This is a genomic window from Photobacterium gaetbulicola, from assembly GCF_003025515.1.
Lineage (GTDB): Bacteria > Pseudomonadota > Gammaproteobacteria > Enterobacterales > Vibrionaceae > Photobacterium > Photobacterium gaetbulicola.
This window is the reverse complement of the sequence record NZ_PYME01000008.1, coordinates 57,672-115,342: the sequence shown is the minus strand read 5'-3', so window position 1 is coordinate 115,342 and position 57,671 is coordinate 57,672. Positions and strand designations below refer to the sequence as shown.

Annotated in this window: 42 protein-coding genes and 1 pseudogene (2 of these 43 cut by a window edge); 13 read left to right on the top strand and 30 right to left on the bottom strand. The window is 48.1% G+C overall.

Going from position 1 to position 57,671, the window contains the following annotated elements:
• Nucleotides 1–201, bottom strand: the 5' end (the start) of a protein-coding gene (locus tag C9J03_RS09145; RefSeq protein WP_044620763.1) for an NUDIX hydrolase. 378 nt of this gene lie to the left of the window's left edge; only the first 201 of its 579 coding nucleotides appear in the window; its start codon is at nucleotides 199–201; the stop codon falls past the left edge of the window.
• A 146-nt stretch (nucleotides 202–347) separates the two neighbouring features.
• Nucleotides 348–2,699: a penicillin-binding protein 1B gene (gene mrcB / locus C9J03_RS09140; protein ID WP_082060441.1), complete on the bottom strand. Its 2,352-nt coding sequence runs from the start codon at nucleotides 2,697–2,699 to the stop codon at nucleotides 348–350.
• Between the two features lie 196 nt (nucleotides 2,700–2,895).
• Here mrcB and C9J03_RS09135 point away from each other — a divergent pair, with 196 nt between their 5' ends.
• A complete protein-coding gene (locus tag C9J03_RS09135; RefSeq protein ID WP_044620762.1) occupies nucleotides 2,896–3,348 on the top strand; it encodes a hypothetical protein in 453 nt (150 codons plus the stop codon).
• Between the two features lie 76 nt (nucleotides 3,349–3,424).
• Here the strand turns inward: C9J03_RS09135 and C9J03_RS09130 are convergent, their stop codons facing one another.
• Nucleotides 3,425–5,131 (bottom strand): phospho-sugar mutase, encoded by a 1,707-nt coding sequence (locus tag C9J03_RS09130; RefSeq protein ID WP_044620761.1) that lies wholly within the window; start codon nucleotides 5,129–5,131, stop codon nucleotides 3,425–3,427.
• Between the two features lie 210 nt (nucleotides 5,132–5,341).
• The gene (locus tag C9J03_RS09125) at nucleotides 5,342–7,243 is read right to left on the bottom strand and encodes a DEAD/DEAH box helicase (protein WP_044620760.1); all 1,902 of its coding nucleotides are present in this window, start codon (nucleotides 7,241–7,243) and stop codon (nucleotides 5,342–5,344) included.
• A gap of 462 nt (nucleotides 7,244–7,705) precedes the next feature.
• On the opposite strand from C9J03_RS09125, the gene C9J03_RS09120 reads away from it, so the two are divergent.
• Together C9J03_RS09120 and C9J03_RS09115 are read left to right on the top strand one after the other, a co-directional pair.
• Nucleotides 7,706–9,706, top strand: coding sequence for an exoribonuclease II (locus tag C9J03_RS09120; RefSeq protein ID WP_044620759.1), 2,001 nt, complete (start codon nucleotides 7,706–7,708; stop codon nucleotides 9,704–9,706).
• A 120-nt stretch (nucleotides 9,707–9,826) separates the two neighbouring features.
• Nucleotides 9,827–10,381, top strand: coding sequence for a DUF1415 domain-containing protein (locus tag C9J03_RS09115; RefSeq protein WP_044620758.1), 555 nt, complete (start codon nucleotides 9,827–9,829; stop codon nucleotides 10,379–10,381).
• Between the two features lie 552 nt (nucleotides 10,382–10,933).
• On the opposite strand, the gene C9J03_RS09110 is transcribed toward C9J03_RS09115, so the two are convergent.
• From C9J03_RS09110 to malE (C9J03_RS09095), 4 genes are all read right to left on the bottom strand, one after another.
• Nucleotides 10,934–11,137 carry a hypothetical protein gene (locus C9J03_RS09110; protein ID WP_044620757.1) on the bottom strand — a complete coding sequence of 68 codons (204 nt, stop codon included), beginning with the start codon at nucleotides 11,135–11,137 and terminating at the stop codon, nucleotides 10,934–10,936.
• Nucleotides 11,138–11,376: 239 nt separating this feature from the next.
• Nucleotides 11,377–12,267, bottom strand: coding sequence for a maltose ABC transporter permease MalG (gene malG / locus C9J03_RS09105; protein ID WP_039465681.1), 891 nt, complete (start codon nucleotides 12,265–12,267; stop codon nucleotides 11,377–11,379).
• A gap of 11 nt (nucleotides 12,268–12,278) precedes the next feature.
• Nucleotides 12,279–13,862 carry a maltose ABC transporter permease MalF gene (gene malF, locus C9J03_RS09100; protein WP_044620756.1) on the bottom strand — a complete coding sequence of 528 codons (1,584 nt, stop codon included), beginning with the start codon at nucleotides 13,860–13,862 and terminating at the stop codon, nucleotides 12,279–12,281.
• A 65-nt stretch (nucleotides 13,863–13,927) separates the two neighbouring features.
• Nucleotides 13,928–15,109 (bottom strand): maltose/maltodextrin ABC transporter substrate-binding protein MalE, encoded by a 1,182-nt coding sequence (gene malE, locus C9J03_RS09095; protein ID WP_044620755.1) that lies wholly within the window; start codon nucleotides 15,107–15,109, stop codon nucleotides 13,928–13,930.
• A 607-nt stretch (nucleotides 15,110–15,716) separates the two neighbouring features.
• Between malE (C9J03_RS09095) and malK the strand changes: the two genes are divergently transcribed.
• The 3 genes from malK to C9J03_RS09080 all read left to right on the top strand — a co-directional run bounded on the left by malK (nucleotide 15,717) and on the right by C9J03_RS09080 (nucleotide 18,151).
• Nucleotides 15,717–16,826, top strand: coding sequence for a maltose/maltodextrin ABC transporter ATP-binding protein MalK (malK, locus tag C9J03_RS09090; RefSeq protein WP_044620754.1), 1,110 nt, complete (start codon nucleotides 15,717–15,719; stop codon nucleotides 16,824–16,826).
• Between the two features lie 117 nt (nucleotides 16,827–16,943).
• On the top strand, nucleotides 16,944–17,804 hold the full coding sequence (locus C9J03_RS09085; RefSeq protein WP_052829575.1) for an alpha/beta hydrolase: 861 nt from the start codon (nucleotides 16,944–16,946) through the stop codon (nucleotides 17,802–17,804).
• Nucleotides 17,805–17,968: 164 nt separating this feature from the next.
• Nucleotides 17,969–18,151 (top strand): hypothetical protein, encoded by a 183-nt coding sequence (locus tag C9J03_RS09080; protein WP_044620753.1) that lies wholly within the window; start codon nucleotides 17,969–17,971, stop codon nucleotides 18,149–18,151.
• A 103-nt stretch (nucleotides 18,152–18,254) separates the two neighbouring features.
• Here C9J03_RS09080 and C9J03_RS09075 read toward each other — a convergent pair whose 3' ends face one another.
• The 7 genes from C9J03_RS09075 to C9J03_RS09045 form a co-directional block, all read right to left on the bottom strand.
• Nucleotides 18,255–21,089 (bottom strand): amylo-alpha-1,6-glucosidase, encoded by a 2,835-nt coding sequence (locus C9J03_RS09075; RefSeq protein ID WP_044620752.1) that lies wholly within the window; start codon nucleotides 21,087–21,089, stop codon nucleotides 18,255–18,257.
• A 110-nt stretch (nucleotides 21,090–21,199) separates the two neighbouring features.
• The gene (gene malE, locus C9J03_RS09070; RefSeq protein ID WP_044620751.1) at nucleotides 21,200–22,381 is read right to left on the bottom strand and encodes a maltose/maltodextrin ABC transporter substrate-binding protein MalE; all 1,182 of its coding nucleotides are present in this window, start codon (nucleotides 22,379–22,381) and stop codon (nucleotides 21,200–21,202) included.
• Between the two features lie 276 nt (nucleotides 22,382–22,657).
• Complete coding sequence (locus C9J03_RS09065; protein WP_044620750.1) at nucleotides 22,658–23,611, bottom strand: RDD family protein; 954 nt, start codon at nucleotides 23,609–23,611, stop codon at nucleotides 22,658–22,660.
• A gap of 267 nt (nucleotides 23,612–23,878) precedes the next feature.
• Complete coding sequence (locus C9J03_RS09060) at nucleotides 23,879–25,066, bottom strand: potassium/proton antiporter (RefSeq protein ID WP_044620749.1); 1,188 nt, start codon at nucleotides 25,064–25,066, stop codon at nucleotides 23,879–23,881.
• 243 nt (nucleotides 25,067–25,309) lie between these two features.
• A complete protein-coding gene (locus C9J03_RS09055; RefSeq protein ID WP_044620748.1) occupies nucleotides 25,310–27,130 on the bottom strand; it encodes an alpha-amylase family protein in 1,821 nt (606 codons plus the stop codon).
• A gap of 167 nt (nucleotides 27,131–27,297) precedes the next feature.
• Entirely contained in the window at nucleotides 27,298–28,200 is a 903-nt protein-coding gene (locus tag C9J03_RS09050) for a MalM family protein (protein WP_044620747.1), read from the bottom strand.
• A 122-nt stretch (nucleotides 28,201–28,322) separates the two neighbouring features.
• Nucleotides 28,323–29,645, bottom strand: a complete 1,323-nt coding sequence (locus C9J03_RS09045; RefSeq protein ID WP_044620746.1) for a carbohydrate porin — start codon at nucleotides 29,643–29,645, stop codon at nucleotides 28,323–28,325.
• A gap of 369 nt (nucleotides 29,646–30,014) precedes the next feature.
• Here C9J03_RS09045 and glgX point away from each other — a divergent pair, with 369 nt between their 5' ends.
• Nucleotides 30,015–31,964: a glycogen debranching protein GlgX gene (gene glgX, locus C9J03_RS09040; RefSeq protein WP_044620745.1), complete on the top strand. Its 1,950-nt coding sequence runs from the start codon at nucleotides 30,015–30,017 to the stop codon at nucleotides 31,962–31,964.
• A 59-nt stretch (nucleotides 31,965–32,023) separates the two neighbouring features.
• Here the strand turns inward: glgX and C9J03_RS09035 are convergent, their stop codons facing one another.
• Together C9J03_RS09035 and C9J03_RS09030 are read right to left on the bottom strand one after the other, a co-directional pair.
• Complete coding sequence (locus C9J03_RS09035; protein WP_044620744.1) at nucleotides 32,024–33,106, bottom strand: tyrosine-protein phosphatase; 1,083 nt, start codon at nucleotides 33,104–33,106, stop codon at nucleotides 32,024–32,026.
• 125 nt (nucleotides 33,107–33,231) lie between these two features.
• Nucleotides 33,232–34,875 carry a glycoside hydrolase family 13 protein gene (locus C9J03_RS09030; RefSeq protein WP_044621839.1) on the bottom strand — a complete coding sequence of 548 codons (1,644 nt, stop codon included), beginning with the start codon at nucleotides 34,873–34,875 and terminating at the stop codon, nucleotides 33,232–33,234.
• 260 nt (nucleotides 34,876–35,135) lie between these two features.
• On the opposite strand from C9J03_RS09030, the gene C9J03_RS09025 reads away from it, so the two are divergent.
• Both C9J03_RS09025 and C9J03_RS09020 read left to right on the top strand, forming a co-directional pair.
• On the top strand, nucleotides 35,136–36,035 hold the full coding sequence (locus tag C9J03_RS09025; protein ID WP_044620743.1) for a LysR family transcriptional regulator: 900 nt from the start codon (nucleotides 35,136–35,138) through the stop codon (nucleotides 36,033–36,035).
• A 170-nt stretch (nucleotides 36,036–36,205) separates the two neighbouring features.
• The gene (locus tag C9J03_RS09020; protein ID WP_044620742.1) at nucleotides 36,206–37,462 is read left to right on the top strand and encodes a maltoporin; all 1,257 of its coding nucleotides are present in this window, start codon (nucleotides 36,206–36,208) and stop codon (nucleotides 37,460–37,462) included.
• A gap of 111 nt (nucleotides 37,463–37,573) precedes the next feature.
• Here C9J03_RS09020 and C9J03_RS09015 read toward each other — a convergent pair whose 3' ends face one another.
• The 10 genes and pseudogenes from C9J03_RS09015 to C9J03_RS08970 all read right to left on the bottom strand — a co-directional run bounded on the left by C9J03_RS09015 (nucleotide 37,574) and on the right by C9J03_RS08970 (nucleotide 51,237).
• The gene (locus tag C9J03_RS09015; protein ID WP_044620741.1) at nucleotides 37,574–38,719 is read right to left on the bottom strand and encodes a carbohydrate porin; all 1,146 of its coding nucleotides are present in this window, start codon (nucleotides 38,717–38,719) and stop codon (nucleotides 37,574–37,576) included.
• 267 nt (nucleotides 38,720–38,986) lie between these two features.
• Nucleotides 38,987–40,000 (bottom strand): LacI family DNA-binding transcriptional regulator, encoded by a 1,014-nt coding sequence (locus tag C9J03_RS09010; RefSeq protein WP_044620740.1) that lies wholly within the window; start codon nucleotides 39,998–40,000, stop codon nucleotides 38,987–38,989.
• 107 nt (nucleotides 40,001–40,107) lie between these two features.
• On the bottom strand, nucleotides 40,108–40,638 hold the full coding sequence (locus tag C9J03_RS09005; RefSeq protein ID WP_044620739.1) for an MltR family transcriptional regulator: 531 nt from the start codon (nucleotides 40,636–40,638) through the stop codon (nucleotides 40,108–40,110).
• A 127-nt stretch (nucleotides 40,639–40,765) separates the two neighbouring features.
• Nucleotides 40,766–41,794 (bottom strand): annotated as a pseudogene (locus C9J03_RS09000) (PTS mannitol transporter subunit IICBA); the annotation flags it as partial.
• 125 nt (nucleotides 41,795–41,919) lie between these two features.
• On the bottom strand, nucleotides 41,920–42,276 hold the full coding sequence (locus C9J03_RS08995; protein ID WP_044620738.1) for a hypothetical protein: 357 nt from the start codon (nucleotides 42,274–42,276) through the stop codon (nucleotides 41,920–41,922).
• Between the two features lie 61 nt (nucleotides 42,277–42,337).
• A complete protein-coding gene (locus C9J03_RS08990) occupies nucleotides 42,338–43,483 on the bottom strand; it encodes a mannitol-1-phosphate 5-dehydrogenase (RefSeq protein WP_044620737.1) in 1,146 nt (381 codons plus the stop codon).
• A gap of 94 nt (nucleotides 43,484–43,577) precedes the next feature.
• A complete protein-coding gene (locus C9J03_RS08985) occupies nucleotides 43,578–45,521 on the bottom strand; it encodes a PTS mannitol transporter subunit IICBA (RefSeq protein ID WP_044620736.1) in 1,944 nt (647 codons plus the stop codon).
• Between the two features lie 527 nt (nucleotides 45,522–46,048).
• Nucleotides 46,049–48,019 (bottom strand): MtrB/PioB family decaheme-associated outer membrane protein, encoded by a 1,971-nt coding sequence (locus tag C9J03_RS08980; RefSeq protein WP_044620735.1) that lies wholly within the window; start codon nucleotides 48,017–48,019, stop codon nucleotides 46,049–46,051.
• Between the two features lie 10 nt (nucleotides 48,020–48,029).
• Nucleotides 48,030–48,986: a DmsE family decaheme c-type cytochrome gene (locus C9J03_RS08975; RefSeq protein WP_044620734.1), complete on the bottom strand. Its 957-nt coding sequence runs from the start codon at nucleotides 48,984–48,986 to the stop codon at nucleotides 48,030–48,032.
• A 55-nt stretch (nucleotides 48,987–49,041) separates the two neighbouring features.
• Complete coding sequence (locus C9J03_RS08970) at nucleotides 49,042–51,237, bottom strand: OmcA/MtrC family decaheme c-type cytochrome (RefSeq protein WP_107291692.1); 2,196 nt, start codon at nucleotides 51,235–51,237, stop codon at nucleotides 49,042–49,044.
• Nucleotides 51,238–51,976: 739 nt separating this feature from the next.
• On the opposite strand from C9J03_RS08970, the gene C9J03_RS08965 reads away from it, so the two are divergent.
• Both C9J03_RS08965 and C9J03_RS08960 read left to right on the top strand, forming a co-directional pair.
• Complete coding sequence (locus tag C9J03_RS08965; RefSeq protein WP_044620733.1) at nucleotides 51,977–52,594, top strand: c-type cytochrome; 618 nt, start codon at nucleotides 51,977–51,979, stop codon at nucleotides 52,592–52,594.
• A 14-nt stretch (nucleotides 52,595–52,608) separates the two neighbouring features.
• Nucleotides 52,609–53,178, top strand: a complete 570-nt coding sequence (locus C9J03_RS08960) for a NapC/NirT family cytochrome c (protein ID WP_044620732.1) — start codon at nucleotides 52,609–52,611, stop codon at nucleotides 53,176–53,178.
• 40 nt (nucleotides 53,179–53,218) lie between these two features.
• Here C9J03_RS08960 and hppD read toward each other — a convergent pair whose 3' ends face one another.
• On the bottom strand, nucleotides 53,219–54,295 hold the full coding sequence (hppD, locus tag C9J03_RS08955; protein WP_197078575.1) for a 4-hydroxyphenylpyruvate dioxygenase: 1,077 nt from the start codon (nucleotides 54,293–54,295) through the stop codon (nucleotides 53,219–53,221).
• A gap of 266 nt (nucleotides 54,296–54,561) precedes the next feature.
• On the opposite strand from hppD, the gene C9J03_RS08950 reads away from it, so the two are divergent.
• Nucleotides 54,562–55,533 carry a CHAD domain-containing protein gene (locus C9J03_RS08950; protein WP_044620730.1) on the top strand — a complete coding sequence of 324 codons (972 nt, stop codon included), beginning with the start codon at nucleotides 54,562–54,564 and terminating at the stop codon, nucleotides 55,531–55,533.
• A gap of 72 nt (nucleotides 55,534–55,605) precedes the next feature.
• Here the strand turns inward: C9J03_RS08950 and C9J03_RS08945 are convergent, their stop codons facing one another.
• Nucleotides 55,606–56,088: a glutathione peroxidase gene (locus C9J03_RS08945; RefSeq protein ID WP_044620729.1), complete on the bottom strand. Its 483-nt coding sequence runs from the start codon at nucleotides 56,086–56,088 to the stop codon at nucleotides 55,606–55,608.
• Nucleotides 56,089–56,213: 125 nt separating this feature from the next.
• Here C9J03_RS08945 and C9J03_RS08940 point away from each other — a divergent pair, with 125 nt between their 5' ends.
• On the top strand, nucleotides 56,214–56,762 hold the full coding sequence (locus tag C9J03_RS08940) for a hypothetical protein (RefSeq protein ID WP_044620728.1): 549 nt from the start codon (nucleotides 56,214–56,216) through the stop codon (nucleotides 56,760–56,762).
• Nucleotides 56,763–57,054: 292 nt separating this feature from the next.
• Here C9J03_RS08940 and C9J03_RS08935 read toward each other — a convergent pair whose 3' ends face one another.
• On the bottom strand, nucleotides 57,055–57,671 hold the 3' portion of the coding sequence (locus tag C9J03_RS08935) for an adenosine deaminase (RefSeq protein WP_044620727.1). The gene runs 403 nt beyond the window's last position; the window shows 617 of its 1,020 coding nt (coding positions 404–1,020); its start codon lies beyond the right edge, outside the window; its stop codon occupies nucleotides 57,055–57,057.

Genomic DNA, 57,671 nt, shown 5'->3' with positions numbered 1-57,671 from the left:
CCCCTCAATGGCATCTTCCCCTTCATCAATGCCACCCCCCGGTAAGGTATAGTCGTGGTATCGCTCGGTGTACAACATTAGGATATTGTCACCATTGAGGATAATGCCCCGTGCCGCCTTACGATGAAACGTATTATGATGAAGCTCAGAGGTATCAAGCTCGTTTAAATCAGGGTGCACAGTTGATTTTAGTAGTCGCATATTTCTTTTCCGAACGCTTCTGCAAGCGGTGCATTCTAGCCGATAACCCCGCAATCCCCAAATCAAAGCGATTTGGGGCAGACACCAAGCCACAAAACCCCGCCACGAATGCTCGCTGAATAGGCCTGAGATTAGCCCGTTGGGTCTTAATTGAACTGGAATAAACGCTTAAAGAAATACTCTACTTTACGCACACACCCCTGCTTCAATGTCCCTTGAGGATCCCAGGCGGGTAGGTGTGTTTGCCCGACACAGCTTTGCGATAAAACACCGTGTTGATCACGGTAATAGTCAAAGTCACTAATTTGAGCCGGGGTCTGTAAGACCAGAGGTTCCGGATCGCGGCTTTGGATATAGTCTGCATACAAACGGAGCGGGCCTGACGAGCCGGTAAGCTTAACGGCCTTGTTATCATCGCGCCCCATCCATATGGTTACCACTTCACGGCCATCGACACCGACATACCAGCTATCTCGTCCTCTGTCGGAAGTACCGGTTTTGCCGGCCAAACGCGAAGACGGCAGCAAAGAATTCAGATAACGCCCGGTACCTTCGCTTACAACACGTTGTAGGCCATACATGGTCAACCACGCAGCCTGTAGTGAGACAGCCTGGGTTGATACAGGCAAGGATTGATAAAGTATATTCCCTTCGCTATCAACCACCGCTCCCAATGCCGAAAGTTCAGTTCGATGGCCGCCACTGGCAATGGTCTGATACATCTGGGTCACTTCTACCGGGGTCAGGGTAAATGCCCCGAGCAGCATAGACGGCAGCTTCGGCACTTCATTTTTATCAATACCGAGCTTTTCCATGGTGTTGATCACTTCATCCAGGCCGACAGCCATGCCCAGATTCACCGTCGGGATGTTATAGGACTTCGCTAAGGCGCTATACAGCGGTACCTCGCCCCGGTACTGCCTGTCATAGTTTCGAGGCGACCAATTCTCCCCGTTCTGGCCCTTCAGGGTCAGCGGCCTGTCTTGAAGGCTGGTTGCCAGAGAAAAACGCTTCGGCATCTCAAGAGCGGCCAAATAAACCGCAGGCTTTACTACTGAACCAATTTGGCGCTTGGCATCAACGGCACGGTTAAAACCGTCATATCCCGGGCGGGAGCCGCCCACCATCGCACGAATCTCGCCACTGACTCTGTCAGCAATAACAACGGCAGTCTCAAGCTGGTCACCCGCCTTTGATTCTAACTTCGGAATAACCTTACGAACCGACTGTTCAGCCATTGCTTGTGAGCGAGGATCCAGTGTAGTGAATAGCCTTAGCCCCCGCCCCGCTTCATAGTTTTTCACCTTCGCGGCCAGTTCCCGCTGAAGCTGACCGAAATATGCAGGCTGACGATTTGAAATCGTACCTTTCGCTTGGATATCAAGTGGCTTTTCCGCAGCTGCAAGATAATCGTCCTGTTCCAGCACGCCATTTTCAAACATTAACTGCAACACCAAGTTACGGCGGTTTTTGGCGCGCTCTGGGTATCGCCAAGGGTTGTAATAAGATGGCCCCTTAACGAGCCCAACCAAGAGGGCTTGCTGATCAACACGCAACTCAGACAGCGGCAAACCGAAATAGAAACGCGAACCTAATTCAAAACCATGTACTGCATCTCGGCCACTTTGTGCCAAATACACCTGATTCAAATACGCATCGAGGATCTGATCTTTGCTGTAACGGTAGTCGATAATCAGCGCCATATAGGCTTCACGCGCTTTACGCCACAGACTGCGCTCACTGGTCAAAAACATATTCTTGGCCAACTGCTGAGTCAGTGTGCTCCCCCCCTGGACGGTGCGGCCAGCCTTGAGGTTTGCGATAAACGCCCTCGCAATGGCCGTTGGCGAAATGCCGTCATGCTGATAGAAGTCCCTGTCTTCTGTTGCAATCAGTGCATCAATCAAGTCTTGTGGCATTTCATCCATTGGCCGATAGATACGCTGCTCTTCTGTTTGTGCTTCTAGCATGCCAAGCATCTTGGGCTCAACTCGGATATAACCCAGCTCTCGGTTAGACTCAGCCTCAGTGATCGACTTTACTTTAGAGTAGTCAAATTTGACCACCACATGCCGAGCTTCCTGCTGACCATCACGGAACTCAAAAGGACGGCGGATCATTTCAACTGTCAAGCGGCCTGTCGAGTATTCACCCGGGCGGGTCGGCTTGCTTACCTTGCGGTATTTCAGCGCTTCTAGTTCATTGACCAAGTCTTCATAACGAACCAGCACACCCGGTTGTAGCGACAGTTCACGCGCGTAAACAACCGAAGGAAGCTGCCACAGTTGCCCCTCAAACTTAGTGGTGACTTCATCATTGATATCCATGCCCATTTTAATCAAGCCTCCCGTAGTGAGTAGGCAGACTCCGACTACGGCAAACTTTAATTTCCGGTAAGAACGACGTGGCTTGACACTTTTCTTCGGTGCCGAGGATTCAGATGATGAGATACCCAGTTCTGTTATTTGAGGCTCAATGCGCTTCTGTTGCTTGGTCATAATGTCGCTTTCGTTACAAATTCGCGCCGACCATACCGCAAGGTTTACTGTGCTTTGTCAGTAATCTGTCAAAGCATTATCCCCCTATTTCGCCACACTTACCTGCAAACCAAGTAAACGCCGTCCGATTGCTGGAAATTACGTTCAAAATCACGCAAAATACGCGCCCCACAACTGATAGCCAAGCAGAGATACAATGGAACGCGATTACAAACTAGAGTGCCTGATGACGATGCCACGCCATGAGCTGGAAGAGTTCAGCTTAAGGGTGATTGGCCGCATGGTGCCTGAAGATATGATGCAAGAAATCTTTACCTTTGAGCAGGAAGAGATTGACAGCGAAGATCGCATGAAATCTGCACAGTTCGATGCCATGCTGCGAATGACAGCCATCGCACTTGGTGAAGTCAGCACCGCGTTTGCCGCATCGGAAAATGCCAACCAGAATACCGTGCGCATGACCCGCCTTATACTTTGGCATTTCTACGCGATGTCATTCAACCTGGAAGAAGCAGTCACCTTAGAGCAGCATTGCGAACAGGTAGAAAGACTGTTGGTCAACGCGCCCAAAGACGCATTTGGCTGGATTAAAGTACTGACCGACTTGCTTCACACTTACGCTGAACTCAACGAGCAGCGTAATGGCTAAGCAAGCCATCCCGGTGGCTTTTGCTATGTAGGTCTTTCCCCAGCCAGTACGGCACAACCTCGCTGGGGAAACGACATTATTCCAGTGAAGCCTGATGCTTACGAATCAAATCCTCCATTGCCTGTTGGGCATGCTGCTGAACATGGCTGAAACAGTCTTCGTGGCTCATCGCTTCAACCACTTCGTAATAACACTTGAGCTTAGGCTCTGTCCCCGACGGCCTGACCACCACCCGGGATCCATCGTCGAGGTGATAAATCAATACATCACTTGGCGGTAGGTCTATCTGCTCAATCTGCCCATCGGCATGGATACGCTGCGACAGTTTCAAATCATCAATAATGGCCACCCCTCTTCCGGCTATATGGGTGGGAGGCGTTGCGCGCAAACTGTCACCTACCGGTGGCGAACCCGGTTGCAAGGCGATACTTCGCTGGGCGTTGATATACAGGCCGTGCTCCCGGTAGATAGACTCAAGCTGGTCCCATACCGTTTTTCCTTTTGCCGCCAACTCTGCTGCTAACTGGGCAAACGCCACCAAGGCGGACAACCCGTCTTTATCCCACACAGTATTACCAACGGTGTAGCCTAACGCTTCCTCATAGGCGAATAGAAATTGACTGTCTGCGGTTTGTTTTTCCATCGCGACGTTGGTCAACCACTTGAACCCGGTCAACGTCTGGTAGAACACGGCATCCATCGACTCGGCGATTTTCTTGAGCAAGGTGGAAGAAACAATGGTGGTACCAACCAAATTTTGGGTCGGGGCAGCATGGGTCAGCAAATAATGCCCCAGCAAGGCACCGACCTGATCCCCAGTCAGCATTTGGTATTCCCCTTCCTCCGTTCTCACTGCGACGGCAAAGCGATCGGCATCAGGATCATTGGCACAGGCCAGCATGGCTTGATGCTTATCGGCTTCCGCAATTACAAGATCCATTGCCCCGGGCTCTTCCGGGTTAGGGAAGTTAACGGTGGGAAATGTCCCATCGGGCTCGCGCTGTGCGGCCACACTGTAAACTTTGCTAAACCCGGCATCGGCCAACAGTGATTCGGCCAGCTCCGCACCAACGCCGTGCATTGCAGTGTAGGCAAGACTCAGAGCCTCAGGCTGATGTTGATTTGCAAGCAGCGGGCTATTATTCAACGCCCTACGGTATTCAGTATAGAAATCGTCATTTAACCAGACCAGCAGCCCTTGCCGCTCTCCATCCTCAACCGAGTGGTGCGGTAACGGCTCTGCAGCAGCGATATCAATTTGACCGGCTATACCCGAGTCGTGAGGAGGAATAATTTGGGCGCCATTACCCCAGTATACCTTGAACCCGTTATACTCCGGTGGGTTATGACTCGCAGTGACGACCACGCCTGCTGCTGCATTCAACTGACGGACACCAAAGGCGACCACTGGGGTGGGTGCCACTTTTTCTGTCAGATAAACCTTGATCCCCATGAACGTTAGCATTGCAGCAGCATCGTGGGCAAACTGACGCGAATCCGGACGGCCATCATAGCCAATGACCACCCCCTTGAGCGCAGACTGTGGTTCAACCTGCTGCAGGTACTTACCTAGCCCCAATGCCGTTTCTTGAATAACCAGCCGGTTCATCCGATTTGGTCCGGCCCCAACGATCCCGCGCAGCCCGGCAGTACCGAAGGCCAGTCGAGAAGCAAACCGCTCAGCCAGCTCTGATTGGTTATTACCATCAACGAGCTGTTGTAGCTCTTCGCGTGTCACCGGATCAGGATCCCGTGCTAACCATGTTGAGACTTCTGGTTGCATGTCGACTTTCCCTTTTTATAACCATTTGGAAAAGTATAGAGCGTGTGCCACAGGGAACAATCATCACTGTCTTAAAAGACAGACTTGGCATCATGAAGATCAAGTCATTAGAAGATTGCAAGTGGGCCACATTTTACGGGCATAAAAAAATCCAGCCCCAAGGGAGCTGGATTCTCAAGTCATCAAATCAGATTATGTAATCTAAGCTGATTAATCTTCGAAGCGAGGCTTACGGTCGCGACGAGGTGCACCATGGTTACGCTCACCACGGAAGCTACCACGGTTGTCACCGCCACGGTTACGGTCGAAACGACGCTCACCGTCACGACGAGGGCGGAAGCCTTCGCGGTTACCTTCACGGTTACCATCACGGTTGCCATCGCGGTTACCACGGTAGCCACCACGGTTGCCATCACGGCCGCCACGACGGTGCTCACGCAGTACATCGTCAGCGACAACGACAGCTTTCGCTTCGTTCTGACGAATGCGTAGCTTCTTAAGCTGTGCAGCCACTTCGCTAGTCATCTTCTTAGGAAGCTGAACGTAAGTGTGTTCTGGAGCCAGTTTGATTGCACCGATGAACTCTTTGCTTAGGCCAAGCTCGTTTGCGATTGCGCCAACGATATCTTTCACCTGAACACCTTGCTCACGACCAACCTGTAGCTGGTATGTATCCCAGTCAGCAGTGTTGAAGCTACGACGTTCACGACGCTCACCACGCTCACCGCCACGGTCATCGCGACGACGCTCACGGCGCTGCTTGTCACGCTCGATGGCAGCAATCATTGGGTCTGGACCTTTGTAGAACAGAGGACGGTTACCCTGCTGGCGCTTAAGTAGCATAGCGGCAAGTGTTGAAGCATCAACTTCGATAGTTTCTTGTAGTTTCTCCACCAGCTCAACAAAAGCTTCTAGGCTTGCTTCTTCTTTCTGTGCTTCTAGCTCCTGACCCAGGCGGTTCAGACGGGCTTCAGCAACAGCGTCACGTAGCGGAAGTTGGATTTCTTCCATGCGAGACTTAGTTACGCGCTCGATAGTACGCAGCATGCGGATCTGGTTAGTACGAACCAATAGGATCGCTTTACCGTTACGACCAGCACGACCAGTACGACCAATTCGGTGAATGTACGACTCAACATCGAATGGGATGTCGTAGTTAAATACGTGCGTAATACGTGGCACGTCAAGGCCACGAGCAACAACGTCGGTTGCTACCAAGATATCGATAACACCTTTCTTGATGTGATCAACAGTACGCTCACGAAGAGACTGAGGAATGTCACCGTGAAGTGCCGCTGCTTTGAAGCCGCGTGCAGATAGCCAATCAGCCAGACGCTCGGTATCCTGACGAGTACGTACGAATACGATAGACGCATCAGTATCTTCAGTTTCAAGAAGACGCATCATTGCTTCGTCTTTCTCTACGCCTTTAACAACCCAGAACTGCTGCTCAACCTGAGATACAGTACGGTTTTCACCAGCAACGTCGATACGCGCAGGTTCACGCAGGAAGCGGTCAACGATTTCTTTAACCATTGGCGGCATAGTTGCTGAGAACAGAACACGCTGTGCTGTTTCTGGCGCTTGCTCCATGATCCAAGTAACGTCGTCAACGAAGCCCATTTTCAGCATTTCGTCTGCTTCATCAAGTACAAACGTGTGTACTTCATCAAGGTGTAGACGATCACGCGTGATAAGGTCTTTAACACGGCCAGGCGTACCAACAACAATGTGGGCACCGTTCTTAAGGGCACGCATTTGATCAACGATAGAAGCACCACCGTAAATCTCTAGAACTTTCAGGCCCTTAACATTCTGACCCAGAGTCTTGATTTCAGCAGCAACCTGAATCGCTAGTTCGCGAGTCGGTGCCATAACAATAGCCTGTGGCTTGTGCTGGCCAAGATCCAGTTTGTTTAGCAGTGGCAGTGAGAATGCCGCTGTTTTACCTGTACCTGTCTGCGCTTTACCTAGTGCATCAGTACCAGTAAGTAGAAGAGGAATAGACGCCGCCTGGATAGGAGTCGGCGCAACGAAGCCCATTGAGTCTAGTGCGGATAGTAGTGTGTCGGCCAGGTCTAACTGGCGAAATTCTGTAACAGATTCTTGCATTGGGATCCCAATAAATGATCTAACGTAAAACGGGGCCCCTACTGCTATAAAACGGTTCTGCAACAGCAACCACAAGCATGGGCCTCGACTATAGAGGCGCGCATTGTGCGCCATTACAAGATAAAAAGCCAGAAAAAATTGAGCACTGTCACAAATTAACCTTCAAGCACCTATTATTTATACAATAAGTGCAACAGGGCAGCCATTTTCGAGGAAAATTAATCACTCATCGCATTTAAAACACATTTCATTTGCCCCTATTTGACCGACTTTTGTTACAAATAGTTGCTTCAACGCCCCCTGAGCCTCGCCAACTCATTCCCCCAAGAGCGAATTATCGCAACCGCTGATTAATTTCCTGCTTAACAAATATGATAATCCGATGTCAGCATCGGCTTGGCGCTTGGTTTTGTGGGCTGAAAACTTTATAGTGTCCCTGTTAACAACCTGAGACCGGGCATAATGTTTCAAGATAATCCTTTACTAGCACAGCTTAAAAAACAAATTCAGGAAACACTTCCTAAGAAAGAAGGCAGCATCAAGGCAACTGACCGTGGCTTTGGCTTTCTTGAAGTCGACAACAAAGAAAGCTTCTTCATTCCACCTAACTATATGAAAAACGTTATGCACGGTGACCGTGTTATGGCGGTTATTCGTACGGAAAAGGAACGCGAAGTCGCTGAACCACAGGAATTGATCGAGCAATTCATTACTCGTTTCATTGGCCGAGTGAAACTCATCCGTGATCGCCTGCATGTTGTTCCCGATCACCCTCAGCTGAAAGATGCTATTAAAGCTCGACCTGTCAAAGGTCTAAACCCGGAGTTGCTTAAAGAAGGCGACTGGGTTGTTGCCAATATGACTCGCCATCCATTGGTGGGTGACAACAAGACGTTCTTCTGTGAAATCAAAGAAAAGATCACGGACAGCAACGACAAGATTGCGCCTTGGTGGGTCACACTGGCTCGTCACGATCTGCCAAATGCCGAGCCTGCTCCGCAGGACAGCTGGTCAATGCTCGAAGAAGGCTTGGAGCGTGAAGATCTGACTGAGCTTCCATTCATCACTATCGATGGTGAATCAACCAAAGATATGGATGACGCAATTTACACGGTTGCCAAGGAAGACGGTAGCTTTGAAATCACTATCGCCATTGCCGATCCTACTTCCTACATCGAAGTTGGCGACAAAATGGATAAAGAAGCGCGTGAACGCGGCTTTACCATCTACCTACCGGGCCGTAACATCCCAATGCTGCCTCGCGAACTGAGCGATGAGCTGTGTTCGCTGCTAGAAAACGAGAAACGCCCAGCCCTTTGCTGCCGCGTCAGCATCGACAAAGATGGAGTGATCCAAGACGATATTCACTTCTTTGCCGCCTGGATCACGTCGCAGGGCCGTTTGGCTTACGACAATGTTTCTGATCTGCTTGAGCACGGTGCTTGTGAAAACTGGGCGCCGAACGAAACCATCCTCGAACAAATCAAGGCCCTGCACGGTTTTGCTAATGCGCGCAGCGACTGGCGTGCAGCCAACGCGGTGGTATTCCCGGATCGTCCAGACTACCGCTTCGAACTGAGCGAAGATAACGATGTTGTTGCTATCCACACCGATCCACGCCGTACTGCGAACCGTATGATCGAAGAAGCGATGATCACAGCGAATATCTGTGCGGGTCGCGTAATGCAAGAAAAGTTCGGTTTTGGTGTTTATAACTACCACAACGGCTTTAATCCTGAAAAATTGGATACTGCAATGGACTTCCTGACCAAAGCCGAAGCACCATTTGAAAAAGAACAACTGCTGACGCTTGAAGGCTTCAGTGCCCTTCGTCGTTGGTTGAACGATCAGGACACGACATACCTAGACAACCGTCTGCGTAAATTCCAGGCTTACAGTGAAGTAGGTAACAAACCTGCAGCCCACTACGCGATGGGCCTTGATGTCTACGCGACCTGGACATCGCCTATCCGTAAGTATGGTGACATGATAAACCACCGCCTACTTAAAGCGGTTATCTCAGGCCAAGAACCTAGCCAGACACCGGACGATAGCGTGGGCGAAGAGATCGCGACCCACCGCCGCAACCACCGCATGGCCGAACGCGATGTGGCCGATTGGCTATACGTTCGCCTGCTAAAAGATGCCGTCAAGGACGCAACTGTGTTTACTGCTGAAATCTTCGACATCAACCGTGCCGGTATGCGTGTTCGCCTGCTTGAGAATGGCGCAGCCGCCTTCATCCCGGCTCCTCTTATCCTCGACAACAAAGAGCGTATTGAGTGCAACGGCGAATTAGGCGTTGTGAACATCGACAAGATGAAAGAATACCAGCTTGGCGATCAGCTTGAAGTGACCATTGCTGAAGTTCGCTCAGCGACACGTCAGCTTGTTGCCAAGCCAGTCAAGCAGTTCCCGGCACCGGAAGCAGAGAAAGCACCAGCAGAGTCTGCTGAAGCCTAATCTGTCGCCAGGTTCCAAATTAATAGGCCAGCGTTAGCTGGCCTTTTTTATGATATTCACTATAACAATACCGTTAACTAACTCTGCCACATTGCTCAGTGGCCCAACCAGAAGTCAGCTATGCAAAATACAAAAAAACAACAAGTACACCAGCAAGTCCAACAGTGGCTGGAACAGGTCGTCATCGGGCTAAACCTCTGCCCTTTTGCAGCCAAGCCCAATCGCAACCAGCAAATCCAGATCTTCATCTCCGAGGCGCAAAGCGAAGATATTCTGTTGGAAGAGATCTACCAGCAGCTCAAGCAACTCGATCGCACTCCAGTAGACGAACTGGAAACCACCTTAGTCGTAACACCAGGCCTCTTCGATGACTTTGCAGACTATAACCAATACCTTGACCTTATTGATGCGCTGGTCTTCCAGATGGGTTACCAAGGTATCTATCAAGTTGCGAGCTTCCATCCTGACTATTGCTTCCATGGCACAGAGCCCGAAGACGCCGAGAACTTAACAAACCGCTCCCCTTACCCCATTTTTCACCTGATCCGTGAAGAGAGCATGGAAAAAGTGTTAAAACACTACCCTGATCCTGAAGGGATCCCGGAGCGCAATATCGAGCGCGTTGAGGGACTATCCCCAGAGGAAATTGAAAAGCTATTTCCTTTCCTTAAATAACCCGACAAAACGCGGCGACGAAAGTTAAGGGAACAACGGTCGTCACCGATAAGACTTTACCGGCGGGTGATTCAAGCCAGTCGCAATGCCGCAGATACAAAAAAACCCGAACAGTTGTGTCGGGTTTTGGTTACTAAATAAACTTACTCTTTGTGCAAAGGTAAGCCCAGCTATGCAGCAACGCCAATGTCATTTGGAGCCCAGCTTACCCTAACAGATCGGCGGCCAAACCTTCGTTAGGCACTAGGCCCGGGAGTTGCTTGCCTAAGTGAAAAACAAGCATGTTGTTATTATTCATCGGGGCACTCATTTATACCCCACTAGAATGATTCTATCAGCACAAACTAGAATGTGGAACTATAAAAATGGCTTAAATAGTTAAAACCTATCATTTATTCAAAATTTTACTTTTTGAGCAAGTTGATAATAATAAACAGAAAGTCATCACAAAAAAGCAATAGGAAACATGATTATAGATTGACGGTTAATTGATATTTTATAAATAAAAAAAGTGACCATATTGATGATCACTTTTATAAGAATGAGGCAAATCTAATTGTTCGAGCCTTCCTTCATCTCTTTTTTAAGCTTAGTACATTCATAGACCGGAATGGCTGTTACACCCAATATCTTCCCTTCATACATACAGATTATTTGTGGTGCAGTCACTGTACTACCGCCACTGTGACCCGATGAAGAATTGGCGAAAGTAAATCCAGAAAAAGCAAGCATCATCAGAACAAGTATTGTTTTCATTAGAAGCCTCCACATATTTGGGTTTATTCACAACGTAAACCAACTTCTAAAGCGTAGCAGTTATTATCTGAAATAAAAGCAATATATCGCTTTAATGGGATGATATCCGCTTCCCTGCTTTACTGATAAGAATCACACTTACCACAATGACAAACACTCTGTAGCTGGAGTTTCCCATAAAAAAACCGGATGCCGAGGCATCCGGTTTGCGTTGCTACGTCAGGCAAACAGTGGATAAATTACCCTTTCACACCACCTGCTGTTAGACCACCGACCAAGAACTTCTGGGCCAGAAGGAAGACGGTAGTAATAGGAATCGCTGATAGCACTGCGGCCGCCGCAAAGTCACCCCATAGGTAGTTCTGCGGGTACAGGTACTGCTGCATACCAACCGCTAGCGTATAGTTGCTTACATCCGTCAGTAGCAGTGAGGCTACCGGTACTTCAGTCACCACACCGATGAACGACAAGATAAATACTACCGCAAGAATCGGCACCGACAGTGGCAGAAGAACCAAGCGGAATGCCTGCCAAGGCGTTGCACCATCCAAAGCTGCCGCTTCTTCCAGTGAACCATCGATGGTTTCGAAGTACCCCTTGATTGTCCAAACGTGCAGGGCAATACCGCCAAGGTAAGAGAAAATCAGGCCACCGTGTGTATTTAGCCCCAAGAACGGAATGTACTGACCCAAACGGTCAAACAAGGCGTACAACGCAACCAGAGCAAGTACCGCAGGGAACATCTGGAAAATCATCATCCCTTTCAGGATAGTGCTCTTGCCTTTGAAGCGCATACGAGCAAACGCGTAGGCACTGGTTGTCGATAGCGCCACGATGATGATAGAAGTAATACCTGCTACCTTCACGGTGTTCCACAGCCATAGTAGTACTGGGAATGGCGGTGGTGTCACGCTACCGTCACTGTTGGTCACCGAGAAGCCTAGCGCTAATCGCCAGTGATCAAGAGTTGGGTTACTTGGAATTAACTCACCACCAGCAAAGTTACCTTCACGCAGGGAGATAGCAACAATCATCAATAGCGGGAAGATCGTTGCAGCCAAGAACAAGCACAATCCAATGTGTGTTGCCCATACCCGGTATTTTAATGACTTAGGTTGAACCATTGGCATGACGTCTCTCCTTAGTCCTGCTCAAGCTTAGTGTTGGTAAATTTCAGGTTAAGTAGTGCCATACCACCGACCAATAGGAAGATAACTGTTGCGATTGCACCGGCTAGGCCGAAGTCTTGACCACCGCCACCTTCGAACGCGATACGGTAGGTATAACTTACTAGCAAGTCAGTGTAGCCTGCTGGCTCTGAGGTGCCGACCATGTTCGGACCACCAGAGGTCAATAGCTGAATCATAACAAAGTTGTTGAAATTAAAGGCAAAGCTGGCAATCAATAGCGGCGTAAGCGGCTTAATCAACATTGGTAGTGTGATGTTGAAGAAATTCTGGATTGGGCCGGCACCATCAATGGCAGACGCTTCGTACAAATCTTCAGGAATTGACTTCAACAGGCCCATACATAGGATCATCATGTAAGGGAAACCAAGCCAGGTATTTACCAGTACAACCATCACTCGGGCCATGACCGGATCAGAGAACCACGATGGCTTAATCCCGAACATGGCATCAAGCAACATGTTTATCTCACCGAAGCTCTGGTTAAACAAACCCTTGAATATCAGAATCGAGATAAATGACGGTACCGCATAAGGAAGGATCAACAGTACTCGGTACACACCACTGTATTTAAGCGGTTCCCACTGAACAATAACGGCAAGGATCATACCCAGAGCAAGTGTCAGGGCCACCGCAAGGAAGGCAAAGACAACCGTCCACACGAAGATGCCAATGAAAGGCTCTTTGATACCATCATCAGTCAATACACGCTCAAAGTTGGCTGCACCGACACCGACCACGAATCCAGGTGAAATTGGTTTTTCGACGAACTCACCATTGGCATCAACAGGCTGGTAGAAGCCAATCTCATAGTTTGGCTTGAACAGCTGATTGGTCTCGTTGTTCAGTAGTGACTCGCCATCGTCCTGCAAAGTAAACAGCGGTGTTTCAGCCGCGAATTTACGCAGGCCACTCATACGAATGTGCTCACCGCTTGGCATCTCCAGTTCAACCTTGTTCAGGTTTGCACGGTTTTGCACGATAGTACGGATAACTTCTTTCTCGCCCTGCACCGCATCAACCTGATGCAGATTCATGAAGTCTTCAGCAGGCGGGTTGGAAATATCGAACACTTCCGAAGCCAAGAGATCACCATTGGATTTAATGATTAGCTGGTGACCGTTTTCCACCTTGTACAAATCGAAACCGTAGCTTTCCCCTGACAAGAAAGATCGTTGCTGCAGCACATTCTGCGCACGCTCTAGAGACAACTGGTTAGAGGCACTGTAGTTGGTAAATGCCAAGCCAACCGTATAAATCAGTGGGAAGATAACGAAAATAATCATCCCGGCGATACCAGGATAGATATAGCGATGGGCGTAGGTTTTCTTACTACCAAAAATATAAAGAGCAAGAGCTGTGAGAACAACGGTAAGAAGCGCGAAGGGAATTTCACCCTGGGCGTACATTAAGACAGTAGCATAACCGTTAACCGTACCGATCATGCCGAGTAGTGACCATTTCAGCCACTTACGATAATTTAATTTCGAACTTTCCTGAGGTGAATCTAGAAGTTCTGCACCTTGAACTGACTGCATCTCAGCTCCTTGCTAGCAAAATGTCAAATAAAGATGGGGAGAGTTACCCCTCCCCGTAAAACGTATTACTTAAGAATGTGACCCGCGGCGGCGTCTAGGGCGTCATCAACACTCTGGCGGCCGTCTACTACGTTCTGGATTGCGTTACCCTGTGCGTACCAGAATGCGGTCATTTGTGGAACGTTTGGCATGATCTCACCGTTCATTGCGTTGTCCATTGTCGCGGCAATGCGGGTATCTTTATCAAGCTTCTGCTGGAAAGACTTAAGCGCAACAGCACCTAGAGGCTTATCAGCATCAACTTTTGCCAGACCTTCATTTGTTAGTAGGTAGTTTTCGATAAACTCAACAGCTAGGTCTTTGTTAGGAGAAACTGCGCTGATGCCTGCAGTTAGTACACCAACAAAAGGTTTAGACGGGTTGCCGTTTAGTTTCGGAAGTAGCGTGACACCATAGTCGATACCAGACTTCTCAATGTTACCCCAAGACCATGGGCCATTGATTGTCATTGCAACAGTACCTTTGTTGAACTCAGCTTCAGAAATGCTGTAATCCATGTCTGGTGAAATAACTTTCTTATCAACCAAGGACTTGATGAAATTCATGCCGTACTTCGCACCGGCGTTGTTCACACCTACGTCTTTTACGTCGTAGCCGTTCGCGGTGAATTTGAAGGCATAACCACCGTCAGCAGTCAGAATTGGCCATGTGAAGAACGGTTCTTTCAGGTTCCACATGATCGCTTTCTTGCCGTCCTTCTGAAGCTTCTTGTCTAGCGCTTCAATGTCTTCCCAGTTCTTAGGCGGGTTTGGAACAAGATCCTTGTTGTAAATCAGTGAAAGTGCTTCAACAGCAACAGGGTAGCCTACGTATTTGCCGTCGTATGATACCGCGTCCCAAGTGAAGTCGATGATTTTGTCTTTCATCGCCTGAGACGGGTTGATTTCAGCCAGTAGACCTGCTTTCGCGTAGCCACCGAAGCGGTCGTGGGCCCAGAATACGATATCCGGACCATCACCAGCGGCAGCAACCTGTGGGAAACGCTCTGCAAGGTTATCAGGGAAAGCGACAGTGACTTTTACGCCAGTGTCTTCTTCAAACTGTTTACCTACTTCTGCCAAGCCGTTATAACCTTTGTCACCATTAATCCAAATGGTAAGTTGACCTTCTTCAATCGCTGCATGCGCAGATACTGAACCAAGAGCAGCAAGGGTACATAATGCGACTGTGCTGAGGACTTTCTTCATTGTTAACATCCTTCATGATTGTTATTGATTGTATTGCAGAGGTCATTCCGCGATACAAATTTCAGTCTGTATCTTCCAACAGTATCAAGCACTCGGCATCATCCTGCGTCCTACGCCCCCACCCCCCAAGTGTGAAAAGCGTGATCTCCGTCGTTTCGCTTAGTGATGCAGATCTAATAACGACGGTTGATTGTGATACAGCGCACATACTAACGGGAATAAAAGCTCCCTTCAGCCCTTACAATGACAAAGTGTGATCTAAACACTCCTCCCCCCCTCATCCCCCTTTTTATTTATTGATAAGGAGGATGTTTCAGCACTTTTTCTCGGCAAGAATACAACCATACCCACTGGGGTAGTTGAAGACACTGTTCTTTTCTTAGGTAAATGCGCTTTTGCACTAACCACTTTTTTTAAAGACGACAGCACCATTTTATTTCTTGGGGAAGTAGATAATTTGGATTTTGTCAGGGTAGGCGTTGATTCCCTAGTGAATCACGCTCTACCCGATTTTTCTTCAATTACACGGAAAAATTCTTTACCCGCAAGGCCGTACCCGCATAAGATGAGGCCTTGCTGGCAACAACAACTTAGAGGAATAGGCTCGATGGCGAGTGTTACTTTACGAAATGTATGTAAAGCATATGGAGATAACCTGATTTCGAAAAACGTTGATCTCGATATTGCTGAAGGTGAGTTCGTTGTCTTCGTAGGTCCGTCAGGCTGTGGTAAGTCAACACTTCTACGTTGTATCGCTGGCCTTGAAGACATTACTTCAGGTGATTTGTACATCGGCGAAGAACGCATGAATGACGTGCCACCGTCTGAGCGCGGTGTGGGCATGGTATTCCAGTCTTACGCACTATACCCTCACCTGAACCTGTTCGACAACATGTCATTCGGCATGAAGCTAGCGAAAGCCGACAAGGAAGAAACCAAACGCCGTGTTGACCACGCTGCAGACATTCTTCAGCTAGGCCACCTTCTTGAGCGCAAGCCAAAGGCGCTATCGGGCGGTCAGCGCCAGCGTGTTGCAATTGGCCGTACTCTGGTTTCTCAGCCAAATGTATTCCTACTGGACGAACCGCTATCTAACCTAGATGCAGCGCTGCGTGTTCAGATGCGTATCGAAATTGCCAAACTTCACAAGCAGCTGGGCTGCACCATGATCTACGTTACCCACGATCAGGTAGAAGCGATGACCATGGCACAGAAAATCGTGGTCCTTGATGGTGGGTATGTCTCCCAGGTTGGTAAACCACTTGAGCTATACCACTACCCGCAAAACCGCTTTGTTGCCGGCTTCATCGGCTCACCGAAGATGAACTTCATGAGCGTGTTCATCGAGCAGGTTGAAGACGAGCGCGTGATGGTTCAAATGGCGAATGGCAAAGCATTCTGGATCCCTGTAGACGGTAGCACTGTGACCAAAGGCGACCGCATGTCTCTGGGTGTTCGCCCTGAGCACTTAGTACCTGAAGGTGAAGGTGATGCAACTATCGAGGGTACCGTCCAGGTAGTCGAAAAACTGGGTTACGAAACCCAAGCATACCTGCGCCTTGAGCACATGGATGCCGACTTCATCTACCGCCGCCCAGATACCATTGACGTTGATGCTGGCGATTCGTTCAAAGTCGATATCCCAGCGCACCGCTGTCACCTGTTCCACAGCGATGGTAAAGCCTGCCGCCGCCTGTACAAAGAGCCTGGTGTATAAGGAAACCTGTTTCCCCCTCTTTTCACCAAGTGACTTAACGTTTCTTGGCTAAAGCAAGCGCTGTTGATTAAACCAACAGCGCTTTTTTTATGCGTCGCGTACGGAGTAGCCATACCAATGCCTCTTGACCCAACCCAGAAAAACTATGATCCCGCAAGGATGATCGTCCATGAAAATATGCATATCCCCCAACTCGGCCGCAAACGCCATGTTCGTGTATACCTCCCGGCAAACTATGACAGAAGTTCACAACAGTTCCCTGTAATGTATATGCATGATGGCCAGAACGTATTTGAGCCAGAACTGTGTATAGCAGGCGCAAGCTGGCAAGTTGCAGAACAACTGGATGAACTTCAGGCCAAAGGAGAATCAAAAGGCTTTATCGTGGTAGCCATAGATTGTAGCCCGCTGCGAGGTCATCTAGGCCGCCGTGACGAATACTCACCTTGGACATTTGCTCCACCAGCAGTTCTGGCCAACTGGGAGCAAGCTATCGAGCCGCAGGGTGGCGATGGCGACGCGTACTGCGATTTTATCGTCCAGACCCTCAAGCCGTATATCGATAGTCACTACCGCACCCTGCCAGAGCGCGAATCAACCATCATTGCCGGCAGCTCAATGGGCGGGTTTATCAGCCTGTATGCGGCATTAAGGTATCAAGACACCTTCTCTAAGGCCGGCGTGTTCTCTCCTGCCTTCTGGTTTGCAGCTAAAGAGATGAGGACATTCATTGAACAAGCTTGCATTGAGCGCCCCATAGAGATCTACATGGATATCGGTACCCACGAAACCAGCGATCCTGCTATCGATGGTTTCCCGGCCCTCTACCATGAGTTAGCGGTTGAGTTTGCCGGCATTCTGAACCGCAAATCTTGCCAGCTAAAATGCCATTTCGACGTAGATAACGGCGGTATCCACAGTGAAAGTGCCTGGGCAAATCGATTTCTCACTATGGTAGAAAAATTCAATCTGGATTGATCCAAAACACTTTCAGGACAGTAGCAAGTGGAACAGGAGTCGAACCGCTCCTACACTAAAACTGAAACGACAAGTTGGTTGTACTGCTTCTTAGCCAAGCTAAGCCGCGAGCGGGAATAACGGCTTACTCAAGTAAGTACAACTTTCAAATGGAGGATCATCACATGAGCAGCCATGATCGGATCGAAGATATCGAACAACGCCTTCACATTGCTTACCAAGAGGGTAATTACCAAGAAGCCAGAGCCCTTGAAGCCAAGATGAAAAAGCTCAGGGGGCAACGTAACCTGTACGATGACAATGAGCCCTACTCGCTTGAAGGACGTACCTATATGGACTCAGAGTGAGTATCATGCTGCTCCTTCAGCCAGCTGACCGACGACCATACAAAAAGCGCTGCATTCGTGCAGCGCTTTCCTTTACTCCCTGGGCGAACTTAAACCTGCTCCCTTAATCAGTCGCCTGTACAAGATCTGCATTTTCGACTTGCTGCTGCAGCACATGCTGCCCCTGTAGCACCGGGAACGCCAAAGAGAGATCCGGCTTGGCAAAGGCTAGATCACCAATAACGGCAGCATAGCTTGGTTGGATTTGCACAAGATCGCGTTGCTTACCGTTCACAACCACTGAGGCAACAGCAGGATCAAACTCGATCACTGCCGGTAATTCATCGGGCACGAGTACTAATTGGTACTTTGCCTTGTCTTGTGCCATCAAATGAAGGTCAAGCTGCACTGCCACAGCTTGGGAAAAACTAGTCTCCTTATAAGCCAGCTCAAAACGCTGCAAGCCTTGATCGGTAAACTGGTAACTAACAGATAATGCATTCGATTCACCGAAACGAAGCTCGGCATCAAACTGCTTCCAACTCGATGGCAAACAAGGAGCCAGTACTACCTTGTCTGCCAGTAACTCCGGCTTGAAGCCAATATAGTCCTGATAACCGTTGCGGGTAAACTCCGACACCGACCAAGCCTGGGCATAAGTCCCGGTTGTGGTTAACCCGCCCTCTTGATTCAAAAAGGCATCCAAGTTCTCGCTCATCGCCCCTCGATGACCGAGATACAAAATCTGCTCTGAAAGGTTCTTGGTTAGCTGATAGGCAAAATCCGCGTAACCATATTCGATCAGGCTTGAAACCGTAAAGCCGGCATTCCAGCCCCAGATTGTCCCGTTGTGGTAGGCGGCATCTTTATGGTATTCATCGCGATTGGCATGGTACGGGTGGAAAATCGGGTCATATTGCGACAGCGACGTGATGCCCCACGGGAACAACAACTCACTGACCGCATTCTTCACCACCTTGGCACCGATGTTCTTATCCAGTAACCCGTTGTCAAAAGGCACGGTTACCGTCATCAACTGGTTGGATCGCACCTGAAGATCACGCTGATCATCTGCATACAGGCGATCCGCCAGTTTTTGTTGTTCTTGATCCCAGAATAGCTTTTGGAAGCTTTCACTCACCCGTTTAGCCATCTGCTGATAATACTCAGCGCTCTGCTCATCACCAGTCAGCTTCGCCAGTTCAACGGCAACCAATAGGCTGGTGAACCAAAGCGCCTGGATATCGTTAGCTCGAGTACCGCGGGCCGACCAAGGAAGCTTGCCTTCCAGCTTGGCATCCATCCAAGTGTCAGGGTCACGGTGGGTCATCAATCCGTGTTCATCCAGATAGTGCTTCTCGATACCGGCAATGTAGGTTTGAACCACAGGGTATATAGCCTTGGCATAGCCTTTGTCACCGCTGTAACGCAAGTAATCCCACACCTCACGGACCATCCACGGCGTGCCATCCGTAGTGTTGTAAATGATGTTGGTTAGGCTGGTTACCCGGTTAGGGATACGACCAAAATTCACATTGGATTCATCGGTCAGCTGCATCGACGCAAAGTTATCAATGATGGTCTTGGCATCGGCAAAGTCACCATTAACCAAGGTGATCCCCGGCACGGCGATAAAGGAGTCACGCCCCCAGCAGTCTTTGAACCAAGGAAGGCCAGCCCAAATACCTTTGCCAAACTCGGTTGATACGAATACCTTGCCTGCCGCCTTAGCCCACATCAAAGCACGGTTGTATTCACGATCAGAGGTCCAAACATAAGAGTGAGTCAGCATGTCATAAACCTGCTGCAAGTGAATGCTCACCCCATCCTGTTTAACCAGTGAACTCGCATGCGCAATCGCCTCTGCTTCCGTTTCTGCAAAAGCCAGATACACGGTCATCTCGGCTTGTGGGTCGGTTGACGTCAGTAACGGCTTCACATGATGGCCGCTCAAATGCACCTTGTTTTTTAGAGCTGGCGTCTCACCAAAAGTCGTTTCGCTAAAAGAGAAAGACTTGTTAGCACAAAGCGCAATAAACGACGGCGTACCCGCCTGGCGCAGCTCTTCAGACAGTGCGTACACCACACCACCATCAAATGCTTTCACCGATGAACTATCCATCGCCAGGTTAAGCTGGGGAGCTATTGCTAAAACAGCGGGCTCTGCCGACTTAACAGTAATCGCAGCGCTGCGCTGGCGACTGTCTTGCCCGGAAAACAACATGAAAGTTTCTTCTATGTCATTACCGGAACCACCTGTAAAACCGTGGGTAACACCATAAGGATAAATACGAGCTTCTTCGGCTATGGTTTTGTCATTAAGCACACCATCGACAAACGAGGCCATTGCACCGAGATACCAGCCTTGCTTGTGACGGTACTTACCCGCCGCGACATAGCCGTGGGTCACGCCATCAAAATAGCCGTCGATATTGTCACCGAACACAAACGGGGCGCTCTGCTCAACACTGATAGCAAGCTCACTAAACAATTGTTCAGGGCTTAGCACCTTGTTTCCTTTGCCAGTTACATCTCCTCTGCCAGCCTCGACCGAAAAGCCCGCGTCAAACAATGCCCGGTTCGGCTCGCTATCGAGGTTTTCGCCCCCAGCTTCAATCACCATTTCAACTTTGTCGTCCGACACCCTAACTGAAATCGTGTACAAACCGGTATCCGGTGCCATGAAGGTAAGATCGTTGCCGATCCCCTTAGCAGGGATCAATGTCTGTGGTTGTTTCAACTCACAGGCGACCGCTTTGTATTTATCCGCAGCAAAGCTAAATGCCTCAGTGCCTTGTTGATCGGATATTTTGAAGTTATGAAGATCGGCTGAAAAGCAAACCACAGCCTGGTAACAACCGTCACCAATATAGTTCATTGGTGTATCGTCACCCCAACCATTGAATGTCCCTTTAACATACAACTGCTCTGTAAAAGGCGCCTGTTCAATCGTGCTCACGTGTATTCCTTGGGTAGTCGTTAAGTACAAAAATGCGCAGACTCTACGAAGAGAGCTGCGCATGATGTGGATGTCTATCTGTTGCCAGACATATACTTGATTTAGTTGAATTAACGGATCTGAGAAGCCGCTGTATCCAATGCTTCCTGAACCGTCTGACGACCTAGAAGGGCATTCTCGATAGCCGCACCTTCAGCAAACCAGTATGCCGTCATCTCAGGGATGTTCGGCATGATTTCGCCGTTTTCCGCATTGGTCATTGTCGCGGCAATACGGCTGTCCTTAGAAAGCTCCTGCTGGAAAGACTTCAGCGTCACCGCACCCAATGGCTTGTCATTATTGACTTTCGCCAAACCTTCGTCAGTGATCAGGTAGTTTTCCAGGAATTCAACGGCAAGGTCCGTGTTAGGGCTGGCAGAGTTGATCCCCGCACTCAATACACCAACGAATGGGTTAGACTTACCGCCATTCAGTGTCGGGAATACCGCAACGCCGTAGTTGATCTTTGATTTTTCTAGGTTACCCCAAGACCATGGGCCGTTGATGGTCATTGCCACGTTACCCTTGTTGAATTCAGACTCGGACACGGCGTAATCCATATCTGCTGACACAACACCTTTCTTAGAAAGGTCAACCAAGAAGCTCAGACCAGCAACACCGGCTTCGTTGTTGATGCCGATTTGCTTACCGTCAAAGCCTGTCTCGGTCTTCTTGAATGCATAACCGCCGTTGGCAGAGATCATTGGCCAAGTGAAGTAAGCATTCTTCACATCCCACATAATGGCTTTCTTGCCTTTGGCAGCCATTTGTTTTTCGATCTCGTACAACTCTTCCCATGTCTTAGGAGGCTCAGGAAGTAGATCTTTGTTGTAAATCAGCGAAGGCGATTCCAATGCAATTGGGTAGCCGACCAACTTACCTTCGTAAGTTACCGCATCCCAACTGAAATCAACTAGCTTGTCTTTGAACGCTTGCGACGGTTTGATTTCGGTCAGCAGGCCAGATTTGGCATAACCACCGAAACGGTCATGTGCCCAAAAGATAATGTCAGGGCCGCCGCCTGTTGGAGCCACTTGCTGGAACTTGGCTTCCAGTGATTCAGGGTATTGAACGTTAACTTTCACCCCTGTGTCTTCTTCAAACTGGCGACCGACTTCGGCAAGGCCTTCATAACCTTTGTCGCCATTGATCCAAATAAGAATTTCACCTTCCTGCATGGCAGACGCCGCCATCGGAAATGCAAGCGCAGCGGTCAGAGAGCACAGAGCGAACGATTTCATTACACGTTTCATAGTAACTTCCAAGTTATTTTTATTCGACCCAAGCATTTTCCTCCCCCCATCTGCGATGAGCATCCTCCCCCGGCCTACGCCCCCCTTAACTTGAATCAAGTCTGTGAAATTGAACACATTTTGTAGAGGTGCACGAACTCGGAGCCGTATAACTCAGACACAAGACGGGTCTTTCAATTAACCGAGAGGGGGAGTTTCGCAGGGTGGGTGATTCTTGGTGATAGGTCAGGCCAGAGGTATTGGCTGGCGATGCAGCCAATAGTCATGATGGCCTAGCTAGGCACTTTCTTGTGGCTTCAACTGTTCTGGGGTGAAGGAATAGTTAAACGTCCTCCAGCTTGACCAGATCACGATACTGTAGCCATAAGACAGTGAGACATTGATCAAATCCTTCTCCAGAGCTTCCGGATAGGAAGCAATGATCGTCGTGGCGAGATTCTGCGCGAAGCTCTCATCATTAACCGTATTGTTGCCGAGCAAGGCCTGAACATTCACATAGGAGGTTGTTTTGCTACCTTCACCAGAATGCGAGACAATCAATGATCCCTCAGTCACCGTTGCATAGCGGACCGAAACGTGGCTGCTTACCGCCTGCTGCGCTTCTAGCAGTCCTCTGTAAGACGGGGAGCTTTCAATATCTGGTGCCGTTGCCGGAAGGAGGGCAGCAGCAGCCAGAATAGCAATGACAACGACAAAATGCGGCTTCCAAACCGCCGCAGTTTTATGCGGCTCCGCAACGAGATTAACGACAAACGTGCCGGTTAGAAGATCATGTACTGATTGCCGAGTATTGCGGTTGAACACAAAAAGATAGCCGAGAGAAAAGAAGCCTCCGATGAGGATCAACGACAGCGGATATTTGATATAGGATAGCAAGAGTTCGTTGGTAACCTGCAAGCCGTTAAGCGAAAAAGGTATGGCGATAAAGCTATATCTCAGTAACGACTTGGCAAGGCTTATCGATGAGTTCGATGCATCGACCACCTTAATTTTCAGCAGCTTTTTGCCGACAGTCTGACCATGGCACCGCTCACTGTTCATCACACCGAAGTACGTCAGTAGGATGAAAAAGCCAATCAACCTTCCCCAATCCGCCAGTTGGACAAACGTGTTTGCGAACATCGTACCCAATAAAAAGCCCACTAAGCCCAATAGGCTCAAATCAATGAAGAAAGCACCTAGTCGCCGCCAAAAACCGCAAATCCATTTTTGTTGCCTCTCATCTTTCATATCACCTCTGCTGAACGCTCACTATCGTGTATCAAGATAACCAATTGAACAGTTCAAATTATCATAATTCTGTTAGCCGGTATCGATATGCGTCACAAAAGCAGACTTTAAACCTTTGAAATATAGCAAGTTAATGACGATAAATATGCAAGTGTTCTGTATGACAACAATGTATGGTAATGGATGTTCAGCCAAGCTGCCGATATACCCAATACCGCGACAGGAAAAACGAAAATGTCGCAATATTGGGTTAAAAATGCGTACCGGTTATTTATCCACCAGCCCCAATTTGTTCGACAGGGGCTCAATGGCCCACCCCTGCAGGACAACGGAGATCAGGACAATGAAGAACACCATATGCACCATTTCTTGCGAACCCGCAACACCCGCCGATGCTGGGATCAGGGCAAAGACAATTGGCGTAGCCCCTTTCAAGCCGATAGCCGAAATAAAGAACTTCTTCTTAAACGATACTTTCCTAAACGGCAGGTAGCTCAGGAAAACAGCTAGTGGTCTGGCGATGAAAATCAGCGCGATCGCCGGAATAATAGCGGACCACATATCAGCGAATAGCTCTTTCGGGAAGAACTGCAAGCCAAGAATAATAAACATCAACGCCTGGGCAAGCCACGATAAGCTGTTAAAGAAGTGCTTACTGACCTCCCGCCCGCGTTTGAGTTCATTACCAATGAACACACCCGCGACATAAGACGACACCAGGATATTGCCGCCTAACATGTCGCTGCCATAAGCGGCAATAAAGAAGCAGGCAAGAATGAACACAGGGATCAAACCGTATTCTTCAAGCTTGATTTTGTTAAGCAGCCAAACGCAGCACCAGCCAATCAGATAACCAGCACCAAGGCCAACGAGGATTTGCTGGACAAGTTCGATGCCTATTGAAAGGCCGCTGACTTGCTGGTTGGTATTCACCAACATTTCGGTCAGTATGGCGACCAGCAGCAACGCCACCGGGTCATTGGTCGCTGACTCAAACTCCAAGATAGTATCGGTCGATTCTTTTAGTTTGAGCTTCTTCGATTCAAGAATAGAGAATACCGCCGCTGCGTCAGTAGACGAGACCACCGCGGCAAATAACAGGCAGGTTAAAATATTAAAATCTGTGATGTAGTAAAGTAGCCCACCGAAAATGAAGGTGGTGAACAGTACCCCGATGGTGGAAAGCACCCCACCCTCTTTATAAGCCACTTGTATGCTGGCTTTAGAGGTGTTCAGCCCCCCCACAAAAACAATGACATTCAGGGCTAACGAGCCGATGAATGACGTTAATGCCAAATCGTCATAAACAAAATTAAGTTCACCATTACCAAACAATAACCCGACACCGATGAAAATAAGCAGCGAAGGCAGGCCCAGGGTTTTTGATGGGTGGTGAAGTAGGATCCCGATGGCAATCAACATCGCCATCCCTAACAAAATTAATTCTGTGCTCAATAGACTTCTCCCTACAACATAAATAGACAACAATCTGGTAACCCAAATTATACCATGCAGGCAATTGCTTAAAGGCTAATGTTTGCTGACAAATTGAAATTATTACTAAAATTGATGTAACCAAACGTTAACGCGTTTTGTGAGCAATATTTGATTTTTTTGTTGAATGAAGAGATACAGGTTAAAAAAAAGGCCACATGACTGTGACCTTTTATTCGCTTTACAGCGGCGCAAGGCTTGCTGCTAGTTAGCTAGTGAGAAAGCAAAGCAATCGAGCGCCCGCACATCCAATTTTATACTGCCGAGGCCATTTTCCACCACCAGCAGCGCGTTAGCCGCATGATAGAGTTGCTCTTCCAGCTCATACTCGCCGTCCGCAAGCTGCCACTGCCCTAGCAGCGACTCTGGAAGTGACAATGTCACTTCACCTTTTGCATCGCCAAAATTTGCCAGCATGACTAGCCGCTCACTATCATCAAAACGGCTGAAGGCAAACAGCTGGTCATCGTAACCCGCCCCATGCTGGCGATTGTGGGTATGCAGCTCACAATAATGCCCCATCAGTGCGGAGCTGTTGAGCGAGAAGTTCATCAACCGTTGGTAGAAATCACGCAGGTTACGCTCTTCTTCTGTCAACTGACCGCCATCAAACTCACCATGGTTCATCCAGCGTTGATGATGAGGTACGCCGAAATAATCAAAAATCGTGGTACGTGAAGCTAAGCCAAAGCCGGCATCCTCATCGCCTGGCTCTCCAACCTCTTGGCCAAAGTAGATCATAGTCGGTGACGTGCTTAGCAAGGTGGATACCAGCATGGCAGGTTTACCTTTGTTGGCATCACCCGCAAATTCCGGGCTGGCAACCCGCTGTTCGTCATGGTTATCCAGGAAGTGGAGCATATGATGTTCAATGTCCATCAGTTGCTCTTGAACCCCTACGATGGCATCTGTCGAGCCCTTGCCCTGCATCACCAACTTCAGGGTATCGTACAAGTCGACCTTATCGTACAGATAATCCATCTTGCCAAGGTGAATGTAGTCACGGTAGCGATCTGGTTGATACACTTCCGCCATCAAAAAGGCTTCCGGGTTTTCCTGTTTAATGGATGAGTTCATATAACTCCAGAACTCAACCGGCACCATCTCGGCCATATCATAGCGAAAACCGTCTACCCCCATGGCCAACCAGTAGAGCGCAATATCACGGAACTTAACCCAGGAGTCCGGCACCTCTTTCCCCTGCCAGAAAGCAAAATGTGCGGCGTGGCCTTGGGTGTCGAAACCGGCTGGCAGCTCGTCGAAATCCTTGCTGCCGTCAGGGCGGATGCCATAGTTGACCTTGACGGTTTCATACCAGTCATCGAACTCTGGCTGGGCCAAACGCGAGCCGTTACCTGTCCACTTGGCCGGTGTTTCTTCAAAAGGCGTTGCCAGCGAAGGATGCGACTCCCCCCCTAAAGGCAAGTATCCGTCTTTTGCGACCGGAACCGAAAAGCACTCGTCCGGAATGTAATAGAAGTTGTTATGTTTATGATATTCGACACTGGTATCGTCAGAGGCACCGAAATCCTCCACACCGTCAGGGTTTGTCAGGCTCCGGTATCGTCTTGCCACATGGTTAGGAACGATATCAATAATCACCTTCAAGCCGTGTCTGTGCGAGCGTTCGATAAGTGCTCTGAACTCTTCAAGCCGGTTAGCCGGATCAAGAGCCAGATCTGGGTTCACATTGTAGTAATCCTTGACGGCATACGGTGATCCCGCGCGACCTTTGACCACACTGGGATGATCATTGTCGATACCGTAGGCGGTGTAATCACGCACCAAGGCATGGTGCGGCACCCCGGTATACCAAATGTGGGTCACACCCAGTGCCTTGATTTCGCTCAGTGCCTTGTCGGTGAAATCGGCAAACTTGCCCACACCGTTTTCTTCCAGCGTGCCCCAAGGCTTATTGGTGGCGTTGGTATTACCAAACAAACGAGTGAATACCTGGTAAACCACTTCTTTGTTTTTCTTACCTGTCGGCTGTTGAGTACGAGATGAATGCGTAAAATCTGTCATGAAAATAACTCAATACAAGCAAATAGAATGGTCACCAAAAATCATCAAGATTTTTGAGTATAGATAAGAGAACGGGCAGACGAATGCCTGCCCGATATACCCAATATGCTGCAAAATGAGGATTCGAATAACACCTTGCTCTGGTGGGTATGGTTAAAACTGCACCCTTACTTTTTAATCAACTCCAGGAAGGTGGCTTCAGCCGTACTTGAACCAGCACGCTTGGCCTCTTCCATCAAAGTCAGGGCTTTTTTCATATCATTGCTCTCTACTGCGGCCTTAATTTGGCTGTTATAGAAAGCCTCGCTTTCCGGTAGCATTGCTGCTGTAGATGAGGAAGCTACTGACGACACTGTGGTAGTAGCTGCCACTGGTGCTACTTTAGCTTGTGTCACAGTTGTTGTCGGTTGGGTAACAACTGGTACAGCAGGAGCTTCCGATACACGATAGGAACGCAAGTTAATGGGTTTTAAATCTAGTTCTAGCGAACCAAATTTCTGGTGCTGGATCACCGGATCCGTTACCATCGGGCGTGCCAAGCCTAGCTCTTCAGCCCGAACCCTTTCCGGATGTGGGATCTGAATTTCACCCTCGCGGTACTCAAGCGGTGAATATACCACCATATAAGGTGCCGTCGTCTGGCTCATTTCAAAGCGCTTCTCATATCGAGACAGACGGAACATATCCGATGACTTGATCTCAAATTCATTCAGTTCAATGGATTCAACCACTTCAAATGTTGGGCTCAGCAGGAGCACTTTGGGGGCAAAGACACCTGTCGAGCGCATCCAGCTCTTTAGGTCAACCCGCATACGCTCAACGTTTTCCGGTAGCACAAAACCAGCAAAGTAACTTTTACCTTCGGCAAAGTTACCAATTTGCGAATACTGATCAACCACAAAATCAATGCTGTCGCCATTCATCGGTATCCATGAAAACTGGCTGAAACCTTCACAGCAAGCCTGCTGTGTCACAGCGACGTCTTTAATGGTTTCTGTTGAAGGGGAAGTCGCACAGCCTACTAGTGATGCTGCTAATAGTGCTGCTAATGTCGTTTTTATAATATTCATCTATATCTCCGATACCCAGATGTTGAGTGGGTATATCTATTTGCTCTTGTCAATTTACTTAAAAAAGCAAAGAGATATACCAGAAAAAGGCAGCCCGGGGGCTGCCTTGATAAAAATGTGATTTAGAACCAGATTTCAGCGTGTACGCCGAAGACGAACTGATCTTTCTCACCAGCTTCAGTGATGCCGATTGCACCAGCTGCTGCTTCATCGTTAGTACCAACCCAAGTAACGTATGGCTTGATTTGTGGACGACCGAAGTAGTCAGCGTTAACAGTGAAAACAGATGCCGCTTCAAGGGTGTAGAAATCAGTTGCCTTGTCTTTACGGCCCCACTGACCACCGTTAACTTCTTCAACAGCGTAAGAACCTGTGAATTCCCAGCGGAAGTTATCGTTCACTTTATAAGTTGGGCGTGCAGCGAAGATGTAACGAGTTACTTCGTCAGTCGCATTGCCTGTTGCGCCCCAGTCCATGTTCTCTGGCGCCCAGTAGGTGAATTCTGTACCTAACTGCCAGTTGTTGTTGATGTTTAGTACACCGTAAGAGGTAATGAACAGAGACTTAGAATCTTCTAGCCAATCACCGCTCCAACCACCGAAGTTCACACCACGGTTAGAGCCTAGGCCTTCACCGTATGCGATTGCAGTCTGGCTCCAACCATCGAAGCCGTAGTAGTCACGGTTATAGGTTACCGACACACCAAAACCATCGTCTGCAGAGTCTACGCGAGGTAGTTTTTCATCGGCGCGAGTCATGAACTTAGCATCAAAGTCAAAGCTACCGCCCAGGGCTTTAACACCGTAGTAGTAAAGGTCGAAAGAAGTAACGGTTGTACGCTCGCCATCATTAGGGCGATCTTCAAAGCCCGCTTCAGGGTCAGCAGCAACTACCGCAAAGCCTGTTTTGTGGCCTGAGCTCAAGTTAGTTTCAAAACCTGCACCCATACCTGATGACTGTTTCCAGAACTCACCAGAAAGGATACCAGCAGCACGGTTCAGGAAGCGACGACCAGCCCAAATCTCAGTACCATCACCCAAGTAAGGAAGGTTACCAAGTGCTACATATGCTTCTTTCACTTCTAGTTGAGCAACAGTATTGGTTTTCTCGGCACCTGAAGATGTGTAGTAGAAAGAGTCGCCGTTACCATATTCAGTACGAGTAACGAAATCACTGTAAACGCCGTTTGCAAATTCCGTGTGTTTCTTCAGAACGAACTCAATCTGGTTAGCACTTTTACCAGATGTACCAGCCGTGCGGTAATCAGGCTTGCCCAACTCGGAATCAAATGACTGTAGATCTTCGTTGAAACGGAAGTTCATAGAACCGTAACCATGTACTTCCCAGCCGTCAGTCAAGATGTCAGTGGCAGATTCAGCGGCTACATTGTGTGAAGCTAGCGCGGTAAGTAATGCCGCTGCTACAGGTACTAACTTGTGTTTCATAGGAATGTCCCTTCTTATATTTTATCGTGACTGCTATCTAGCAATCTTTTCGGGACTCATATTCAGCCTTGATACAGTTTTCTACATCCTCCCGACGCCGGGAGGAGGAGGGAGGATGAGAGGGGCGTAGGAAATGGGGTGGAGAGGCGATCCGTGATAAGCCTCACGAAGGATAGGCGTAAAACTGAAAGAAAATTACACCTCAAGCCATAAAAACAAGAAGCCAGTCACTTTTATTCAATATTATTGAAATTATCGGTAACTGAATTTTTTTTAAATTTTTAAGAAAAAAAAACTTCTCTTGACTGATTTAATTTTCCCGCTTAAATAGCACTATAGATGTGTAAAATTAGCAAAGAGATGTACAGGATGTTCGCTAAATTAGCTCAGCCATATCCACTAGGGGCTACATTATGTGATCAGGGTTGTAATTTTTCTATTCATTGCCCAGAAAACAAAGAAATCCAACTGGTTTTATTTGATAACAACAATAAAAGAACCTTCATTGAATTAGAGAATAAACACTTAGATATACATTACACCTTCGTCAAAGGTATTAATAAGGGGCAGGTATACGGTTACCAAATAAAAGACAAAAACGAATACCGCCTAATATTAGACCCTTATGCCCAAGCCCTGAATAAAGTCCCTTATTATATTGAACCCTTTACTGCCGATAGAAGCTGGCATTTTGCCAAATCGGTAGTGGTAGACCACAGCTTCGACTGGGATGGCACGACTCTGCCACAAGTCCCCCTTGAAGAAACCGTTATTTTCGAAACGCACGTAAAAGGCTTTACCAAACAACACCCTCAGATCGAAGAAAAGTACCAGGGTACCTACTTAGGCTTGTGCCAGCCAGACATGATCAACTACTTCAAAGAGCAAGGTGTCACCAGCTTACAGCTGCTTCCCGTGACATCCTGCATGTCTGAGCCCCATTTGCTGAAAATGGACAAAGTCAACTACTGGGGCTACAACAGCCTATGCTTTATGGCTCCGGAACCGCGCTATGCCACCGACGATCCGGTCACAGAAATGAAGACCATGGTCCGGGAGCTGCACCGCCATGGCATCGAAGTTATCATGGATATCGTCTTCAACCATACTGCGGAAGGCGGTGAGGGGGGCCCAAAATTCCACTTCAAATGCCTGGATAAGAAATACTACCTACTGGACTCTCACAAGAGTTACAAGAACTATACCGGCTGCGGAAACAGCTTTGATCTCACCTACCAACCAAGCTTGAATATCGTTCTAGATACCCTGCGCCACTGGGTCACCCATTACCAGATTGACGGCTTCCGGTTTGATTTAGCCGCCACTCTTGGCCGCAATGGTGACCGGTTCAATACCCAGAGCGCCTTCTTTAAGGCAATAGGTCAAGACCCCGTCCTGCAACGGGTGAAGCTCATCGCCGAACCGTGGGATATTGGACCTGACGGCTATCAGCTTGGCTATTTCCCTCGCGGCTGGAATGAATGCAACGACAAGTTCCGCGACACGGTAAAAAGCTACTGGCTGTGCCGCGAAAACAATGTCAAAGAATTTGCGACCCGATTTATGGGCTCGCGTGACCTGTTCAGTGCCGGTAAATGGCCCGATAAGCTACCGGTGAACTTTGTGTCTTACCATGATGGGTTTACGTTGCAGGATCTGGTTTCTTATAACGAGAAGCACAACCACGCCAACGGTGAAAACAACCGTGACGGCCATGGCGACAACCGCTCGAACAACCAAGGAATCGAAGGGGAAACGACAAACTACGCCGTACTAGGCCGCCGGGAGCGGCAAAAACGCAATTTAATGACCTCTTTGCTGTTTAGCTTCGGTATCCCTCATATTCTCGCTGTCGATGCCCTGTCCCATACCCAGGGAGGGAACAACAACGCCTACTGCCAAGACAATGAGATCAGCTGGGCGGACTGGACGCCATGCAAAGATAAGTCAGAGTTCAGCCAATGGCTCGCTACCATGCTGGAACGGCGAAAAACCTATATGTCACCGTTCATTCGAGCCTTCAGCGGGCCTAACCGAGGCCACCATCGTATCCATTGGAACCGCTCAGACGGCCAGCCGATGAATGCTGAAGACTGGCATGGACTGGACGCCTTTTCGCTGTATCTTGGCTTATTTGACGCCGGGAAAGAGCTGCTGTTCTTAATCAACAGCTCAACGATTCCGACCCGCTACCGCCTGCCAGAAGGCAGCAAGTGGCAAGTGATTTGTGATACTTCCGAAGCAACACTAGGAGCCCGGCAGGTACAAACGACTTACATGCAAGGCGCGCAATCGCTGACGATTTTGTATCGTGATTAATTCAGGTTAGCTATCACGCCAGCCCGACCTCACCAACAATGAGTTCGGGCTGAGACATATCAGCACAACAGATTTGCCCTCGCCTGTTCGATACATCTATCCGATATCTTCAGGCGTTTCATGTACATGGTCGTTACCCCACCCCCATCAAAAAAACACGCTTCTCCAAGCGCAGCGGTCAAGGCTCTTTCCAGCAGCCTAAAACTACGATACTCACCAATGCCCAGCTGATTTGTCATAAGATAATTGTCAGCGATTTCCTTTTTGGACGCACCCGCCATCAGCTGCAGGAAGGCGCACATCACCCCCGTTCGGTCTGAGCCCAGCCTGCAATGAATTAGATATGGCCCCTGACTACGGGCAAGAGTCTCAATCAGGCACCGGATACCATCTTCAAAGCCGAGCTCGTCATCATTTAATGCCTCATTGCGGTCCGACATGAAATACACGGTCTCGTAAGCAACCGGCACGCTATGGACATGCCCCTGCAACCAGCAGCGTTTGTAGTAGCTATCCCGTGCCGACGGCATGAAATGAGCAAGAGCCTGCTCGCTGTCCGATAAATTAACCACGCTTTCAATTCGGCGTTCTTCGATAAGGGACATCGCAGCGGCTTGACGGAGGGGCTCAATCACTTTTAATTCAGTATGGTTGCTTCTTGACGGCATCACTGGATGGTAGCTGCGATAGAGCCAACCTGGTTTGAGTTGGCCACCGGTTACAGCACGAAAATTGGCTAATTGGGAGATTGAAGTGAAATGCTCTATTTGGTTTTTTATCAGGAAAGATTGCTCTGATGCCTCAGATATCTCTTGCAACTGACGCTGCGAGGGGGTGTCTAAAAACAATAATTGGTTAACCCCCCCATTACACTGATTATTGAAATAATGCCCCGCTTGAAGGGGGGCTATTTCTATTGGAGACTGAATTTCATCATCCCAAATGACATATTCAATAAAACCTGAATTGCCGATTTTATTTACCTCATCAAGGTTTTTTATCAACCGGCAGCCATTTTTTCTATTTTCAAACCGGAAAGCCTCGTCAACCTGCCAATTTGTAAATGTCCCTTTCAAATATAAACTTTCTCGTTTGATGGGAAATACGAACTCAACCTGATTATCTTTGATTTTATAATGCATAAATTTGCAACCACACAAGTACACAGCCTCACCGCTGAATAACTACGCAGAGGCTATAAATAAAAAGGGCTCTATTTCAATCAAGAAATAGAGCCAAGCCTAACAATAATGACAATTAACGTCAGTTAACGACTTTCAGGTAGCAAGACAGCAAAAGACTCATACGGTTTAAGCGATATCGATGCTGGCAGTGCTTGAGGGTATTCATAGTTTGCGATCACACATTCGACCTGCTCTGCTTGCAGATGGTCGGGCAAATCCAAGGTGATCGCATCCGAGGTAAAGTTGTTGAGCACAAACAAGCGCTGTTGAGCATCCGAGCGAACATAGCCAAAGACCTTTTCATGCTCTTCAAACACAGGCTCAAACTCGCCATATACAATGACAGGCATCGACTTACGCAACTCAATCAACTTCTGGTAGTGATAGAACACGGAATTTTGGTCATCCAGTGCTGCACTGACATTCACCTCAGGGTAGTTCGGATTCACCTTGATCCAAGGCGCAACAGACGAGAAACCACCGTTAGTGCTGTCGTTCCACTGCATCGGTGTACGACCGTTATCGCGGCTGTTCTCATGAACCGCTGCCAACATAGTTTCTGGTGCCACACCATTTTCGGTACGCTCTTTGTAGAAGTTCAGCGTCTCGATATCTCGGTATTCGTCAATACTGTCAAAGGCGACATTCGTCATGCCGATCTCTTCACCTTGGTAAATGTAAGGTGTGCCTTTCATCATATGCAGCGTTGTCGCCAACATTTTGGCCGATTCGACACGATACTGGCCATCACAGCCGTATTTCGATACCACGCGAGGTAAATCATGATTATTCCAGAACAAGGAGTTCCAGCCTTCGTCAGCCAGTTCTACTTGCCATTTGGTCAATACCTTCTTGAAGGTTGGGAGATCCAGCGGGATTGGCTGCCACTTATCTCCATGCTTCCAGGTCAGGCTAATGTGCTCGAATTGGAACACCATCGAAAATTCTTCGCGAGCCGGATCGCTGTACAGTTTGGCAATCTCAGGTGTCGCATCCCAAGTTTCACCCACAGTCAGAAGATCTTTATCACCAAAAGTAGCGCGGTTCATCTGCTGGATAAGCGGGTGCAGGCGTGGGCCGTTGCCGGTGATTTTCTTGTCGATTTCCTTACCAATAAGGTCGATAACATCTAAACGGAAACCACCGATCCCCTTATCGATCCACCAGTTCATCATCTTATGGACTTCTTCTTGGACCTTCGGGTTTTCCCAGTTCAAGTCCGGCTGGCGCTTGGAGAAAATATGCAGGAAGTACTCACCGGTCTGCTCATCGAATTCCCAGCCGCTGCCGCCAAATACAGAGCCCATTTCATCCGGTACACCGCCGTCTTCGGCAGGTTGACGCCAAACGTAGTAGTCTCGATAAGGATTGTCTTTCGATTTACGGGCTTCGACAAACCAAGGATGCTCATCGGAAGTGTGGTTGACCACCAAATCCATGATAATTCGGATGTCACGCTTTTTAGCTTCCGCGAGCAATTTGTCCATGTCCTCCATGGTGCCAAATTCCGGAGCGATATCCTGATAGTCAGAAATATCATAGCCATTGTCATCCATTGGCGATTTATACACCGGCGACAACCACAGGACATTCACACCCAAGCTTTTCAGGTAATCCAGCTTGCTGATAATTCCCTGAAGATCCCCCATGCCATCATTGTTACTGTCGCAGAAGCTGCGCGGGTAGATCTGGTATACGACGGCATCGTGCCACCATTTAGGCGTCATGTTCATGGCAAACCCTCAATAGACGTGCTCCAAAGGAGCACAATCATCTAAGTTGTATTCTAAGTACGAAATCAAAGTTGCCGATATCTTATGACGATCCCTTTATTATGAAAAATACACCAGCACCCAAGTGATATAGCTTTTTCCTATACCACAGAGAATATTACCGACAGAGATCACAAGTTCGATTCCTTTTTCTTTGTGATCAATTTCAAAAAGTGTGAGACTGCTTGCAAAGATAATTTCACTGGTTTTTATCGATGGACAAGCACTACCGCCAATTTCTCGCCATTGCTGAACTGGGTAACATCAGCTCGGCCGCCCAGCAGCTAAACCTAAGCCAACCTACACTGACCAATAACATGAAAAAGTTAGAGCATAACTTAGGGGTTTCCCTCTTCACGCGCCGTTCCAAGGGGGTCGATCTCACCGAATATGGCAAACTTTTCCAAGAACAGGTTCAAGATCTAAGCCGCCGTCATGACGCTATGCTAGACAAACTTGCCGATCTCAAAGCCCGAAAAACCGAAAAAATCAAAATGGGCACCGGTGATGCCTGGTGGGAAGTCTTTGTTAAAGATGCGCTGCACTCCTATTGCAACCAGCACCCCGGTATTTCAATCCAGCTTGAATTTGGCAATCACCTCAAGCTGATGGACATGCTTATCCATGGCCATATCGACCTCTTTATTGGTCATGAGATTCAAGGCCTGTCCCGCCGCTGCAATGTACAATTTTCACCGATTTTGCAAGATCAAGAAGCGCAGTTCGTCCATCGCTCACACCCCCTTCTTATCAACAGTGATATCAAAAAAGACTATGACATTTACCCTTTGCTGCAAGTCACCCCAGATCAGGACAATTATCAACACCTGATTGAAAACCCGCAGCCCAAACAACAAGAGAAGGAAAGGAAAAAACTCGGTGAGAGAATCAGCTACGAAATCAATTCGCTCAGTGCTAGCCTGGATTTCCTCGCCAACTCCAAAGCCATCATGCCCTATACCAACAATATGGCTGACTACTTTGCTCAATTCGACATTGTGCCCTTGCCAGAGACCCACTCCCCGCAAACCGGCATCGTCGGGATTTACCACCTCAATGAAACACTTCCCACTCATATATCTGATATTAAAGAAATTTTGATGGCTACTTCCTAAAGCCTCCCTCTTCACTTATGTAAGGAGAATGTGAACCGACTCACGCGATGGGAACATTCCCATTTACGCAACTACACTTCCCTGCCATCATCTGTCGCCACAAATGGGAACATTCCCACAACATAAATCCAATACGCATAATCAATACATTTCCATTAAAGGGATGAAAAATGATGAAAATGAACCTTACCGCTCTGGCCATTTCTGTGTCTCTGCTTACCCCAACTGCGTTTGCCGATGACAGCTTTGTTTTCCATGGCTATGCCCGTTCCGGGATCGGTATCAGTGGTGACAATGGCCAGAATGTCGAATTCAATAAACAACAGCTTGGACGCCTGGGCAACGAGGCGGATACCTTTGCTGAATTTGGTCTTGGCAAAGAAATCTACAACGAGGATGGTGCCCGTTTTTACTTTGATTCCATGCTCGCTGTTGGCAGTGACGGCTCCAACATCTTCGAGTCACTCAAAGATGACGAGGAAAACGGCTTTATCGATTTCCGTCAACTCAATGTGCAGGCAACCGGTATTTTGAACTTTGCACCAGAGGCAACCCTTTGGGCCGGTAAACGCTACTACCAACGTCATGATATTCATATTACCGATTTCTACTACTGGAATACATCCGGTGCCGGTGCCGGAATCGAGAACTTGAACCTAGGTGATGGTCGCTTCTCATTCGCGGTGATCCGCAATGACGACAATATGGTGGAGGACATCGGTAACCGCGGTGAAGGACTGAACGTCAATGTTATCGATATGCGTTATGCCGGCATCGCTCTTTGGAATAATGCCGATTTGGAACTAGGCATCAACTACGCCATTACAACCCCCTCTGATAATGCCTCCCAAGCGGCAAAAGACAGTAAAAACGGTGTGATGGCGACAGCCCAGCTAACCCAAAACCTAAACAGCGGCTTTAACAAAACGGTTATCCAGTATGGTACTGAAGGCTATGCCACAGAATTATCAACATTCGGTGCTGGCACCACCTATCATGCCAACACTGAAAGCGGCGGCAGCGCTTACCGTTTGCTCAACTGGGGGGTGGTCAACTTAACCGAGAACATCGAGCTAGGTCACCAACTACTGTGGTCATCGACCATCGATGATGTCGAAGCCAACCAAAATGACGACCTGACTTACTTTTCTGCGGTGGTTCGTCCTGTCTACAGCTGGGACAAACACCACAAAACCATTTTCGAGGCTGGTTACTTCAACAACCAGGATACCAGCGGCAAAGATCTTTCTGGCCAAAAATTCACTATCGCCCAGGCCTGGAATGCCGGTGAAGACTTCTTTGCCCGCCCTGAAATCCGTCTATACGGGACCTACTTCTCGAACATCGACAGCATTGACGACAACAACATTGTCTCAACGGTGGACTCAGAGTTTAACGTCGGCGTGCAATTTGAGGCTTGGTGGTAATAACCGAAAAAAGCGGGAAGTGAGCCTCTCTTCCCGAGTCGAAGTGGCAACAGCGACAGCTGTTGCCAAAAGATCGAAATGAACAAGAAATAACGGTTAGTCAGGTATCAATTAGAAGAAGTACTTGAAGCGTACACGAGCACCCTTGTCGTCTAGCTCACTGAACATTGCACCATCATTCAAACGTGTGCCTTCTTCATTCAAGCTGGTGTGGAACGCACCGAGGTAAATGGAGAAGTCTTCCACATCCAATACATTGGCAAACTCATACGATGCGTAGAAAGTGTCAATTTTCACTTTGCCATCATAGAAACCCGATTTCGCATCGAAGTCATTCACACCGTATACATAACCAATACCGAAACCCTTCCACAATACGTTAAGGCCTACCGAAGTATCTTTTTCATTAAGCGCATCAAGGTAAGCAACGTTAGCATTAACTGAAAGATCATTAAGTGTATAGTTCGCAGTTAAGCCATAACCGATACGGTCGCTAACATCATTACCTTCGCTATCAATTACCGCGTCTTTAACCAGGTTCGCTTCAATGGCACCGGCGATGCGGAAATCCCCCATCAGATAAGCGACAACCGGACGTAATACAATCGCATCTTTGTTCGACTCAACTTCACGACCATGGTATGTCACTTTTTCATCAGAGGTATTTGTGCCAAACAGGTCCGCACGCTCACCGATCACACTTGCAAGCTCAATATAAAGGTTATCGAAGCTCTGGCTGTACATTAGCTGACCTGCTGATGTTGCACGGCCACGGGCTTCTTTCATCTGGTAAACATAACCTGCGCCATCACGGTACAGATCATTGGCAGTGTCACCTGAATATTCCAAGAACGTATCCTGACCGACAGGGAACATATCATAGGCTTCGAAACGCCCCATGCGAAGATCCCAGCCCCCCTGTTTACCGAACGAGAAGTAGGCATCATCAAGGTTTACTTCGCCGTTTGAATCCATCAAAGGCTGGGCTTTGATGGCTAGGTAGTGACCACTTTCAGTCTTGCGCTCACCAGCAAATTCAACGAGGACACGACCGGTTTGGTTGTAGTTGGAATCCTTGCCACGGTTTAGCTGATCGGCTTTGTCGTTATCTTGGTAGTTGAAATCAAACTCGACATCACCGCCGATAGAGAAATTGCCTTGCTCATTATCAACGATGCTGATCCCTGCAGTTGCTGTGAAAGACGTTGCTACCGCTAAAGCCGCGAGGGACAGTTTAAATAGACCACTGCGTATCATAAATATACTCCGGATAATTGTTATATATGCTAATCATTGTGTTCGTGGTGATTATTGCTAAACTGTTTTAGCAGATCGAGAAAAAGGTGCTAAAACAGTTTAGCTTTGTGATCGCAATGACATTTTATGCAAAAGTGTGATCCGCCAATATGTCTTCACTTACACATATTCAGATCGCAAAAGATTCCTATAGGGGATTATTTAATAGGCGGGTATAGAAAAGGCTGCGAAGCAGCCCTTAATATGAATAGATTCAAAAGTGTGTAATTAACTACGCCAGCGGATCTTCGCATCCAATGCAAAAGCCGTCGGGCTAACATTTTGACTATACATCAATAGCTGAATAAGTTGAAAACTGCGTTTCGCTAACTCTTCACTATTCTGAGCTATCGAATCAATGTTCAGTGGAAGGCAATCCAAAAGATCGTGGTTATCGAAAGTCACCAGTCGCATCTCTTTGTTTAACAATGCGTTTAATAGGTTATGTTCATTCAGGTAGCGAAGCACCCCCTCAAGAAGGGTGTAGGAGGCAGTAAACAGTGCCTGAGGCAGACGGCCAAGCTCTTTGTGGAGTTGCTCCATCAACATATAACCTGACTCGGTTTGATAATCGTGATGGCGGATCCAGCTTTCATCCAGATCCAAACCCGCCCTATTCAACCCCAATTTGAAGCCTGCTATACGGTGGCGGCTGGGTGATAATTCCAACTGACCACCAAAATAGTAGAACTCTTCAACTGACTCAGCCGTTTTACAGATCAATTCGGCGGTCACTTTTGCAGCGTCGGTGATCACCATAGGCAGGGATGACTGTCCAATATGGCGGTCGAGTTGCAATACAGGGATCTGTTTGGTCAGGTTTTGGTAGTACTCATCATCGGTCTTGCTCGATGCAACGATCAACCCGTCAACCTGACGCTTGACCAACCCTTCCACAACTTGCTGTTCGATATCGGGATTATCCTCGGAGCAGGCAATAAATAGCTGCAATCCCGCTTCACGGCATAACCGTTCCAGCTCTCGAGAAATAGAGGCAAAGCCAAAGTTGGTGAGATCCGGTATTACCAAGCCAATCGCATCGGAGCGTTTAGCTTGCAGAGATTTAGCATGAACATTCGGCGAGTAATTTTGCTCTTTTGCCACCGCCAAGACCCGTTCGCGAGTCTCATCTTTGATCCGAAAAGTCGATGCCCTGCCATTAAGCACCATACTTGCAGTTGTTTTGGAGACCCCTGCCAGTTTGGCAATATCGGCTATCGTTACACGTTTTCTTTTATCCACTACTAACCCGTTTTAGCTTCATCTTACTCCTCATTATCTGCACAGAGTGTAAAAATGAAAAGTAAAACAGGCTAAAAGTTAGGGTTAACGTCAGGAAAACAGAGCAATTAGAAAGGACTCTCTTTATCTAGCTCGCCGCATATACCAGATACAGCCAATGCCATCGCGGATTTAATCACTTGCTCCTGCCTGGCAAGCTGCATCTGATAGAAAGTAATGTCAGTCTCATCATCGGGCGGGGCAACATCCAGCAACACCACCCCCATTTTCTGTACCATGTGTAATTGTTTAACCGGCTCTAGTATCGCAGGCTCAGTAAAGCTGTACTCTTTACCCTCTTTATTCAAAAAATCACGTAGTTTGATAATCGCTTCGATGTCGTGGTACACATCATCGTCGACCACGCCTAAGCCAAATAGCAACTTTAAGCGTACCGAAAGCTCGCCGAGCGGGCCCGATTGGCTCAATAACGGCTCGACAACTGACTTCACCGCAAAATCATCTTTGCGGAAAATACGCTGGATCAAATTTTCAACCGCCTCATCAAACACCTCTACAGAGGTGATAAAAAAACCACGTACGGTTGGGGCATCATTTAGACGCTCTAAAATGTCAGATTCTTGGTCACTATGTGCCATAAGTTAAGTATCTCTGTAACAAAAGGATAGCAATAGCCTCCTTAACCTGTTGTTATAAAAGTAATTGTACCATCTCGATAGACACTATTTCACTTTAAGATGCCTATTCTGGCGTTTTTTTGCTTCTCTCTTCCGCATTCGATTCTGTTTTCAACAACACCCCAGCAACAAGGAAAGAAACCACCGTCGCCGAAACAATGGATAGTACGACACCTAGCAATGAGGATTTTGGCGTTAACAATAGAATCGCAAAAATCGAGCCAGGTGAAGCTGGGGAGACCATGCCGGCTTCGAAAAATGACAATACGAACACCCCAGCCATTCCGCCAGCAATCGCCGCGATAATGAGGCGAGGCTTCATCAAAATGTACGGGAAGTAGATTTCATGGATCCCACCTAGAAAGTGGATAATAGAGGCTCCCCCGGCGGTCTGCTTCGCCATTCCCTTGCCAAACACCATATACGCAAGCAATATCCCCAGCCCCGGTCCCGGATTGGCCTCTATCAGGAAAAAAATCGACTCCCCGGCTTCGCGAACCTGCTGCACCCCAAGCGGCGAGAAGATCCCGTGGTTAATCGCGTTATTCAAAAATAGAACTTTGGCCGGCTCAACAAAAATGGACGTCAACGGTAACAGGCCAGCACTAATCATGGCATTCACACCAGCGGCCAAAGCAACTGAAATAATTTTGACCGCCGGGCCAATCATGAAAAAAGCAATAATGGCGCAAATCATGCCAACGATACCGGACGAAAAGTTATTCACCAGCATTTCAAAGCCGCTTTTGACCTTGCCTTCGACAGCCTGATCGAACTTCTTGATGATCCAACCGCCCATAGGTCCGAGGATCATTGCCCCCATGAACATTGGAATATCGGTACCGACAATAGCTCCCATGGTCGTCACGGCCCCTACCACGGCACCGCGCTCGCCACCCACCAATTTCCCCCCGGAGTAACCAATCAACAGCGGTAGCAAATAGATGATCATGGGTTCGACAAGCTGGGCTATCGTTTCGTTCGGCCACCAACCGGTCGGGATAAACAGGGCGGTAAGAAAGCCCCAGGCGATAAATGCACCAATATTTGGCAATACCATATTGGTAAGAAAGCGGCCGAAGCTGTGAATTTTAATTTTCGTTGTTGGTGAAAGCATAAGTCATCCCATCATTGTCTTTCTTTGACCACTATACCCAAGTCGAACATTGTTTACAGCCAAGTTACTTCAAGTAAACTTAGGTATTTCATGTGTTTTTAAACACATAAATATCCAAAGTCCAGTTAGCAAAAAACAAAACCAGCATATGAAAGCGCCCTATCCCGCCTTGCTAAAGTCAGGCATTCCCGAATAAACCGCTTACCCCGCACAGATAAATACAAAGAAAGGTCTCTTTCAAGCAATTGCATGGTTTCAAAATCTAGCCCAAGCTCATTGCATGAAACCTTTAATACGTTATTTTTCTCAAGTGTTTCATCACTCCAGCGTACCGTGTAAATGTAGCCTGCCTCTGGTATGAAACGACACTTTTCGACAGTACCAACCCATCCGCAAATTTCCTGCCCGAAGTCAGGGTCAATCATCCCGAGATTGACGATAACCATATCGCCAATACTGTATTTGCTCCTCGTATATTTCATGACTTATCCCTAATGCCAATAAGAAAAGGAGGCGCATTGCACCTCCTTTATTTTGTATTCATTACAGAGACTGGAAAAGTGCCTCAATCTGTTTGGCTTCTTCACCGACAGCATCAAGGCCGGTATATTTTGCCAATGTCGGGCGCAAACCGATATCTTTGAGCGACGCCTGCAGCTCGATTGCCTGTGGATCCGTGTCATTGGTGTATTTGAATGCTGCAGCAATCCCTTTTAGCAAAGTGCTATTTTCAACACCGTACTCCATTGTGCCCAGCAACGGCTTGATCAGACGATCATTCGCACCCAGTTTACGGATTGGCTGGCGGCCAACACGGTCGATTTCATCACGCAAATATGGGTTGGCAAAGCGGCTAAGGATCTTATCAATATAGGCATTGTGCATATCACGATCAAACCCGTAGCGGCGGACCAGCACTTCACCGCTTTCTTGCATGGCGGCTTTTACTTGGTCATAAATTTCTTGGTCTTCAATCGCATCACGAACCGTCTCGTGACCTTTCAAGGCACCAAGGTAAGCGGTAACGATATGGCCGGTATTCAGGGTAAACAGCTTACGCTCTACAAAGGCCATCAGGTTATCAGTCGTTTCCATGCCTTCGATGGCTGGGATATCACCTTTGAATTGCTGTTTGTCGACAATCCACTCGCTAAAGCTTTCTACTGTTACTTCCAATGGGTCATCATTGGCCGCTTCTGATGGCGGAACGATGCGGTCAACCGCTGAATCGACAAAGCCCACCAGTTCATCAGCCTGACCGTGGTAAATGCTATTGAGGTGCTTGTAAATCTCTTGTTTAAGGTGAGTCGTACCGCGCACCATGTTTTCACAGGCGATGATGTTTAGCGGATTATTGTTACCAGACTCGAAACGGTGTGTTAGACCAGTGGCAATGGTTTTGGCAATGATATCCAACACGTTAGGACCTACCGCGGTAGTTACCATGTCGGTGTGGATGATCTGGTCAATCACATCTTGGCTGGCTGAGTTAACCGCCGTGACATGGGTAACGGTATCAATTTTACACTCGCTACCCACCACTTTTACCTTGTATGACTGGTCATGGCTAAGTTGGTCAACCAACGGCTCGTCAACGTCGGCAAAAGTCACGGCCACATTCGCGTCTGCCAGCAACTTACCAATAAAACCACGCCCGATGTTACCTGCACCAAAATGTACTGCTTTCATAATAATTCCTACCTAAGAACTTGTTCTAATAAAGCGCTAGAGGGTTGAGGCCGGAGGGGGAACACCGGCCTCGTTGTGACTCAATGATGGGGGGTTAAGCGGCCTTCTCGCCGGCTAGGATTTCTAGCACTTCGTTGACATCACTGGTCGTGGTCAAGCGCTCAATCGCCTCTGGATCATCGAGTGCATTGGTGATGGTAGTAAGTACCTGAATGTGTTCATCGTTCTTGGCTGCGATACCGATGACCAGTTTCGCCACATCGTCCTCGTCTTCAGTAAACTGCACACCGTCTTGGTATTGGCAGATAATAATGCCGGTTTTCATTACCTTGTCTTTGGCTTCCACCGTACCGTGCGGTACCGCGATGGATTCGCCAAGGTACGTCGGAACCAGTTTTTCACGCTCGAACATGGCATCAACATATTCGTCTTGGGCATAGCCCAGTTTGACTAGCTGTTCTCCGGCATAACGAATAGCGTCTTCTTTGCTGTTCGCCTTGAGGCCAAGGTGGATATTCTCAGCTTGGATCTGGAACACCTGCATTGGCTGCTCCACATAGCTGTCGTCGTTGGCTGCCACCGGAGAGACTTTTACCATCTCGCCATCGTTAGCCGCTGCTGGGCTGCTTGCAGCAACAATGCTTGTTACTAGGTCGTTGTACACCTGGCTATCAAGGAAGTTTGTTAGCGATAGGTGCTGGGCATTGGCAGCATGCTTACGGGCACGCTCGGTCAAATCTTTATGAGTAATCACGATATCCACCTCTTGCGGCAAGCTATTGATAGCACAGTTGGTTACACTGATATTAAGGCCAGCTTCCTGAACTTTTTTACGTAGTAGGCTGGCACCCATCGCACTGGAGCCCATACCGGCATCACAAGCGACGATGATGTTGCGCACGTTGGCTAGATTGAATTCTGATTGAGCAAGTACGGTTGCTGGAGAGCCTTTAGACGAGGCTTTCATACCTTTCATCTTGCTCGTTGCCTCAGCGAGATCGTCACCCTCTTCGTCTGTCACTTTCTGCGTTTTCATCAGCAGTGCAGCAACACAGAAAGACACGGATGTTGCAGCGATAACGGAAAGGATTACCCCGACAAATGACGCTTTAGGAGTCATCAGCAAGATTGCGAAGATAGAGCCCGGTGATGCTGGAGACACAATACCTGCATCGAATACTGTCAGGGTGAATACACCCGCCATACCACCTGCGATAACCGCCAGGATTAAACGTGGGTTCATCAGGATGTATGGGAAGTAAATCTCGTGGATACCACCGAAGAAGTGGATGATTGATGCACCGCCCGCCGTTTGTTTCGCCGTACCGCGACCGAACACCATGTATGCCAAAAGAATGCCAAGACCTGGACCTGGGTTTGCTTCAATCAAGAAGAAGATTGACTGACCCATTTCATTGGCCTGCTGGATGCCCAGCGGCGAGAAGATACCGTGGTTAATGGCATTGTTGAGGAACAGGATCTTCGCTGGCTCGACAAAAATTGAGGTCAGAGGAAGCAGGCCTGCACTCACCAGCATGTTTACCCCACCAGCCAATGCTGATGACAATACCTTCACGAATGGACCAATCATGTAGAAGGCAAGAATGGCACATAGCATACCAAGGATACCGGCAGAGAAGTTGTTCACCAACATCTCGAAACCGCTCTTCACTTTGCCGTCAACCCAGCTGTCGAAGCGCTTGATTGCCCAGCCGCCCAGTGGTCCCACCATCATGGCGCCCATGAACATCGGGATATCGGTACCGACAATCACACCGATGGTTGTAATGGCACCCACTACGGCACCACGTTCACCACCGACCAATTTACCACCGGTATAACCAATGAGTAGCGGCAGCAAGTAAGTGATCATAGGACCGACCAACTTAGCTAGTTCTTCGTTCGGAAACCAACCTGTTGGAATGAAAAGTGCTGTGATGAAGCCCCACGCAATGAATGCGCCAATGTTAGGCATCACCATGTTAGATAAGAAACGACCAAAATTTTGTATCTTGATCTTTGCATCTGGTGATATCATATCGATTCCCCGTCTGATGTTCAGTTATAGATTTTGTGTTAGGTACGGTTCGCCAAAACCGTCCAATTGCTTAGTACCCAATTAATCTAACACAGAATTTTTAAACCGATCTGATGACGGGTTTTTTGTGAGCTACATCCCCGAAACGCCCCTCCAAACTTTTTTCTCCGTGATCTTTATTGCAACTCTGTAATGAAACTTTGCTACAAATCTCTAATTCCAATTTTGTCAATTACTATATATCGACCGATATCACAATTTCATGACGAACAACTATCGCTCACTTAGTGATACATGTCACACATCAGGCATTTTCACACTATCAACCAAAACCAATAAGAGACTCAGATCTCGCTTTACAGGCGAACAACAAAACACCTCCGCTTGCGACGCATTCCACCCTTACATTTTGTAACTCACTTTCAGTCACATCACAGGGTGAATCATTCCCAGCAGCATGCCACCCGCACGGCTCAGGCAAAAAAAAGACCGGCCAAGGCCGGTCTTTTATCATGCGTGAACACTTATCAGTAACGGTATTCCCAGGTCACAAAACCAAAGTAGCCGTCGTATTTCTGATTGACATCCCCCATATTGGCCGTTTCGCCATTAAACAGGTAGTCGTCCTCAGAGAAGTTCTCGTATCGCATATCAACGCGAATAGTCTGGTTCTCATTGAGACGGTAATCGCCTTTCAGCTCAACACGGTGTCCTTTGGAACTGTTGTTCGGGTAACGGTAACCAGAACCTGTGGTATCCGTTCGTCCCCGACCATAGTGGTAACTGTAGTCCAGCGCGATATCCAACTTCTTGGAGAACAGGTTATCACGACTCAAACCAATACCGACCGTTGTAATGTCATCCTCAATCGAGGTCGAGTATCGACCCCAGTCAGGCTCATTACTATTGGCGTGCTGCTGCTCGGAACGAATAGACTGCTGGTTATAATAGGCATAGCCCGTGGTATCGTTTTCTAGATAGACATTGATACCCAAATCATACCCGTAGTCCTGCCCCTCACTCATACCAACATCCGGGGTCGGGTATTGCTCGTCGGCATACCAGGCCTCAGCTGTTAGCTGAACGTTTTCGCTAACGTCATAGTTGGCATCACCGCGAAGTTCGATGCGATCGCGATCCGCCAGATAGTATTGGCGCAGATTCACATCTGTACTGCTCGAGTTGTGCCAATCAGAGCCGTCCCGTGTCTGGTAGGACAGCTTAGCACCGGCACTCCAGTCGGCGTCAGGGCGATAGCGAGCGCTCAGGTACACCGTATGGTCTTCGGTTCTCTCACGATCGGCATATTCGCGCTTATCATACCGGTAGTCGTAACCGGCACTCATGCGCAACGAGCGGCTGAAGCGATGATCAACAGCAGTGCCCAGGCGGCTTTGGGTACGGTCATACTCTGTCCGGGTCACCCCCACCAACGCATCAAGATCAGAGCGATCATCGCGATCACGATAATCTGCCGTCACTTTCAGGCTGGTTTTGCGGGTCAACCGGTTGAGGTAGTTAGCATCCACCTGCCACGTATTCACATGACCCTTGAAGTTGCTCTTCCTGTTATGAGCATCCGGGAAGGCATCCAGACCACCATCAGAGGTGGCCTGAGACCACATGATACGGCTGTTAAGGCTCTGCCTGTCCCAGCGGTAGTTGCCTGACAATGCCAGCTGATGGAACTCATTATCCGGCTCCAGCGAGAACTGGTTCACGTAGGGATCGCTACTCGGCCCGTAATACAGTGCCGTATAGTCATTCCTGAAGATCGAGGTACGGTAGGCGAAATCCACCATCCAGCGCTCTTCCAAATAGCTCAGTCCAGCACTTGCATTCAACGTCTCATGCTCAATCGGCTTTTGCATATAACCCGGCACACTACCCACACCTGGGACCGTAGAGGTATAGAAGGATTTCGTCCCTTCTTTCTTCTCAAAGGTCATATCGGCATAGGGGCGCCAAGGCGTATGCGGTGTATATTTCACACCCAAATCGAGTTTCTTGCGCGTCACTGACTTATCGAATGCTTTCAAGTCACCCGATGTCTGAACATTGCTGCTACCGCTGTAGGCACTCAGACTTGAGTTGTTCCAGTAGTAAGGCGTTTCACTGTAACTACCCCGTACCCTTAGCCCGTCGTAATGGCCGATCTCGCCCTCCAAGAGAAAGCGGTCAAAGCCCAAGTCCTCAACCTTTACCTTCTGGTAGAAGCCATCATCATCATGCCGCTCAAGATCAGCATTGAAACTGCCGACCATGCCTTCGCCGGTATTTGCCGGCACCCAGTTGTTAAACCGGGTTGAACCGCCATTGTCGCTATAACCAGCGCCAAAGCCGACGGTTCCAGTCCACTCGCCATCACTACTGCAATCACTGCAACGCCAACGGCTGGTATCAGCCTCGCCGGCATTCTGCAGAGCATAGTCTCCCTGCGCCAGCGCAGGGAAAGCCAATGCTGCAGTGATTGATAACCATAATGGAGATAATTTCATGACACTCTCCTTAGTATCTCAATGCGCTTCCACGAGGGTGGTTGGAGCCGTGGACCTGGTTATGACAGTTCATACAGCTTCCTCCCCGCACTCGCAGATCATTCTCTGGGATATCAACATTGGCGTGAGGCACCTTGTGACAATCCTGACACAACTGAGGAAGGCGCTTGTCCAGCATTCCGCTGTTGATCGAACCATGCGGGTTGTGACACAAGGTACAGTCTTCCGTCACCGGCTCATGCTCCCACAAGAACGGACCACGCTTTTCGGCATGGCAGTCATAGCAGGTTTCGTTGATCGATGAGAAGTTCAGGCTGTACTCATTCACCGTCTGGTGCGGATCGTGACAGCTCGAACACTGCATATCACCGTTTAGGATCGGGTGGCTGGTGCGTTTGTGGAGATCCGATTTTGTTTTCGAGTGACACGAGGTACAGGTTTCAACCTGTAGCTTCGGCGTCATCATAGGATCATCCTTCTGGTGAACCTTATGACAGCTCGAACAAGACAGATCTTCAAACGCGTGCTCGCTGCTGTGCCAGGCCGATCGGCTTGAATCGGTATGACACGACAGACACACGCTGTTCTGCTTCTCCGATGACACCGGCGAATCAGGGCCGAATGTAATCATCGGCTCGCGCATCTGACCCCCGCGAGGGTTTCGAGGGTGATTGCCAGCCGGACCATGACAAGCTTCACATTGCCTGTCGCTCATCGGGCCATGCTTGTTGGCAGCCATTCCGTGAATATTGTCAAAAATCCCTGTCGCAGGCTTGTCAGACTGATCGTCATGACAACGCATACAGCCATCAGCCCCCTGGCGGGAATATTTGCCATCACTGAACTTCTGATCCAACACCGTCTCGATCTCTTCACGAGGATCAACATCTGCGGCATGCACCGACGCAACCATGCCCGCCAAGGCGAGCATCACCGCTACGAGCCACCGCTGAATTGTTGTATTCATTAGAGTTTCCTATTTTCCAACAGTTATCCGGGGGCATGCCCCCGGATAAGCTCACTTAACGGTAGTCGTAGATGTTATGGACACGATCAACACCGGCTTCCTGACCAACGCCATGACATGATGCACATTGCTCAATACCGGTTGCCTCTGCGGCACTATCTGCCGCAAACACCGCGCCATTGCGCAGCATGTGGCTGATAGCTTTATCACCGAGAGCCGGGTTGCTGGTGTTTACCTTGCCCAAGGCAGACTCCAAGTGACAGCTACCACAGGTCACCAACGCCGGGCTGAAGTACTTCGCTTCGCCACCAACATTGATCGCCGACGGACGGGCATTCTGCTGGTTTGGCAGGTGGTACTGCTCAGCGGTGTGGCACGACTCACAGTTGTTCAGTGCACCAGGGAAGTCAGAACCGCCTTCGCGCTTCGAACCAAAGGCGTGGAACGAGTGAACATGATATTTCAGATCGCCAGGGATCCCATCGTACCAAGAGACACGCTCAGCATTGTGACAGCTTGCACATTGGTACAGCTCTGTCGCAGCATGGTTTTCTAGGTGGATGGTGAAGCCCTCGTGACAGGTCGAACACAGTTCCTTTTCAGCGCCAAAGACAAACTGGTGATTGTCGCCAAAGCCACTTTGGTCAAATGAAGCGGTTGTGGTATTGGCAGCAATCAGGCCACGGTTGTTGATGTTTTCAAAATCAGTAAACGAAGCACATTCTTTCAGCTCACCACTACGGCGATCGGCACACAGCGGCATCTCAGCAACCGATACGGTCAAGATAGAACCGGCTTCAGGCTGCTTGTCGTCTTCACCGAAAGTTTTGCTACAGCTAAACCACCCATTGCCTTCCGCGGTACACGCATCGCTGGCGAGGTTAATGGTATTTGCCGCAACAAAGTTCAGCGGTGACGAATAACCGATTTCTGCACCCTGACCATTATCCCAGTTGATCAGCAAGTAAGCCTTACCAGTCTTGATAAATGGCGTCAGTTCCGACATCGCTTCGATACCGCGACCATCTAGCATGACGCGGGCACGTACATGGTAGGTCGAAGCAGAGAAGCTGGCTTCTTCGATGGCAATATCAACCAAGTCGCGCGCCATCTCCAGATTGTCAAGGCGTCCCAGGTGGACACTGCGTGCGCTACGTGAAGCATCCGAACCGTCATCGTTATACGGCTTGTGACACCCAGTACAGCTAGTCTTACCTTCCCAGTTAGTACCTAGTTGATAAGGGTGTGCACCTCCAGCTTGGCTACCTTGGGTATCTCGAACTAGATGGCAGGTCTCACAGGTCTGCTGGCTCGGGTGCTCGAACCAGTTGTTAGCATCCGGTGTTTTCTCCGACACGTCGTTGTGGCAGGTGGTACAGTTACGGGCATCCTGTGGGAACGGGCTGCCAACGACAACAGGGTTACCTTCTTCGTCTACGACCGGCTCTTTATCGCTACCAACCTGGAAGATGTTACCGTGTTTCTGGTGCACGATCGCCGACAACGGGCGACGGCTAGGCGCGGCACCCGGGTTACTGTCGTTGTGACAGGCTGCACAGACCGCGAAATTGTTGTCAATGGCACGATAATCACCGTTTGAGCTGTTATGGTATAAAGGTTCACCCATGTGGCAGCTTTCACAGTTCTCAAACTCGATAATATTTCTCGACACCGTTTCCACTGCCGCGGATGGGTCAGGCACCCACTCATGGACATGGGTAAAGCCGTAGCCTTCCTGACCATAGGCCATGACGATGCGGTGCAGCTTGTCGGCATCCCAGGCAATAAAGCCTTCGTTGTCAACGGAATCGACAATATACGGGTCGACCACTTTCATGATGTCTGGAATGGCGAAGGTGTAGGAATACCCACCGTCCTTTTGTTCCAGAACACCATCCTTGACCTGCTCCATTTCAGCTTTGAATGGTGAACGACTGGAGTGATGGAAACTTTTCCAGTAGCTGTTACCATCGCGATTGCTAGAGCTACGTTCCGGCATCGCCTTCAGTACCGCAATTCTAAAAGGTCGACTCAAGTCAAACTGGTACGGCTGGCCAAACCCGTCATGGACGGTAAAGTCGACCACCAGTTTCGTCTCACCGGTTTCTAGAGTCTTCAGCTTTGGTGTGCTGACATTGACCGTGAAGTCACCTTGTATCGGTGGCGGCGTATTTTGATCTTTTTTGTCTGTATTACATGCTGCAAGCAAGCCACATAGCAATACAACCCACATTGCTTTTAGTATCTTCATCTTTTTTTCCTTGATGAGGATTTATTCTTATTGGACTAAACGGGCACTAATATCTCTATCCAAGCAGCAGCAATGGTACTGATCGCAATAACGACACACGATGAACAATCCTCCCAACAAGCACCTAAGTGAAAACCAACTCAACAATATGCATATCAATAATCAGCAAAGTAAGCTTAAAATTAAATGATTACCTATATGCAAAATGTATCAATGGCCATTCATAGATACCTCGCAGATGAAACATTCGAGCATCAAGTACGAGAGTTTGATCTTTGTCTCATTTGCTATCGCTCTTTAAAATATTAATCAGCGCCCCTGAACATTTTATATTTTAAGTATTCAATCTAAACCAACCCCCTCCATTAACAGCCTGGCGATAATATGTCAAGCACGGATTTAGTGACTTTCAATCCAAAAGTACAGCTTTCCCGTGCAACATGATTAACCCTTACAAAACAGTGATTTAGTCGCAAATAATCATAAAGCACCATCTGATATATATCTTAATTATCAATAAGATAAGTTGATTAATGAATTTCACAAATCTGTCATAGCTTTATTTGATATATATTTAAAACATATAAAACAGATAAATTATTAGCACTAAACCGCCATTAACTATAACCAAGCAAAAACAAACTAACCCTTAATGATTATTTACAATTTATCATAACCACACTTTTTCTATTAGAATATAATAATTTTGAAAATAATTGTTGCTGCGGAGTTTGCTTGTATGTCGATTTTAAAAAAAACAAAAAAAACAGCTTTGTTCATTGCTCTATCTTCTAGTTTTATTGCATTTAACGCCCACGCTCTTTCAGATGAACTGATCCAGAGCTGTGAGTCTTGCCACGGCCCTGCTGGGGTCAGTACTCAAACTGATATTCCTACCATTGCCGGTATCCCTGAGTGGAACCTCAGCGATCAAATGATGCAGTATCTGGATGGCCGCCCGGCCAAAACCGTGAACTATGTTCATGGTGATACCAGTAAGACTGATGACATGGCGACCATTGTTGAATCACTTAGCGAAGATCAGATCGAAGCTCTAGCCGCTCACTATGCCGAACTACCTTTTGTCCGTGCTCAGCAGCCATTCGATGCCGACCTAGCGGCCGTGGGTAAAGAGCTTCACGACAAGAGCTGTGCTCGCTGCCACGCTGACGGCGGCAGTGACCCATTTGATGAAGCTTCTATTCTAGCGGGCCAGAAAAAAGGTTACCTATTGGCGACTATGATGGAATACAAAAATGGCCAGCGCGATGCTGACAAGAGCATGGTTGATGCGATTAAAGCCATGAGCGATGACGACATCAAAGCTGTGGTTGAATACTACGCTAGCTACCAATAATAGAGGGAAACACCTTGAGTAACCCTCAACCAAAAAAGGGCTTATGGAGTAAGCCAAGCAAAAAATGGCTATTGGGTATTCCGCTTGGCGGCATCCTCGCTTTTATTTTAGGCGCCTTTGCGTTAGGTGGTTTCCACTTCGGCATGACCTACACCAATAACAATGATTTCTGTTATGGCTGTCATGTTGGCATGGATACTATCGTTGAAGAGTATGAAGCGTCACCACACTTTACCAATACCAAAGGGGTGGTAGCGGCGACCTGTAGCGACTGTCACGTCCCTCAGGAATTTTTCCCGAAAGTAGCCCTCAAAATTGGTGCTAGTGTTGATATCATTCATATGATCACCGGAAAAATTAACCTTGAGAACTTTGAATCGGAGCACCGCCCTCGCCTTGCCGAGAAGGTCACTCACGAATTCAAAGAAAATGACTCTAAGCAGTGCCGCTATTGTCATGATGTGACGCAAATGGACTTTGAAAATCAATCTCGCAACGCGTCACGACGTCACCAGACAATGGAAGCACGTGGCCTGACATGTATTGATTGTCACGCAGGTATTGCCCACAAGCTACCAGAATAAAAATAATAACGCCTCTGAGTTTCCTCAGAGGCGTTTTCTTTCAACTCTCATCATCCTGCACCAAGACCCCACGGCGTATCTGATCTAGCTCTATGGATTCAAACAAGGCTTGGAAATTCCCTTCACCAAAACCTTCGTTGCCTTTGCGCTGAATGATTTCGAAGAACACCGGGCCGATGACTGTATCAGTAAAGATCTGCAATAAAATACCCGTTTCATCGCCGTCTATCAGTATCTTCAGCTGATTAAGCCTGGCGACATCTTCATGATGGCCGGGTAAGCGCTGGTTGATCCCCTCATAGTAGGTATCGGGCGTATCCATAAATATCAAACCGCCCGCCTTCAGTGTTGATACGGTTGCAAAGATATCATCGGTACTCATGGCAATATGCTGGATCCCTTCACCTTTATATTGATCCAGGTATTCTGCTATCTGGGATTTATCATCACGGGATTCATTGATCGGGATCCGTATTTTTCCGCACGGGGCGGTCATCGCTCGCGACAGCAGGCCTGTCATTTTGCCCTTTATATCAAAATGTCTTATTTCGCGAAAATTGGCAATACGCTCGTAAAAACTTGCCCATAAGTCCATGTTACCCTGTTTGACATTATGGGTAAGGTGGTCAATTACCAGCAGACCGGCATCTCGGTCTTGCATTCGAGCCTGGTAGTCTGGATAAAAATCAAAGTCAATATCATAGATGTTGCTCTCTCCGTATCGGTCAACCAAATAAATCAATGATTCGCCAATGCCATAGATAGCTGGAATATTCAGCTCCATCGGACCAGCCTGTGGCGGGCATGCGGTTGCGCCTTTTTCTACAGCATAAGCCAGGGCTTGAGCAGAATCGGCAACCCGAAATGCCATCGCATTGACACTCGCACCGTGAACCCCAGCAAAGCCGGCAGCTTGCGAGTGTGATTCCCCGTTGACGATAAAATTGATATCACCTTGGCGGTATAGCCAGACAGATTTGTGCTTGTGCTTGGCCACTTCGGCAAACCCCATCTCGTGAAAGAGTTGTTTGAGATTTGCGATCCCTTCGGGGGTTGGGGCGGTATATTCCACAAACTCAAAGCCATCTGTTCCTAGTGGGTTCTCAATCATCTTCATCATCCTTATCTGCTTAAATCAATGCGGTCAATGACCTTATCTAAAGAATTAGCAGCTCTCTAAATGGATGAGAAATTCGTGCCGCAAACCATATTGCAAAACTGTAAAATGACTTTGTAAACCCACCTTGCCAACCACATCTTACCCAGACGCAATCTTACCGTCTCAGTTTTTGTTTTGTTCTGATTTGCCAGTGAGACTTTGCTTGTCTCATCACCAAAGAGGAAATTTAACACTACAGTTATTAATGAAGGAGGGTGTGTGTTATGACAGTGACAAAGCGGGATCAGCTCAAGCTACCGAAACGAAAGAAACCAGCGGTACAACTCTCTCCTGAAGTAGAAATTTATCTACCTACTTACCACTTTCTCGTCAGTGAGTTCGAACATGCCAGAAAGCACGAGCTGGGTATCATCCGTGATGATCACGAAGAGTTTATTCATCAATACCGCGTTGCGTTGAGAAGAAGCCGTGCGCTGATCAGCCTACTGAAGCCACTATTCCACCGCCAAGAAAAGGACATACTGAAAACAAATTTGAAGCAGCTGATGCAGCAAACCAACTTGATGCGAGACCTGGATGTGTTCTTGTTGAACATGGAGCAATACTTTTCACTGCTTGACCATCAGCATCACAAAGGGTTGACTCGCTTCTTTGATGATCTCCAGTCGCAACGGCAAACGTCACTCAAATACCTAAAAGGGTGGCTAAAGTCGGGAACATACGAATCATCGTGTAAGCAAGTACTAACACAGCTGGAACGGATGCGGGCCAATCCCACCATTGAGGGCCAACTAGGAAGTAAAACAACAGCACATAGTTTTTTGTGGCACCAATTCAAGCAGATCGAAAGCCAATGCCATAATATTGATGCCAACAGTAATGATGCCATCATTCATCAACTCCGTATCGACTGCAAAAAATTCCGCTATTTATTAGAGTATTTTACCCCCCTGCTATCAACGATTAACACCGAACAGCAAGTTGCACAGCTTAAAGTGCTGCAAGATCAACTCGGCAACTTTAATGACTCTTCTGTTCAGTTGGCTTTTTTCAATCGCTACCTCACCGAGCAAAAACAAAAAAGTGGTCGGTACAAAGCCATTGAGGAGCTCATTGATATTTATAACGATTATCACTTTCAGGCCAAGCAATCTACCGTTGAGCACCTCATCCAATTCAGGCAACCCAAAAGCCTTGATATCTACTACACCCTATACCAAGAACCATCCGCTTAGTCCCTGAATCATTGATCAGCCCACATCGTTAGCCTATGAGAGACCACAAGCGGGCTAACTGGGTCTAATTGCCTATCGTCCAAGCGCCCTGACGATGTCGTTTTCTATCGCCTTCGGCGTTTTCGTTGGCGCATAGCGCTTCACGGGTTTGCCGTCACGACCAATCAAAAACTTAGTAAAGTTCCATTTTACCTTCTTGCCCATCAAGCCCGGTAAGGCACTGGTAAGGTATTTGAACACCTCGTGGCTGTCAGGCCCATTCACATCCACCTTTTCGAACATCGGAAAACTGACCCCATAGTTGAGCTGGCATACTTGTTCTATTTCAGTATTCTCTCCTGGCTCCTGTCCACCAAACTGGTCACACGGAAAACCAAGGATCACTAAGCCTTTTTCCTGATATTTATCAAATAACTCCTGCAAACCCTTGTACTGTGGCGTAAATCCACATTCACTTGCGGTATTGACCACCAGCACCACCTTCCCGGCAAACTCACTCATATCCACACTATCGCCGTTGATTCTGTTGGCAGATAACTCATAAAAGCCTGACATAACTTATCCCTCTAGATGAATAGGACATTGCATATATCCCGTTATCTATAGTCTAAGTGAATGATTTAGAAAGTTAGCTCTAATTTTCGTATACTGGTTATAGCGCTTTTTACCTATAACTCAGTATGAAACCATTACGACACTTATTGAACGAATTTGGCTTTGAACAACTCCCGTTGAGTCATAGCGAACGCGAATTTGCTGACAACTTCGTCGATTTCCGCTCGGACTTTTTCCTCCGTATTTGCCAGCAAAAGCAAGAGAAAACCCAGCATGCTCTTGCGCTTGGCTTATTCACCCAGTCCATCCAGCAAGCCCAGGGGGAATTTAAGGCAACTCAAAGCAAAATTGCAGAAATGGATGCCCTATTCGAGCAGCATGTTGGTAAACAACATGCCCAGAAGTTCCACACCATGAATGAAGTAGAAGTGACAGCCATCGCCAAAATATGGTTCCTCTGTCAGGGATGTAACGGCATAGACTTCAGCTACGCCAATGATCACGCCACCGAGATCAGCCAGCAGCTCGCTGCCAATCATGCTCAGCAAGCTGAAATCATCCGCCAGCAGTTCATGCAATGCTATTATATTGGTGTTGATCACGCTCACACTATTAAGCCGAGAACCAATTGGCTATTAACATTGCAGAAAGCCGTAAAATCACTGTTTAACTGAGTGATATTGCCTGTAAGGCGAAATACCAGGTGATGCTTTTGGCACCAAGGCGGGGGTTAACTCTTAAAAAACAATCATTTACTAGGGAGCAGCCCAGCAAGGATAAAAAGTTTGAATGTGTAGTCTACGCTAACTATCTCAACAAAAAGAGAATTAACAAAACAACATACAACTTTTACATAACCGATCGTTGCACGTTTTTCACCCGGATCGTATGATTCTCGCACTTCAAATATGTTGTTCCTTAATCGATTTATTGCTACGCCTATCATGGACTTGATAGGCGTTTTTTTTAGATAACCGGCCGGAACTGGATTTCCAGATAATGATCTAATTTCTGTTGAAGCTGCTGTTTCCTCTCGGCACTCAAAAAACTTGCCCTGATCGCATTTTCACTCATCTGTGCGACTTCCTGTTTAGTCAAATCGAACGCTTTAGCAACAGCCAAAAAGTTATCATTGAGGTAGCCACCAAAGTAAGCGGGATCATCTGAATTGATCGTGACCAGCACTCCCTGTCTAAACAGTTGGATAATATTGTGAGAGCCGATATCTTCGAACACTTTGAGCTTCACATTGGATAACGGGCACACCGTCAGTGGAAGCTGATGCTCGGCTAAATATGCCACCAGCTTGGGGTCATCGCTGCACCGTACGCCATGATCGATCCGCTCAACATTGAGTGCTTCGATCGCCTCCCAGATATACTCTGCCGGGCCTTCCTCTCCGGCATGAGCGACCGTTCTAAAACCGGTGTTCCTTGCCATAGCAAAAACCCGCTCAAACTTTTGCGGCGGATTACCCAGCTCTGACGAATCCAACCCCACAGCGATAATATCGTCTCGATAGGATATCGCTTGCTTCAGGGTCTCTATGGCGTCCTCTTCCGGCAAATCCCGTAAGAAGCACA

Coding starts and splice junctions, on each gene's coding strand:
- C9J03_RS08970 (WP_107291692.1), bottom strand. CDS start 51,237: ATGAAGATACTAAAAGCAATGTGGGTTGTATTGCTATGTGGCTTGCTT.
- hppD (WP_197078575.1), bottom strand. CDS start 54,295: ATGAAGATGATTGAGAACCCACTAGGAACAGATGGCTTTGAGTTTGTG.
- C9J03_RS09020 (WP_044620742.1), top strand. CDS start 36,206: ATGATGAAAATGAACCTTACCGCTCTGGCCATTTCTGTGTCTCTGCTT.
- C9J03_RS09030 (WP_044621839.1), bottom strand. CDS start 34,875: ATGACGCCTAAATGGTGGCACGATGCCGTCGTATACCAGATCTACCCG.
- C9J03_RS08945 (WP_044620729.1), bottom strand. CDS start 56,088: ATGTCAGGCTTTTATGAGTTATCTGCCAACAGAATCAACGGCGATAGT.
- glgX (WP_044620745.1), top strand. CDS start 30,015: ATGTTCGCTAAATTAGCTCAGCCATATCCACTAGGGGCTACATTATGT.
- malE (WP_044620755.1), bottom strand. CDS start 15,109: ATGAAGAAAGTCCTCAGCACAGTCGCATTATGTACCCTTGCTGCTCTT.
- C9J03_RS09045 (WP_044620746.1), bottom strand. CDS start 29,645: ATGAAACACAAGTTAGTACCTGTAGCAGCGGCATTACTTACCGCGCTA.
- mrcB (WP_082060441.1), bottom strand. CDS start 2,699: ATGACCAAGCAACAGAAGCGCATTGAGCCTCAAATAACAGAACTGGGT.
- C9J03_RS08950 (WP_044620730.1), top strand. CDS start 54,562: ATGACAGTGACAAAGCGGGATCAGCTCAAGCTACCGAAACGAAAGAAA.
- C9J03_RS09130 (WP_044620761.1), bottom strand. CDS start 5,131: ATGCAACCAGAAGTCTCAACATGGTTAGCACGGGATCCTGATCCGGTG.
- C9J03_RS09065 (WP_044620750.1), bottom strand. CDS start 23,611: ATGAAAGATGAGAGGCAACAAAAATGGATTTGCGGTTTTTGGCGGCGA.
- C9J03_RS09135 (WP_044620762.1), top strand. CDS start 2,896: ATGGAACGCGATTACAAACTAGAGTGCCTGATGACGATGCCACGCCAT.
- C9J03_RS08965 (WP_044620733.1), top strand. CDS start 51,977: ATGTCGATTTTAAAAAAAACAAAAAAAACAGCTTTGTTCATTGCTCTA.
- C9J03_RS09025 (WP_044620743.1), top strand. CDS start 35,136: ATGGACAAGCACTACCGCCAATTTCTCGCCATTGCTGAACTGGGTAAC.
- C9J03_RS08975 (WP_044620734.1), bottom strand. CDS start 48,986: ATGAATACAACAATTCAGCGGTGGCTCGTAGCGGTGATGCTCGCCTTG.
- malE (WP_044620751.1), bottom strand. CDS start 22,381: ATGAAACGTGTAATGAAATCGTTCGCTCTGTGCTCTCTGACCGCTGCG.
- C9J03_RS09050 (WP_044620747.1), bottom strand. CDS start 28,200: ATGAATATTATAAAAACGACATTAGCAGCACTATTAGCAGCATCACTA.
- C9J03_RS09085 (WP_052829575.1), top strand. CDS start 16,944: ATGCCTCTTGACCCAACCCAGAAAAACTATGATCCCGCAAGGATGATC.
- C9J03_RS09055 (WP_044620748.1), bottom strand. CDS start 27,130: ATGACAGATTTTACGCATTCATCTCGTACTCAACAGCCGACAGGTAAG.
- malG (WP_039465681.1), bottom strand. CDS start 12,267: ATGCCAATGGTTCAACCTAAGTCATTAAAATACCGGGTATGGGCAACA.
- C9J03_RS09005 (WP_044620739.1), bottom strand. CDS start 40,638: ATGGCACATAGTGACCAAGAATCTGACATTTTAGAGCGTCTAAATGAT.
- C9J03_RS09080 (WP_044620753.1), top strand. CDS start 17,969: ATGAGCAGCCATGATCGGATCGAAGATATCGAACAACGCCTTCACATT.
- C9J03_RS08990 (WP_044620737.1), bottom strand. CDS start 43,483: ATGAAAGCAGTACATTTTGGTGCAGGTAACATCGGGCGTGGTTTTATT.
- C9J03_RS09035 (WP_044620744.1), bottom strand. CDS start 33,106: ATGCATTATAAAATCAAAGATAATCAGGTTGAGTTCGTATTTCCCATC.
- malK (WP_044620754.1), top strand. CDS start 15,717: ATGGCGAGTGTTACTTTACGAAATGTATGTAAAGCATATGGAGATAAC.
- C9J03_RS08995 (WP_044620738.1), bottom strand. CDS start 42,276: ATGAAATATACGAGGAGCAAATACAGTATTGGCGATATGGTTATCGTC.
- malF (WP_044620756.1), bottom strand. CDS start 13,862: ATGCAGTCAGTTCAAGGTGCAGAACTTCTAGATTCACCTCAGGAAAGT.
- C9J03_RS09125 (WP_044620760.1), bottom strand. CDS start 7,243: ATGCAAGAATCTGTTACAGAATTTCGCCAGTTAGACCTGGCCGACACA.
- C9J03_RS09015 (WP_044620741.1), bottom strand. CDS start 38,719: ATGATACGCAGTGGTCTATTTAAACTGTCCCTCGCGGCTTTAGCGGTA.
- C9J03_RS09115 (WP_044620758.1), top strand. CDS start 9,827: ATGCAAAATACAAAAAAACAACAAGTACACCAGCAAGTCCAACAGTGG.
- C9J03_RS08980 (WP_044620735.1), bottom strand. CDS start 48,019: ATGAAATTATCTCCATTATGGTTATCAATCACTGCAGCATTGGCTTTC.
- C9J03_RS08940 (WP_044620728.1), top strand. CDS start 56,214: ATGAAACCATTACGACACTTATTGAACGAATTTGGCTTTGAACAACTC.
- C9J03_RS08985 (WP_044620736.1), bottom strand. CDS start 45,521: ATGATATCACCAGATGCAAAGATCAAGATACAAAATTTTGGTCGTTTC.
- C9J03_RS09120 (WP_044620759.1), top strand. CDS start 7,706: ATGTTTCAAGATAATCCTTTACTAGCACAGCTTAAAAAACAAATTCAG.
- C9J03_RS09110 (WP_044620757.1), bottom strand. CDS start 11,137: ATGAAAACAATACTTGTTCTGATGATGCTTGCTTTTTCTGGATTTACT.